The organism is Caballeronia zhejiangensis (genome assembly GCF_022879815.1).
GTDB classification, from domain to species: domain Bacteria; phylum Pseudomonadota; class Gammaproteobacteria; order Burkholderiales; family Burkholderiaceae; genus Caballeronia; species Caballeronia zhejiangensis.
The window spans coordinates 1-57,353 of sequence record NZ_CP084285.1 but is presented as its reverse complement, the minus strand read 5'-3'; the positions used below and the strand labels follow the sequence as shown (position 1 = coordinate 57,353).

The window sequence follows — 57,353 nt, the reverse complement described above, 5'->3', positions numbered from 1 at the left end:
GATCGATTTCGCTGCGGCCCATTTGTTCCTCGCACGCAAGACTGATTGTCCATCACGGGTGTACGCAAGGAATCTCGAAAGGCCTAGATTACGAGCCATCGGAGCCGTCGGTCCGATCCGCAACAGGCCCAAACCAACATTCATCGAGGTTCATCATGAGCAACGCAAGCAAAGTCGCTATCGTTACCGGTGCATCGCAAGGCATCGGCGCTGAAATCGTCAAGGCATTCCGTGCGCAAGGTTATCGCGTCGTCGCGACCGCCCGTTCAATTCAGCAACCGGACGATCCGAACGTCGTCGCTGTCGCCGGTGATATCGGCGATCGCGCCACCGCGCAGCGCGTGGTCGAAGCGGCAATCGCAAAGTTCGGCCGCATCGATACGCTCGTCAACAACGCCGGCGTATTCGTCGCGAAGCCTTTCACGCAATATACGCAGGAAGACTATGCCGCGGTTCTGAAGGTGAATGTGAATGGCTTCTTCCACATCACGCAACTGGCTATCGAGCAAATGGAAAAGAACAAGAGCGGCCACATCGTCAGCATCACGACGTCGCTCGTGGATCATGCGGTAAGCGGCGTGCCTTCGGTATTGGCGTCGCTGACCAAGGGCGGTCTGAATTCCGCGACAAAGTCGCTTGCTATCGAGTATGCGAAGTCAGGCATTCGCGCGAATGCAGTGTCGCCCGGCATCATCAAGTCGCCGATGCATGCGCCCGAAACGCACGACGCGCTCGGCGCACTCCATCCGATGGGACACATGGGCGAAATGAGCGACATCGCGAACGCGGTGCTGTATCTTGATGCGGCGCCGTTCGTGACGGGCGAGATCCTGCACGTCGACGGCGGTCAAAGCGCGGGACATTGATCGATTCTTTACCCGTTGAGGATGCGCCTCTCGCAGGCGCTTCGTCGTTTCCCACTCAAGGAGATCGTCATGCCGATCGTAACGATTCAGGTGACACGCGAAGGCAACAAGCCCGGCACGAACGCGGTGACTGCCGAGGAAAAGAAGCAACTCATCGAGGGCGCGAGCCAACTCCTTCTCGAAGTATTGAACAAGCCGCTCGATACCACGTTCGTCGTCATCCAGGAAGTGGAAATGGAGAACTGGGGCGTGGGCGGCATGACAGTACCGGAATATCGGCGGCAAAAGCAGGCGAAGAAGGATTGACGCGAACCGGAACGCGGGCATCGCTACATGACCTTTGACGATGCCCGCCGTTTCATCGGCTCATTGCCCCGGCGAATAGAGATCGAGCAGTTTCAGCGTCACGCCATTCGTCCATCCGAAACCATCCTGTAACGGATATTCCCCACCTCCTCCGCCGCCCGTTCCACTACCTTCCACGATGTACTTCTCAACGAGCTTATGTTGAGTGTTATAGACGTTATTCACGTCGGCAAGAAAGCGCGTGCCGATCTGTTGCGCGAGATCGCTGCGCCCATAGCGCTTCAATCCTTGCACGGCGATCCAGTGCAATGGCGCCCAGCCATTCGGCGCGTCCCATTGCTGCGTCGTGTTGTACATGGTCGTCGTGAGTCCGCCCGGCTTGAGCAAGATCGCTTCGACGGTTTCCGCGGTCTTGTGCGCGCGCTCCGGCCACGCCACGTTGGCGAAGAGCGGATAGAGCATAGCAGCCGATGGGTTGTTGCGCGGCTGACCGAGTTTCCAGTCGTAATCGCCGTAATACCCGTTCTTGTTCCAGAGATATCTGTTGATGCCGATCGCGCGTTTGGCCGCACGCCCCACGAATTCGCCGACACAACGGAAATCACGCGCCTCGCCGCAACCGATTGCGATCGTCGTTTCGAGGTGGAACATCAGGCTATTCAAATCGACGGGAATGATCGATGTCGTGCGGATCGTCGCAAGCGTCATATTGTCGCCGAACCAGCGCGAGCTGAAGTCCCAGCCGCTTTCGGCCGCCGCACGCAAGTCGCGATACACCTCGTTCGCCGGACGGTTCGTGACCAGCTTGGCGGTCGCCACGTCTTCCGAGTAGGACTCGTCGCGCGGCGTATCGCGTTCGTCCCAATACCGATTGAGCACGGTCTTGTCCGGCATCATCACGACGTTGCGTACCGCGCCGCCTGGCTGCAGCGTATCCGCTCCTTGCATCCAGTAATCATGTTCGCGGCGCAATTGCGGCAAATACTTCTGATAAACACGTCCACCTTCCTTGTGCGCGGCAAGTTCGACCATATAGGAGAAGAACGGCGGCTGCGAACGGCTCACATAGTATGTGCGATTGCCATTCGGAATATGGCCGATCGTGTCGATCAGATACGCGAAGTTATCGAGCATATCGTCGACGAGATCTTCGCGGCCTGCCTCCTGCAGACCGAGCATCGTGAAATAGGTATCCCAGTAGTAACCTTCCCGAAAGCGTCCGCCAGGCACCACGTACTGCTTTGGCATCGGAATCAGGGAACTGTTGGCGGGTACGTTCGCGGTCGTCGTCAGACGCGTGAGTTCGGGCCAAAGCCAGTCGATATGTTCGCGCAGGCTCTGATTCGGCGGCGGCGTAATCACCTGATCCGTCGGCGGCGTGAAGTATTGTGCGACGAACGTCGCGAGCGAGAAGCCCGGCACCGACATCTGCTGATGATAAGCCTGCACGATCTGCGCGGGGTCTATCTTGGGTATGGCATCGACGAAAGTCTTCTGATCGGGATAGACGCCCTGCGTCTGCACGGCGACGAAAAGGTCACCGTATAACTCGCTGGGTGGCGGCAGAAGCGTATACGCCGTTTGTGCGTCGGCATAGGCGACATTGGCAGCCGAGCTCATGACGAGCCAGGCGCACAGCATTCCGCGTGCCTTTATGCGGAAGCGCCGCGACGCGTCGTGCGCCGCTGGATCCGATGACAGTACGATCATGTTCACTCCTTCGAAGGGTGATTAAACCGGACTGGTCTCGCTCGGGCCTTTCTTGTTGTTATCGATTTACAGCACGGCGAAGCATCGCACGCTTGTACGAAGCTGGCAACCCTCGAAGAAGGAAGCGAACGGGCTATTGAATGGCCAGCGCCTTGTGCGCTTCCGCCTGGAATCGGGTCGGCGTGACGCCGGTCTGCTTGCGAAAATAGCGGCTGAAATAAGCGATATCGGCAAAGCCCAGTCCATGTGCGATCTGCTTGACCGACATGCTGGAATAAACGAGATCGCGCTGCGCCTCGCGCACAAGATGCTCGTTGATCATTGCGAGCGGCGAACTCGAGATCTCTTCGCGGCATATCCGCCCGAGTTGTGTGACCGTCATGCCGAGCTTCTGCGCATAGAACTCGACAGGTCGATGCTCGCGAAAATGCGCGGCCACCAGTTCCCTGAAGCGCTTGATCTGCTGCGCCCGCCTTTCGGTCGATGCGACACTCGGCGCAGATGCGCTTTCGCATAGGCGCACGACATACACAAAGAGTGCAATCAATAGCGACATGCCCGCCGCCATGTGACCGCGATTCGTCGCGCGGAATTCCTTCTCGAGCAATTCGACGATCGGCACGAATGCGCTTTCCTTCACGGAGTGGGCACTCATGCGCGAGACGCCTGCGCGTTGCAACACCGGAACGAGTCCCGGCGCCGCGATCGATGCCAGCGCCTCGATCGATCTTTGCGCGACGGTCACGACGAGACCATCCACGTTCGGCGCGAAGTTGAATCCATGAACCGTTTGCGCGGGCAGCATGATGACGCACGGCGGCACGAGATCGATCATGCTGTTCTCGATCAGCACTTGCCCGCCGCCGCCGCGAATGTACAGAAATTGCAAGAGCGCGTCGTGGCGATGCGCGTCGATATGCCAGTCGTTGGGCGCGCTGCGCTCGACGATCCATTCGAAGTTGAACGCGTCATACCACGGCGGACGCGCCGATTCCCCGTACAAGTTGTAGTTAGGGATTTTCCTCATATCCTGCGTCTCCTGATGCACAAATTGTCCTGTCGTCTGCGTCCTTTGTCCAATCTTTCGTGCATGGCCGTGAATATACTTTTTTCACAGGCAAGGCTATCGGCGCCTTTGCATCGAACGAACTCAGGAGACAAGGATGACTAATCAGGTCGCGCGGGATCACACCGCGCAGCATTGGCTCGGCCTCGAATCGAGCGTATGCGTAGTGACGGGTTCGGCCGGCGGAATCGGGCGCGCCATTGCATCGACATTCGCCGATGCGGGCGCAAGGCTCGCGCTACTCGATCGCGATGAAGCGGGCTGCAACGATGCGGCGCAAGCATTGCGCGCGACTGGCGTCGATGCTATCGCCATAACTTGCGATATCGGCGATGCAACGAGCGTGAACCGCGCACGCGATCAGGTTGCACGCAAGTTCGGTCATGTCGATGTGCTCGTCAATAACGCAGGCCTGTTGCGCGCGGGCGGCATCGAAGATATCGGCCTCGATGCATGGAATGCGATGCTCGCCGTCAATCTCACCGGCTACATGTTATGTGCGCAGGCATTCGGGCGCGACATGCTCGCGCGCGGCGCCGGAAGCATCGTGCATATCGCATCGGTGGCGGCGCATCATCCGCAGACGTGGAGCGGCGCATATAGCCCGAGCAAGGCGGGCATCGCAATGTTATCCCGTCAGATCGCCGCCGAATGGGGCGTGCGCGGCGTGCGCAGCAATACGGTCTGCCCCGGCATGATCCGCACGCCGCTTTCGATGGCGTTCTATGAGCAAGGCGATGTCGAAGCGCGCCGCAGCGCAATGATCGCAAGCCGGCGCATCGGCGAACCGCGCGATATCGCCGAGGTGGTTGCATTCCTCGCAAGCCAGCGCGCGGCCTATGTGAACGGCGCGGAGCTTGCCGTCGACGGCGGTTTCGAATGCATGTTGATGGATCTCGTTCCACGTCCCGGCTTCGAAGCGCCGCGCAACGCCTGACACACTGCTTCTCATCTCACGGGCGTGCGAAACGCCCGGCTTCAATCAAAGGACTTCATCATGACTACCGTAACGCGGTCGTCCGATCTCGCTTGCGATGTGCTCGTGATCGGCTCGGGCGCCGGCGGCCTTTCCACGGCCATTACAGCGAAGAAGCAAGGGCTCGACGTGATCGTCGTCGAGAAGGAGGAATACTTCGGCGGCACGACCGCGTTCTCGGGCGGCGTCTTGTGGATACCGGGAAATCGCCACGCGAAAGAAGCGGGCGTGCAGGATACGCGCGAAGCCGCAGTTCGATACATGCGCAGCGAAACGGGCGCGATGTATGACGAAGCAGCCGTCGAAGCGTTCCTTGAAAGCGGCCCACGCATGATCGATTTCTTCGAGCGCGAGACCTCGGTCGAATTTCTGCCGACGCTCTACCCCGACTATCATCCCGATGCGCCGGGCGGTGTCGACGTGGGACGTTCCGTCGTTGCAAAACCGTTCGACGCACGCGCGCTTGGCTCGGACATCGTGCGCCTGCGCCCGCCGCTCAAGACGATAACTTTCATCGGCATGATGTTCAATTCGTCGAGCGCGGATCTCAAGCATTTCTTTAACGCGACGAAATCGATCGAATCCGCGTGGTATGTCGCGAAGCGACTCGCGAGCCATATCCGGGAACTCGCACAATACAAGCGCGGCGTGCAGATCACGAGCGGCAACGCACTCGCCGCGCGCCTCGCGAAATCCACGCTCGATCTCGGCATTCCGATTCACACGCGAACGAGCGCGAAAGAACTGATTACGTTGAAGGGCCGCGTGACCGGGGCGATCGTGATTGCGAACGGACATGAAACGCGCATCGTTGCGCGACGCGGTGTCGTGCTGGCGTGTGGCGGCTTCTCTCACGATGTCGCGCGCATCGCAAAGGCCTATCCGCATGTGCGGCGCGGCGGCGAACATGTATCGCCTGTGCCGGCAGGCAATACCGGCGATGGCGCGCGCATGGCCGAGCGCGTGGGCGGACGTGTCGATATTCGCTATCCGCAGCCCGCTGCGTGGATGCCGGTCTCGCGCGTGCCGCTAAAAGGCGGCAAATACGGCGTGTTCCCGCATCTGCTCGATCGCTACAAGCCGGGCTTGATCGGCGTGACACGCAGCGGCGTGCGCTTCACCAACGAATCGAATTCCTACCACGATGTCGGCGCAGCGATGATCGAAGCCTGTCGCGATGAAAGCGAAACAGCCATGTGGCTCATCTGCGATCACGCGACGATTCGCAAATACGGCCTCGGCTTTGTAAAGCCCGCGCCGCTACCGGTCGGTCCTCATCTGAAGAACGGATATCTCGTCAAAGGCCGCACGCTCGCGGAACTGGCACGGCGGACAGGCATCGACGCCACAGCGCTCGAAGCGACGGTCCGCGACTATAACCGCGATGCCACGCAGGGCAAGGACACTGCTTTCGGCCGTGGCACGACATCTTTCAACCGCTATCTCGGCGATGCCGCTCACAAGCCGAATCCTTGCATCGCACCGATTGGCGACGGTCCGTACTACGCGCTCAAGGTCGTTATGGGCGATCTCGGCACCTTCGACGGAATCGCGACGAATCCGCATGGCCAGGTACTCAAGGGCAGCGAGCCGATACCAGGGCTCTATGCCGTCGGCAACGACCGCGCGAGCGTCATGGGCGGCAACTACCCCGGCGCGGGCATCACGCTCGGTCCAATCATGACGTTCGGTTATCTCACCGGATTGCATCTCGCGGGCAGCGTCGACGCGCACGCGAAGTCCAGCGAATTGAGGAGCGCAGCATGAGCAAGCCCTTCATCGATCACCGCATCTATACGATCAAGCCGCGCGGCATGTCGGAATTCATCGACGTATTCGACCGTCTAGCGATGCCTATTCAGACCAGATATCTCGGCGCGCCCGTAGGTTTCTATATGAGCGATATCGGCGCGTTGAATCAGGTCGTGCATCTGTGGGGCTACGAGAGCATCGCGGATTACGACCAGCGGCGCACCGCGCGCGACAACGACCCCGAATGGCCCGCTTATCTGCATGCGTCGGCGCATCTCATCGTCGCCCAGGAAAGCCGCATCATCAGGCGCGTCGAGTTCAAGAGTCTTTCGCCAGCAGTTCGATAAGCGCGCGGCATAGCGGCACGACGAAGGCCGCATTCTTCCGCTTGCACATGAATGAATGGAGACATAACGGCATGGAAAAGAACGTCGGGACCATCGAGGTCCAGAGCTTTATCGACGGCGAGCGCTTCTCGCCCTATCAATGGGTCATTCTGATCCTGTGCTTTCTCGTCGTCGCGGCCGACGGTTTCGATACCGCGGCAATCGGTTTTATCGCGCCGTCGTTGATCGGCGACTGGGGCATCACGCGCGCCGCGTTAGGCCCGGTGATGAGTGCGGCGCTCGTCGGTCTCGGCATCGGCGCGCTCGTGGCCGGGCCGGCCGCCGACCGTATCGGACGCAAGGCGGTGCTTGCCCTTTCCGTGTTCTTCTTTGGCGTATGGAGCCTCGCATCGGCACAAGCAAGCTCAGTCGAAACACTAACCGCGTGGCGCTTCCTCACCGGCCTGGGTCTCGGCGCGGCAATGCCCAACGCGGTCACGCTGATGTCCGAATACGCACCGGCGCGCGTTCGTGCTATCGCCGTCAATGCGATGTTCTGCGGCTTCTCCGTAGGACTATCGCTTGGCGGGCTCTGCGCCGCATGGCTCATACCGCATTTCGGCTGGCAAAGCGTGCTCGTCGCCGGCGGACTCGGTCCTATCGTGCTCACCGTGCTGTTGCTCGTTCTGTTGCCCGAGTCCGCACAGTTCATGGTCGTGAGACAACGCCCTACGCGAAAGATCGCGCGCGTCCTGCGCCGCATCTCGAACGATCCGCGTCTCGCGGAAGGCGCGCGCGTCACGTTCACTTCTGCCGATACGCGCACGGCCGGCGCCGACAAATCTTCGCTCGGCATCATCGTCTCGCGTCCCTATCGCTTTGGCACGTCCATGTTATGGCTCGCCTATTTCATGGGGCTGATGATCTTCTATCTGCTGACGAACTGGCTTCCTACGCTTTTCAAGGATGCAGGCTTCTCCGCCGAGCGCGCTGCGCTCACGACATCGCTCTTTCCGCTCGGCGGCATTCTCGGCAACCTGTGCCTTGGCTGGGTGATGGGCAAGGCCAATCCGCGACGCGTGAACGCGTGCGCTTATGTGCTCGCAGCGGCGATGGTCCTGACAATCGGACGCGGCATCGCGGATCAGTTCTGGCTTGCTGTGCTGATCTTCCTGACCGGAACAGCGGTGACGAGCGCGGTTACATCGATGTCGGCGCTCGCCGCGTCGTTCTATCCGACGCGAAGCCGCGCGACCGGCGTCGCATGGATGCTTGGCATCGGCCGCATGGGCGCGGTCGCGGGCGCAATGACCGGCGGCGTGCTCATGAGCATGGGGCTGCAATTTGGCGCGGTCTTCACGCTGCTCGCGATTCCCGCAATCATCGCCGCGTTCGCGTTGGGCGCGTTGAGCCGGCGCGATAGAGCGAGTGAAACCACTCAACGTTTGATGACTTGATGTGCTTTCGAGGCATCGTCGGTATTTGCAAGCGCAACTATGTTGACGATGCCTTGACGCGCCATCTTCGTATAAGGGCAAAAGCGTTCCGTGCTGCGCACGAGTTCCTCAGCTACGCTGCGTTCGATGCCGGGCATCTGCACGCGTGTGTGGGCGGTCAACACGAAGAGCCCGTCCATCGGATCGCGGCTGAATTCGACCGTGACGTACACGCTTGCAGCCGCGACAACGATGCCGGCGCGCGCCGCAAGCAGGACCATCGCGCCATGAAAACATGCAGCGTAGGCCGCGGCGAACAGTTGCTCGGGGTTCGTGCCGCCGCCGGGACCGCCGAGCGCCTCGGGCATACGCAGGTCAAGAGCGAGATTGCCGTCGTCGGATCGTGCCTCGCCCGTCGCGCGGCCATGTCCCGCATCGCCACCCGTCACCGCGACGGTCGTCGAATACAGGGGTTGCACGTCGCGTCCTTGATACCTGTCGAGCAGGCTGACGGGCGGCGGATCGATATGCTCCATGGCGGTCATCCATTCTTCGCGCGAACGTTGCACGATCGCTCAAGGCGCCGCGACCTCGCGCGCGTCCTGCAACCCTTCTTGCAGGCCCTTTCCTGTCATCGTGTCGACGCCTGATGCCGGCGATGCCGCGATTACTTCGTGCCCGCGCGCACGCAGACGCTCCACGACCTTGCTGCCGATGAGTCCGCTTCCGCCGATGACTACGATGTTCATGATTTCCTCCTCGAAACGATGCGCGAATGCGCGATGCGTGACGCATCGTAGGCGTGCAGGCGTGCATCCGGTAGCGCCTCGCACGGATGCGCAGTGTTGCCTTCGATGCATCAATCGGTTGAGACGAGCTGCTGCACGCCCGCACGTGGGTTCGTGATGAACGTCGTCAGGCAATGCAGATCAAGCGCGCGCGTCTGCTCGGTCATGTAATCGACGAATACACGCACGCGCGCGGGCAAATGCTTGCGGCTGAGATAGCAAAGATAGTGGCCGCCATCGTCGGGCGCGTATTGCGCGAGACACGTGACGAGGCGCCCGGCCTTGAGCGAATCGCCGGCGAGATACGCAGGCAGTTGTGCGATGCCCTGCCCGTCGAGCACTGCTTGCAGCATCAGGTCGATATCGTTGAAGGTTTGCCGGGCCGCAGGCGAGCGCTTTCGCGCAAGGCCGTCGACCTTGAATTCCCATTCAGCGATGCGCCCCGCCGGCGCGCGGAAATTGATGCAGCGATGGTCGTCGAGATCGTCGACATGACGCGGCAGGCCGTGCTCGCGCGCATACGCCGGCGATGCGCAGACGATCATCTGCATCGGAATCAATTGCTTTGCAACGACTTCGCTATCTTCCATGTGACCATCGCGAAACGCGACATCCACCCGATCTGCCGTGAAATCGCACGGACGATCGTTCAGCAGCAGTTCGAGTGCGATGTCCGGATAGCGTGCATTAAAGCCGGCTAGAAGCGGCGCGACGACCTTGCGGCCGAAGCCCGGTGCCGACGCGATGCGCAAGTGACCGCGTGGCGGCCCGTTGCGCAACTCGCGCATGTCCTCCAGCGCCTGCACGATGCGCTCCACGCCTGGCTGACAATTCTTGTAGAAGAGCTCGCCTTCGCGTGTGAGCGACGTGCTCCGCGTCGTGCGCAGGAAGAGACGCGCATCGAGCTGTGCTTCCAGCTTCTGTACGTTGCGGCTGACGGCGGAACGGCCGATGCCCAGGCGGTCGCTCGCTTTCGCGAAGCTGCCTTCGTTGGCGACGGCAAGAAAAGAAACGACGCCCGCATAACTCGCTACGAAGCTATACGCGAGAGAATCGTCGGAATGACACACAAGGTCTGATGGCATGGCGGCACGAAACGTAGTGGCTCTGTCCAACAAGACGTTTGCGCCACACGGTTTGTGACGCGCCATGCCGAATTTTTTATTTAACGGGCGTCAGAACGGGCTTGTCCTTGTCTTTGAGAAGCAGCACGATGAATTTCGCGCGCTTCGTGTTGCTCGCGTTGCGTCCCACAGTGTGAATGTCGTCAGGGCCTTCATAAAAGGTATCGCCGGCTTTGAGCGTCACGGCCTTGCCGCCGCGAACCTGCATGACGATCGTACCTTCCAGGACATATACGTAGGCATGAGCGTCGTGACGATGCACGGGATCGACCGCGCCCGGAGGATACTCCACGCTGATCATCAGCGCCTCCTTGCCGGGATATTCCGGAAGCGGCTTCGTCATGAGTTCCTTGACGATGGCCTCCGGCGCCGCGTGCGCCGTGCTCGCCGCGAGCGCCGCGCATCCGAAGACGAGTGCAAGTCCCACGCGTTTGATGCTGTGCATGATCCGTTCTCCCATGATCGAACGACGGCGCGAACGCACTACGACAGGTTTGCCTTGTCCAGGCCGAAAGCTTTATCCGACGAACCCGGAACCGTCTGAAACGCGACATTCGCACGGTTCCACCCATTGATCTCGATGATGATGTACGTCAGATCCGACAACTCCTTCTCCGAAAACTGCTCACGCACGCGTGCAAAGAGATCGTCGGACACGCCATGCTCGGGAATGCGCGTCAGCACTTCGGTCCACGCGAGCGCGGCACGTTCGCGCGGCGAAAACAGCGGCGATTCACGCCAGATCGCAACGTGATGCGTGCGCAGTTCGCGCTCGCCATGAATCTTCGCTTCCTTCACATGCATATCGACGCAAAACGCACAGCCATTCATTTGCGATGCGCGAAGCGTCACGAGATCGCGGGTCGTCTGCTCGATCGAGCATTCACGCACCGCCTGACTGAACTCATAGAACTTCCGGAAAAGCTCGGGAGATTGTTGAATGTAGTTGACTCGCTGCGTCATGATGACTCCATGTCTGGTTGAAGATGGATGTCATCCTAGGTTTGCGCGGCTTGTCGCGGTAGACACGCGAACGTGCCCACGCTGTTGCCTCGCACGCATCAATCGAATCGCGAGCGTTCATGCATTGCCATGGCGAGCCGCAATGCGTTCGAGCTTATCCGGATTGCGCTGCACCTGTATGCGTACGATGCGTTCATCTTCGATATCGAAAGTCTGCGCGGATTCGAGCTTGCCGTCGATGAAACGCAGCAGCGCCCATTGCTCATTCAGCATGACGAGTTCGAGACGCACGCCGTTTCCATACCGCAGAAAGGCCGCATAAAAAAGCTGCGCGATGCGTTTGCCGCCCAAAAGCGGTTTGGGGAAACTCTGCACGCGCCCGCCGCCATCGCCGATCAGCATGGCGTCCTCCGCGAGCATCGCATGAATAGCTGCGAAATCGCCGAGCTCCATCGCGTGCGCGAATGCATGCAGCAAGCGCCTTTGAATCTCTCGCGACACCGAACGTCGCGGACGCTCTTCGCGTAGTTGTGCCTTGGCTCGGCTCACGAGCTGGCGGCATGCGGCCTCCGTCTTGCCGATGATGTTCGCGACCTCCGCATAGTCGGCGTCGAAGACCTCGCGCAACAGAAACGCCGCGCGCGCTTCGGGCGTGAGGCGTTCGAGCAGCATGAGGAACGCGACGGATACGTCGTCCGCGCGCTCCGTGACCTCCTCCGGCGTTGCCGGCGGCTCGGTGATCTGCGGCTCGGGCAGCCAGATGCCGGTGTAGTGTTCGCGCTGCAACTTCGCGGCGCGCAACCGGTCGATCGAATGGCGCGTCGTCACTGCGACGAGCCACGCCTCGGCATTCTCGATCGCTTCGTGAGCCGCCGCATGCCAGCGCAGCCATACGTCCTGCACGATATCCTCGGCTTCGGCGACCGAACCGAGCATGCGATACGCAATGCCCTGCAGACGAGGGCGCAAGCGGTCGAATTCGCGCGTGGCGTCATCCATGAAGGCGATTCCTCGTTACTGAACGTCTGTGAAGTCATCGGCTTGAAAGGAGATCGTATATTACGCGTGCGCGATATTCCTTTAAAGATATGAATAACACGGCCGTTAATATCGATGGCCGGAATCGAACGCGCCAATCTCATTCATGACTGAAATCGAACGTCCACAAGCGCCCGCGAATCTGACCCGCATCATCGTAGCGACGGTGAACAGCAATGGCTTCGTCGCATACGACTTCACTGTGTACGGCTTCTCCGCGGCGATCATCGGGCGGCTGTTCTTTCCCGCGCATGATCCCGCCTCGTCTCTGCTGCTATCGCTCGCGACATTCGGCGCCGGCTTCGTGATGCGTCCGCTCGGCGCAGTGCTCATCGGACGATACGCGGATCGATGCGGACGCGAAGCCGGCATGCGGCTGTCGATCGCCGTGATGGCGCTGGGTACGTGGCTGATCGCATGCTTGCCGACGCACGCGGCGATCGGCGCGAGCGCGACCGTGCTGATCGTGGTCGCGCGGCTTTTGCAAGGACTCGCGGCGGGCGGCGAGATCGGACCGGCATCGGCGCTGCTGATGGAAGCCGTGCCTTATGAACGGCGCTGCTTCATCGTCAGCTGGCGTGGTGCGAGTCAGGGCGCGGCCGCGTGCGTGGCGGCGCTCGTCGGCGCGTGCACATCGGCGCTTCTGTCGCCGGAGCAACTCTTGCAATGGGGATGGCGCGCGCCCTTCTTCATCGGCGGACTGATCGCGCCGCTCGGATGGTTTCTGCGCCGCATGCCGGGCGACGCATCCACGTCGAAGCCCCGACCCGCGCGCACGCCGCTCGCAACTGTACTGCGCGAGCACGCGCGCCCGCTCGCATGCGGCATCCTGATGATGGCCGCGCCATCGTCGAGCATCTACATCGCCGTGCTGTACATGCCGAGCTATCTGACGCATACGCTGCAGCGGCCGCCTGTCATCAGCTTTCTGATCGCGTCGCTCTCCGGCCTCGTTATTCTGATCGTCACGCCGCTCGTCGCGCTTGCGGCCGATCGGCTGATGAGCCGCAAGACGCTGCAATCTGCCTCGCTCTTCGCCGCGCTCGCGACGGCTTATCCCGCGTTTTATGCGCTCACGCGAGGCGCACCGGATGGGCTCGCGCTCGTCATCATCCTGCTCTATGTCGCAGTCGCGCTGAACAACGCGGGCGCCGCTTCGGTGCTCATGCTCGAAGCCTTCCCGAAGCATCGGCGCGCGGCGAGCCTCGCCGTGATCTATACCTTCGGCGTCGTCATCTTCGGGGGATTCTCGCCGTTGACGGTCGCATGGCTCGTCGGCGCGACGGGCAACGTAATGACGCCCGCGTGGTATCTGCTCGCCGCAAACTGCCTGACGCTTCTTGCGCTCAGCCGCTTTCCGGAAGGCCGCGCGAGTGCGCGGCGCGCATCCGCATGACGGGATCGCCACTCGTCGCGCGCAACAGTTCGAGCGCGCGCAGGCGCATCTCGAGCGGACTGACGTCGAACGCGCGGCGAAACGCGCGCGTGAAATCCGATGCGCTCTTGAAGCCGAGACCGAATGCGATATCCGCTATCCGCAGATTGGGAAACAGCGCGAGTTCGTCGGCCGCTTCGCGCAAGCGGCGAAGTCGAATATATGCGGCGAGCCCGCCCTCCTGCTCGAACCACCGATAGACTGTCGCGCGCTTGAGCCCGAGTGCCTCGACGATCGCGGTCGGCGTGAGATCGGCCTCATGCAGGCGCGTTTCGATGTAACGCTTCACCTGGCTCTTCACGGCCGTTTGCAGTGCGGCGCGTGAATCGCTCGCGGCATTCGGCTTGTCGGCGAATGCCGCGAGCAGGAGCCGCGCGCCGGCATCGAGCGCGTCAGCGGCGTCGGGCCGGTCGAGCACCGGCAATTCTCGCGCGGTGGCCTCGAAATGTTCGAACACGAAATGCACGAGCGGCGCGTGATCGGGCAGCACGCGACCGTGCAACGCGTCGCAGTCGCCGATATGCGCGGCGACGATTACACGCGGTACGAACATCGTCAGCACGCGGCACGCCGGACGTTCGACGCGAAAGCGCTGATTCAGATCGAGTGCGATGATGCCGCGCACAGAGCCAGGCGCGCTGCGCTTGACGCTCAGCCCGCTGACGTGACCGGTCTCGCCTTCCACATAGACGTGAAATGCGAAATCGCGACGCGTGTCAGTGGAGACGCGCGCGATAGATCGCTCGAGCACGAGCGCGTCGGTGCGCGCTTCCGTGAACACGAGGCCGCCCGCCGCATGCAAATCGATGCTGCCCGAGAAACCGCGTGCAATCTGATCCTTGTCCGGCACGACATCGACCACATGCCCGACCCGATCGCGCCATGCGAGCAATTGACGCTCACGCGGACAGGCGCGCGTCGAAAAGTGCGTGGAAATCTTCGGCGGATCGGAATCTGCGGGCATGTGCGGCAGTCGATGTTGTCGGGTCGTCCTTCGCGCTGTGGCGCGCACGATACGCGCCAGCAAATGAGACGCATGGTAAAGCGTATTTTGAATGCCGGTGTATCGTGCTGGACGAGGAGCAGCGTGTGCGGCGTCGTGGGCGGCCAGGTCGGCGATTCCTTGCCTTCATCCCGCCGTCACATTGCTGACTCCCCATCCTAGGGTTTACGGCTAGTCAAGATAAAAAATTCAGCCGCACATAAAGAGAGAAAAGACGTTTCGGGGCGTCACACATGGAAAAGTCGAAAATTGTGCAAGTCGGGCGCGCCGCGCAGGCCACGCGAGCGATGCTCAAGCCCGCGCGTCTCGCGGACACCCAGCTCGATCATCTCGAGCACATGATCCGTTCGCTCGCGCTATCGGGAAATTCAAAGGCGGTCGACCAGTTCGATCATGCCTACTGGAAAAGGCGGCTCGCCGCGGTCGGCGACGAAAGCGATCTCGTCTCGACGCAACGCGCCCGCGTGCTGCGGCTCCTCGATCTTCTCGAACAGAACCGGGCAGCAGACTCCGACAAGGCGGCCGCCTAGCGCTCCGCCAGCAGCGCATGCGAAATGCAAAGCAGGACAAGGCATTTCGAATGCAAAACGCAAAATTCCGTTTGCGCCGAACGAATTCCGAGGGCCAGCCTGAGAGAGAGCACTCGACGCGGGGGCCGATTCCGACCACCGCGTCGAAAAGTGCCTCTACGTGTGGCTTCGCGTCCCGGGGTGCGATTCGCACCCGACACATGCGCTAACGCACACCGATCTTCCAGACGGTGACTTCGTGATACTCGTCGCCGGGCTTGAGTTCGGTCGATGGGAACGTGGGGCGGTTCGGCGAGTCCGGGAAATGCTGGGTTTCTAGCGCGAAGCCATCCGTTTGTCGATACGCCACGCCCGACGTGCCGATCGCGCTGCCATCGAGACCGTTGCCCGTGTAGAACTGCAAGCCGGGCTGCGTCGTATAGACATCGAGCACGCGGCCGCTCGACGGATCGTAGGCGCGCGCGGCAAAGCCGGGTTCTCCAGTGCGCTGGCCGTTCTTGTTGAGCTTCCAGTTGTGGTCGTAGCCGCGCGCATAACGCATCTGCTGATTCGACGAACGCAAACGCGCGCCGATCGGCGTCAGCGCTCGCAGATCCAGCGGTGTGTTCTCGACGCTCGCCATCTCGCCGGTCGGAATCGAATCGGCGCGCGTCGGCGTGTAGCTCGATCCCGCGATCATGATGAGCTGCCCTTCGACATTGCCGCTGCCCTCGCCCGCGAGGTTGAAGTAGCTATGGTTCGTGAGGTTCAGGACGGTCGGCTTGTCCGTCTTCGCACGATAGTCGATACGCACTTCGTTATCGTCGGTGAGCGTGTAGGTTACGTCGACAGTAAGCGTGCCGGGAAAGCCGTTCTCGCCATCGGGACTCACATAGCGAAGCTGCACGCCCGCGCCTTGCGCGCCCTGAAACGTCTTCACCACGGTCCAGACTTTCTCGTCGAATCCATGCGGACCGCCATGCAGTGTATTCGGTGGCTCGTTGACGGGCAGCTTGTAGTCGCGGCCATCAAGTTCGAACTTTCCATCGGCGATGCGATTCGCATAACGCCCGATCAGACCGCCGAAATGGATCTTGCCGTTGTACTTCTCATAGTCGTTGAGCGAGCCAAAGCCGAGCACGATATCCGCGCGACGCCCGCGCCGGTCCGGCACATCGAGACGCGTGACGATGCCGCCATACGTGATGCAGTTCATCGACACGCCGCGCGCATTGGACAACGTGAATTGCGTCACCGCCTGGCCTTGTTGGGTCGCGCCATAGGGCGCGGAGGCAATCGAAGCAGCGAAGCCGCGCGGCGATAACAAAATCATGCATGCGATAGCGGCAAAACGAATGAGCGTGTTTTTCGCGAACTGCATAAGAGCAATGAGAGAAGAACGTTCGATCGATACATCGGAGTGTGAGTGGAGCATCGGCTGTACCCGGTACGGCGGGCACGTCGGATGCGACCTCTTCATGTCATCCGACGAACACGACAAGGAGCCGCTCATGAATCAGCAAACCGATCGACCGACGCCGCCCACCCAAACGCCAGAAGATCCGAACATGGCCGACCGCCGCTTGTCCGACGAGCAAAAGCGCACGATGAGAAATGAGCCCGAGCCGCCGAAGCGCACCGATCAAAGCAAGGAAGAAAAGCTGCCGAATCCGAAAGACGTAGGTGAGGCCGGCTGATCTTGCGTGCTTGCTATCGTCCAATGAATCAATAAGGCGACGCGCTGATTCATAAGACGAAACATTCTTTGATACGTATAAATTACATATAACCTTTCGGAGCGATGATGGCTGCATCGCCGTATCGCGATGAAGCCCATCGCTTTTGTTGTATGGTATCCCTAAGCTATCAAAGCCTCGGATGGCGTGCGCGGCGACGCTTTTCGCCGGAGTAAGGAAGCAAGGACGCCATGCACGATCCTGCTCATTTCCTGCCGTCGTTTGTGTGGCGCGCGGCACGAGACGGGGTAATCCAGTACGCCAATCCGTGGGCTTGCCGGTATCTCGGCATTCCGTTTCCCGAACTCGTCGGGCAGCATTGGAAAGCTTTTGTTCACCCCGACGACATCCCGCCGGTTCTCGAAGCACTGCGTCAGATGCGCGACGGCACGCTGCTTCGCAACGTCGATGTGCGCCTGTTACGCAACGATGCCGCGTTCCGCTGGCATACGCTCCATCTTCAGGCGCGGCGCGATGAGGAAGGGCAGATCGGCGAGACGGTCGGTGTGGCCATCGACATTCATGAGTGTCGTCACGCATGGGCAATGTATGAAGCCAGCGAGCGGCGCTTGCAGGCCGCTTTCGCGGGCGCACGCATGGGCGCGTGGGAATGGGACATGAAGACGCGCGTCGTACGCATGACCGCACAGCTCGCCGCGCTCTATTCTTTTCCGCCGGGAACCGAAGCGGTTCTTCTTTCGGAAGTGTGGGACCGCGTCGCGCCCGAACATCGCGAGCCGTTTCAGCGCAAGTTGACCGAAGCATTGCGCGATGGCGGACCATTCGAATTCGACTTCGTTCTGGAAAGCGAACAAGGACAACGCCGATGGCTGCGCATGCGCGGGCATCCCGAGTTCGACCGTCATGGCGTGCTCACGCGCGTCTATGGCGTGAGCTTCGATATCAGCACGCAACGCGCCGATGAAGATCGCCTGAGCCTTTCGGAACGACGCTATCGGGCACTCGTCGAAACGACGGGCGCGCTCGTCTGGTCCGCCGATGCAAACGGCGAAATTCGTCCTTCTGGCGGCGAATGGGAACAGTTCACGGGCACATCACCGGACGTGTTGTCCGGGTGGGGCTGGCTCGATTACATCCATCCCGACGATCGCGAGCGCACGCATCAGGCGTGGCTCGATGCATTGCGCGACGGCGTCGCTTGCACGCTCACCTTTCGCATGTACCGTCGCGACGGCGTTTATCGCATGGTGCAGGCGCACGCCGCGCCACTCTACGACGACAAGGGTAGCTTGCAGGAATGGTTCGGCACGACGACCGACGTCACGCCGCGCTTCGAAGCGCAAGCCGCAATCGAGGCGCGCAGCTTGCGCCTCACGGTGGCGATGCAGGCCGCGAACATTCATATCGCGTCGCTGGAACTCGCGACGTGGACGTTGTCGCTCGAAACCGGCGGCGAGCGTCAGACCACCGAAACGCTCAGCTATGAGGCAGCGCTCGCACGCGTGCATCCCGATGACAGCGCCATGCTCGATCGCTATGTGCGCAGCATCGCGGCCGGTGAAGGCGCCGAGGGACATTTCGAGTTTCGGGTGCGCAACATGCACGGAGAACAGTGGATGCAAGGCAGCGCCCTGCTCCAGCGCAGCAAGGACGGCGAGCCGCTGCGCATCATCGGCAGCGTGATAGACATCACCGAACGCAAGCATATGGAGCTGATGTTGCGCGAAGCGGGACGACGCAAGGACGAGTTCCTCGCGATGCTCGCGCATGAACTGCGCAATCCGCTTGCGCCGCTGCGAACGGCCATAGCGCTCCTGCAAAAGGATCAAGATGGCGACACGCATCCGCGCGATCTTATCGATCTCATGCGCCGGCAAGTGGAGCACATGACGCGCATCGTCGACGACTTGCTGGAGGTTTCGCGCATTACGCAGGGACGCATCGCCTTGCAACTCGAACCGATTCTCGTCGGCACGGCGGTATATCACGCAGTCGAAGCCATTGCGGGCATGGTCGAGTCGCGTTCGCAAAACATTCAAGTCGATGTTTCCGATGCGACGACATGGGTCTGCGGCGATCCCACGCGTCTCTCGCAGATCCTTGTCAACGTGCTGAACAATGCGAGCAAGTACACACCGGAGCAAGGCCGTATCAGCGTGAGTGTGCAGGCTGCCGACGATTCGGTGTCTATCGTCATCGCCGATACGGGCACGGGCATTTCCGCCGACCTTCTGCCGAAAGTATTCGAGCTATTCTCGCAAGGCGAGCGCACGCTCGACCGCTCGAACGGCGGCCTCGGCATCGGGCTTTCTCTCGTGAAGAAGCTCGTGGAAATGCATAAAGGCACGATCACCGTGCAAAGCCCGGGACCGGGCCTCGGCACGACGGTAACCGTGCGGCTGCCGCGTTTGCATCATCACGAAAGGCATTCCGCGCTCGCACTTTCGGAGACGAGCATGCGCGAGACGCGCACGGCGCTGCGCATTCTCGTCGTGGACGATAACCGCGATGCCGCCGATTCGCTCGCGATGCTGTGCGAGTCGGAGGAACATGTCGCGCGCGTCGCGTATTCATCGGCGGAAGCGCTGGAAGCCGCGCCGCTCTTGCAGCCCGATGTGGCGCTGCTCGATATCGGCCTGCCAGATATCGACGGCTACGAACTCGCGCGTCGTTTGCGTCGCAAGGGAGACACGACGCCTTTGCTGATCGCGATCACGGGTTATGGCCAGGCCGAAGACCGATTGCGCGCGCAATCGGCAGGCTTCGACTATCACTTCGTGAAGCCCGTGAATGTCGAGAGCCTCTTGAAGCTATTGTCGTCGCTCACAGTCACGCGTTGACGAACTCTCGCTCTACAATGGGCGTTCGATCAAGCCTTCGAGGACGTCATGACGCCAAAGCCCATCAGCCGCTATCCCGTTCCCGATCCGAAAGAATGGCCCGACGATATCCGCGCACGCATTCTCGAAGTGCAGGACAAGGCGGGGTTCGTGCCGAACGTGTTTCTCACGCTTGCGTACCGGCCCGATGAATTCCGCGCGTTCTTCGCTTATCACGATGCGCTGATGCTCAAGGAAGGCGGCCTGAGCAAGGGCGAGCGCGAGATGATCGTCGTCGCGACGAGCGCGGTGAACGATTGCCTTTATTGCGTCGTCGCGCACGGAGCGATTCTGCGCATCTATGAAAAGAACGCGCTCGTGGCGGATCAGGTGGCGGTGAATCATCGCAAGGCGGATATCACGCCGCGTCAGAAGGCGATGCTCGATTTTGCGCTTAAGGTATGCCGCGCATCGGGCACGGTGGATGATGCCGACTTCGCGGCATTGCACGCGCATGATTTCAGCGATGAAGATATCTGGGATATCGCCGCGATCACCGCATTTTTCGGGTTATCGAATCGCATGGCGAATGTCATTTCAATGCGGCCCAACGACGAGTTCTTTTTGATGGGGCGCGTGCCGAAGGAGCCGAAGTAAGCTTCCATGCGCCTTCCTCCGCTCAAATCCATCATCGCGTTCGAGAGCGTCGCGCGCACGAAGAGCGTCAACCGCGCAGCCGACGAACTCGGCCTCACGCCTTCGGCCGTCAGTCATCAACTGGCGAATCTGGAGAGCATCGTCGGGCGGCCGTTGTTCACGCGGTTCGGCCGCGGTCTCGTCCTCACGCCGACCGGCACGCAATATCTTGCCGACGTCACCGGCGCGCTCGCCGAATTGAATCGCGCGACGGAACGCGCATCGAGCGAAACATCCGTCGAGATACTGCGCATTCATTCGAGTCCGAGCTTCGGCCTGATGTGGCTATTGCCGCGTCTCGCCGCGTTTCAGGAAGCCAATGGCGATATTCAAATGAACCTCGCGTGCTCGTATGAAGACGTGTCGTTCACATCGGGTTACTACGATATCGCCGTGCGTCATGGCTATGCTCATTGGACCGATGTCGAAGTGAAGACGCTGCGGCATGAAACCATTGCGCCGCTCGCTTCGCGCGCCTATCTCGAACGCTTTCCAGTCGCTACGCCCGATGATCTGCTCGACCGTCGTCTGATTCTCTCCGAATCGCCGCTCGTTCAATGGCAGCAGTGGTTCGGCAAGTTCGGCGTCGCGGTGAAGCGCAAGGCATTCGACTTTTCATTCGACCGCTCGTACATGTCGCTCGAAGCGGCCGCGCTCGGTCACGGCATCGCGCTCGAAAGCACGATGCTCGCGTCCGGGCATCTGGAACGCGGTTCGCTCGTGCCTGTATTCGGCAAGGAATACGCGGTCGAAGTCGGCGCGCATCATCTCGTTTACCCGAGTCAAAACGCCGGATTGCCACGCGTCGCAAAGTTTCTGGCGTGGATGGATCAGCAAATCGAGCGTCGCGGCGATACCTGAAAATTTCTCAGCAATAGTTGAGCCAAACTGCGTTGATCGTCAGGTCGAAGGCGGAGAAACTGCGCCTACACCAGACAACCAACGGAGACAACGATGTTGCTCGAGAACCAGGTAGTGATCGTCACGGGCGCGGCTTCGGCGCGCGGTATCGGCAAGGCAACGGCGAAGGCGCTTGCGGCGCAAGGCGCGCGCATCGTCGTGCTGGATCTGAAGGAAGCAGACGCGCAAAGCGCCGCGAACGATCTGGGCGATGGCCATCTCGGTCTCGCTTGCGACGTCACCGATAAGAACGCGTGCATCGCGGCCGCCAATGCCACCATCGATAAGTACGGACGCATCGACGCGCTCATCAACAACGCGGGCATCACGCAGCCGATCAAGACGCTGGAGATAGGCGCGGATAACTTCGATGCCGTCATCGACGTGAATCTGCGCGGCACGCTGTATATGTCGCAAGCCGTTATTCCGCAGATGAAAAAGCAGAAGAGCGGCAGCATCGTATGCATGTCGTCAGTGTCGGCGCAACGTGGCGGCGGCATCTTCGGCGGGCCGCATTACAGCGCGGCGAAGGCCGGCGTGCTGGGCCTCGCGAAGGCAATGGCGCGTGAATTCGGCGCCGACGGCATCCGTGTGAATTCGATCACGCCGGGCCTCATTCAAACCGACATCACCGGTGACAAGCTCACGCCCGAAATGCGCGCGGACATCATCAAGAGCATTCCGCTCGCGCGTCTCGGCGATGCAGCGGATATCGCCAACGCGTGCCTGTATCTCGCGAGCGATCTTTCTTCCTATCTCACTGGCGTCACACTCGATGTCAACGGCGGCATGCTGATTCATTGATTGCACGTACGGGCGCACCTGGAAACCAGGGCGCCGAACATGGATGGAGACACACATGAAATCAAAGTTATCCGCGGCGGCGGTAAGCGCTGAGTTCACATCGTCCGACGATGCCGCCAGCTTCGAAGCAAAGACCTATGCCAAGGTCGGACGCCGCCTGATTCCCTTTCTGATGCTGTGCTATCTCGGCGCGTATCTGGATCGCGTGAACGTCGGCTTCGCCAAGCTGCAGATGCTCAACGATCTGCGCTTCTCCGAAACCATCTACGGCATCGGCGCGGGCATCTTCTTTCTCGGCTACTTCCTGTTCGAAGTGCCCAGTAACGTCATCCTTCATAAAGTGGGCGCGCGCAACTGGCTCGCACGCATCATGCTGACGTGGGCCGTGATATCCGCGAGCTTCGTGTTCGTGAAGTCACCGACAGTCTTCTATGTCCTGCGATTTTTGCTGGGCGTCGCAGAAGCGGGTTTCGCGCCGGGCGTCATTCTCTATCTGACGTACTGGTTTCCCGCCGCGCGCCGCGCCAAAGCGCTCTCGCTGTTCTTCATGGCGATTCCGCTCGCGGGCATCGTCGGCGGACCGATCTCGGGCTACATCATGCATGCGTTCCAGGGCGTGCAGGGGCTCGCCGGATGGAAGTGGCTCTTCATGCTCGAAGCGCTGCCTTCGCTCTTTCTGGGTGTCGCGATCCTGTTCTACCTCGACAACGGCATCGCCGGCGCGAAGTGGCTCAGCGACGAAGAGAAAGCATTGCTTCGGCGCAATGTCGAGAAGGACAACGCGCAGACGGTGAAGCACGTATCGATCCGCGCATTCATCGGCGATCGTCGTCTTTGGCTGATGGCCGCGATCTACTTCTGCGTCGTGATGGGTCAATACGGACTCACGTTCTGGCTGCCGACCATCGTGCGCCGCACCGGCGTAGCGGACCCGCTGTGGGTCGGCATTCTCACCGCGATTCCGTATCTCTGCGCCATCGTCGCGCTGCCGCTGATCGGTGCAAGTGCCGACAAGCGTCGCGAACGCCGCCTGCATCTCGCGATTCCGATGCTTGTGTCCGCAGCCGGCTTCGCCACCTTGCCGATGCTCGGCAGCGTGGGCGCATCGATCGTCTGCGTGAGCATCGCGGCAGCAGGCATCCTCGCGTCATCGTCGCAATTCTGGTCCTTGCCTACGGCTGTGCTGGGCGGCATGTCGGCGGCGGCGGGCATTGCCGCGGTCAACTGCTTCGCCAATCTCGCGGGCTTCTTCTCGCCTGCCATCGTCGGATGGCTCAACGACTTCACCGGCAAATCGACCGCGGGCCTGATCTTCATTTCCATAGCCATCGTGATCGGCGCGGCGCTCGTGTTCTTCGTGCCCGCGAAAACGGTCAATCGCTAATTTTATTAATCAAGGAGACAACGCATGAATGCTCCCGTTATCGAAGAGGTGACGCTCGCCGAGCGCGCCTATCGTATCCGCCGCAACGCCCTTCTGATGGGCGAAGTGCAAGGTCAAGGTTATATCGGCCAGGCGCTCGATATCGCCGATGTGCTGGCCGTCGCCTACTTCGGCGCGATGAACTACCGCCCCGACGATCCCGAATGGGAAGGCCGCGACCGCTTCCTGCTGTCGAACGGTCACTATGCAATTGCGCTGTATGCCGCGCTCTTCGAAGCAGGCATCCTGCCGCAAGAGGAACTCGAAACGTATGGCAGCGACGATAGCCGTCTGCCGATGTCCGGCATGGCAAGCTACACGCCCGGCATGGAAATGTCCGGCGGGTCGCTCGGGCAAGGTCTCACGATCGCTGTGGGCCGCTGCCTCGGTCTGAAGCGCAAGGGCTCGAAGTCTTTCGTGTACACGCTCTTCTCCGATGGCGAGCTCGATGAAGGCTCGATCTGGGAAGGTCTGATGTCGGCGGCGCACTGGAAGCTCGACAATCTCATCGCAATGGTCGATGTGAACAATCAGCAGGCGGATGGCCCGTCGACGCAGATCATGTCGTTCGAGCCGCTCGTCGACAAGCTCGAAGCATTCGGCTGGTACGTGCAGCGCGTGAACGGCAACGACATCGATGCGGTGAAGAACGCTTTCGACAACGCGCGCAATCTTGAGGACGCGAAGCCGCGCATCATCGTATGCGATACGCAGATGGGCCGTGGCGTGCCCTTTCTCGAACAACGCGAGAAAAACCACTTCATCCGCGTCGATGCCCATGAATGGCAACTGGCGCTGCAAGCACTCGAAGCAGGGAGACAAGCATGAGCACTCGTTTGAAGACATCCGCGATGATCGCGTCGATCGCAAGCGAAGGACAGGTCACGCGTTCGGCCCCCTTCGGCCATGCGCTCGTGGAAGAAGCGCGCACGAAGACGAATATCATCGGCATGACGGCCGATCTCGGCAAGTACACGGACCTGCATATCTTCGCGAAGGCATTCCCCGAGCGTTACTACCAGATGGGCATGGCCGAGCAATTGCTGATGGGCGCGGCTGCGGGCTTCGCACACGAAGGCGCGCAGCCGTTCGTCACGACGTACGCGGTATTCGCGACGCGCCGTGCGTATGACTTCATCCATCAAACGATCGCGGAAGACAATCTCGATGTAAAGATCGTCGCCGCGCTGCCGGGACTCACGACGGGTTACGGCCCGAGCCATCAAGCCGCGGAGGACCTCGCACTGATGCGCGCGATGCCGAACATGACCGTGATCGATCCGTGCGATGCGCTCGATATCGAACAGATGGTGCCCGCGATCGCCGCGCACAAAGGTCCGGTGTATGCGCGTCTCTTGCGCGGCAACGTGCCCGCCGTGCTCGACGAATACGACTATCGCTTTGAACTCGGCAAGGCGAAGCTGCTGCGCGATGGCCGGGACGTGCTCATCATTTCGTCGGGCATTCTGACGATGCGCGCGCTCGAAACCGCGAAGGCATTGCAAGCCGATAACGTCGATGTCGCCGTGCTGCATGTGCCGACGATCAAGCCGCTCGACACGGAGACGATCGTCCGCGAAGCGAAGCGCTCGGGACGTCTCGTCGTGGTGGCGGAAAACCATACGGTGATCGGCGGGCTCGGCGAAGCGGTGGCAACCGCACTGCTGACGGCGGGGGTCGCGCCGGCTTATCGTCAGATCGCATTGCCCGATGCGTTCCTCGATGCAGGCGCGTTGCCTACGCTGCACGATCGCTACGGCATTTCGACGAACGTGATGTCGAGCACGATCAAAGGCTGGCTCGCGTAACAGACTGCACGCCGCGCGATCGATGAATCGCGCGGCGCTTCATCACTTCTTCTTGCGTCCGCCCTTCTTCGCACCCGACGCTTCTTTCGCGACGGTCACAGTCGGCCCGTTCAACTCTTCCATCCACGAAAGCGCATCGACGTAGGCAAGAAATTGCTGGAGATAACCCGGCGATACTTCGCGCATCAGCGACAACGAACGATGCACGAGACTGCTCGAATTGAGCGGTCCTGCGTTTCGGGGCACCTGTGCGAGCGAATCGCGCAACTGCTTTTCCGCACTGACTTTCGACCATACCGCGCGAAAGTAATCGAGCAACTCCGCATGAGATGTTCCATGCATCGAAGATGCTTTGGCGATGTCAGCGATCAGCGTTGCCAGCGGACCGCGCACATCGGCATCGCTTATCGGTGCATCCGAAGATGCAGCACGTTCCATATCGCTTCGATACGCATCGAGCAATTGCGCGACACGTTCATCGAGCAGGCGACGCGCCTCGCCTTCATACGCGGCCGCGCGCTTGTCCAGCGCATCGATCAGAAGGAAGCGCACGGGATTCGCGCGATCGTCGCCATTCGCGCGCCATGCTTCGAGTATCGCGCGTGCAGAGGCCACGTTACTCATGCGCCTTCACCGCGCCATCCGACGAACGCGGCACAGCTGAAATCTCCACGCGTCGATTCTTCGCGCGCCCGCTTTCATCGGCATTGGAACTCACCGGCTGTTCCGAGCCGAACGCCGCCGCGAACACCGACGACGAAGGCACGCCCGCATCGATCAACGCGCGCATGACCGTCAGTGCGCGTTTCGCTGAAAGCTCCCAGTTGTCCGCGAATCGGCGGTTGCCTTCGTGGACTTGCTGATCGTCGGCGAAACCGCTCACCATGAGAATCTCTTCATGCGCACGCAGATACGTCGAAAGCGGCGCTGCGAGACTCTTCAGCACATCGCGGCCCTGCGGCTGCAATTGATCGGAATTGAGCGCGAAAAGCACGCTGCCGCTGATGCCGATGCGACCGTTCACGAGCGTCACGCGTCCCGATGCGAGCGGTCCCGCGAGCGCCTGTTCCAGCGTCTTGCGGCGCTGCGTCTCTTCCTGACGATGCTTCACCTCTTCGTCGAGCTTGTTCTCCAGCTGCAACTGCACGCCGATCACGCCGACGAGTATCAGCACGAACGCGCCCAGCAGCACCGACATCAGATCGGCGAACGCGGCCCAGATCGGCGCGGCGTGTTCCGCGCCGCCGTCGATTTCCTCGTTCATGCCGCGCGCGCTCCGGCCACGCGTTGCCCGGCGATATGCTGCAAGTCCTCGACGATCTGCTTCTGCGACATCATGCTCAGATCGATCACTTCCTTCGCCTGCGCAACGTAATACGCGAGCTGTTCATCGCTGCGCGCAAGCGATTTGTCGAGCGCGCTTTCGATGCGTTCTAGATGCGCGACGAGCTTGTCGTTCGATTCGCCGAAAGACTGCACGGCCGCGCCGAACGCATCCGAGAGGCTCGCCATTTCGACGGCGCTCGTCGTCACTTGCGCGGCCATCGAAACGAGTTTGCCGGCCTCGGCTTCGACCGTGCCGGTGAACTGCGCGCCGACGCGTTCGAGCAGCGTCGCCGATGTGTCGACGAGCGCATCGATCGCGGCGCGTTGCTCGTTCGATGCGAGGTTCACCGCGCCGAGCAATGTCTCGACGGTGGCGAGCAAGCGGCTGCGTTCATCGAGCATCGCGGTATCGCGGACCATCGAATCGGACAGCTTCTGACGCATTTCGGCGACGACTTCGGCGGCTGCCTTCGGTGCTTCCGATGCAGCCTGCACGAGCCGCTCGATCTCCGCGATGGTCGCGCTCGCGTGTGTCTGCGATTGCGCGGACATGTCGCGCGCGGTTTGCGCGAGGGCATCGCAGATGTCCTTCTGACGATTCGCCGCGACGTCGCTCGTTTGCTGCCATTGCTCGCGCAACGAGCCGGTCATCGAGTCGAGCGCGCTGCTCCATGTGGCGAGGCGCTCTTCCCCGCTTTGCGCGAGTTCGGCGCGTAAATCCGCATGCGAACGATCGACCGATTGCACGAGCGCCGCTGCATGTTGCTCGAAGCTGGCCGCCGCGGTCGTCAACGCGTTCTGGTTCTGCGCGGCTGCCTGCTCGCTCGCGCGCGCGTGCTGTGCGAGCGCATCGGTCCACGCTTGCGACATGTTGCCCGTCGCGGTTTCGAGGCGCGCGGACACATCGTCGATCAAGCCGGACGAACGCGTATCGAAAGTCTGTGCGAAGCGTTCCAGCGATGCATCCATGCGTGCGACGAGCGCATCGCGCGATTGCTCGTGCTTCGCAACCGACGACGCCAGCGCGCCCGACACGCGATCCATTTGCGCGGACACGCCGTCGACGAGATGCGTCGAACGTTGCTCGAATGCTTGCGCGAAGCGATCGAGCGACGCGCTCATCTCGCCGACGAGCGTTGCGTTCGACTGCGCGTGCTTCGCGAGCGATGCGTTCCAGATGTCCGCGACCTTCGCCGACGATGCCTCGAAGCCGCTCGACAAGCCTTCCAGTTGACGCGCCACCGCCTGCTCGACATTGCCGTGCAACGCGGTGACTTCGCGCGCGATGCCATCCATCGTCGCCTGCATGACGGGCTGCAACGCGGCGCTCGCGGCGCGCGCGCTATCGGCAACGCTTTGCTTCAACGACAGTTCGACCGATGTTGCGAGCCGCCGATACGACGTCTCCGCTTTCGCATGAAACGCATCCTGACTCGCGATCTGACGCTCGCTCGCGGCGAGGCTTTGCTGTTCGATTGCGATCGTCATCGACTGAAGACGATCGACGAGCTTCGGCATCAGTTCGGTCTGAAGCTGCAGCAGCTTGAACGTTTCGTCGCGTTGATGCGCCCGCGTGAAGACGCGAAGTGTCGTCGCGATCTTCACGTCGAGTTGCTGCGTGACATGAAGACGCTCGCGACGGCACAGCGCCGACAGCAGGCCGAGCATCGCGGATGTCGCGACACCCGCGATCGACGTGCCGAACGCGAAGCCCAGCCCCGTCACGGGCGCGGAAAGCGATGCGCGGATCGCCGTCAGATCGGATGCGCTTTGCAGCGCCGTGCCGGTGCCGCGCAAGGTCGCGACCATGCCGAGCAGCGTACCGAGCATGCCGAGCAACACGAGCAGACCGACGAGATACGGCGCGAGCACCGGACCGGGCAACGGCGCGCGCTCGCCTTCGACACGCAGACGCACCGCATTGCGCAGGCTCGGATCGAGGCTGTCGAGCCACACGGCGAGGCTGCGCGGCGCGGTCGAGAGTTGTGCGACGGCCTGTTCGAGCGAGCCGGTGATCTGTTGATAGCGGCGCAATTCCGCCGCGCCCGCGAGATAGCATGCGGCGATCACGAGCGTGACGGCGAACGCGATCGCATTCGACGTGACGTATGCAATGCCGATGCCGAGCACCGCGGCGAGGCCAATCGAAAATACAGCGATGTTCAAAAGATTTCGGGGCATAGCGAGCCAGTTAGCGGGGCCGAAGAGCCGCGAGCAAGCCTTCGATCGGTTGAAAACGAACATCCAGTTCGGCGAGCAGCACGCTCTGCAGATCCTTGCGAAACACGTCGAGCCATGCATTCGGCGCCGATGTCTCGACAGCGGCTTGAGCGCGCTTCAGACGCTCGAAATGCTTGCCGAGCAGCGCGGGCACGTTGGCGAGCAGACTGCGTTCGCGCGCGCTCAACGCCTGTTCCATCACGGCATCGACGACGGCGAGACGCGCCATGTCCGGCGATTTCGTCGCGAGTGTCGATCGCAGACGCGTGCGCAGCGCACCGATGTCGGATTCCATCGCTTGCTGCAAGGACACATAGCGCTGACGAAAGTCCGCGTAGTCGATGGGCGCATCGTCGGACGACGGCTTCACCGGCGTACGATTCCTGCGGCGCGCGGCCGCTTCCTCGCGTGCGAATGCGCCTGCGAGCGAGTTGCGCACGCGCGCGCACTCTTCTTCCACCTCGCGCGCAACGGATCGCGCGCCCGACGCGGCGGGCGGATCGGATGCGAGCGCAGTGGACAGCGCAATCGCATCGGTCCAGCCGAGCCATTGGCTCAGGCGGTCCGCGAGCGATTGAGCGGGTTCGTGAACGTCGAGATCGGCAAAATGTGCCAGCAGGCGAACGAGCGCCGGGCCGCTGAATGCCGTGCGCTTCATGCCTTGCACAGGATCACCGGGGGCAAAAGGACACTATTTTACCTGCGCGGGCGAAATCGATGCCCCGTTTCGTGCGGAGCCGCGACAACGTCGAGGCAAATGCTGGCTCATGGCGCCTTCGCGGGCATGAACGCGAAAGGCTGCGTCGCGACGAAGCTGCCCGCGGTCTCGCCGGAGAAGACCTGTCCCGAATCGATCGTCAGCTTCATCACCGGCGCGCCTGGATTCAGGTTGAGCTTCTTGAGCGACACCCAGAACGTATCGGGCCGCGTCGCTGAATCGAAGTAATAGATCAGGTTCTGCTGATCCGAGACCGTGCGCCATATCGTCGACGACAGATTCGGCTGCTCCGGCGTGCTGATGCCGAGCGGCACGCTCACCGAACGCATGAGACTCATCACGCTCGCGACGGCCTGGAACGCGTACGACTGCTGCGGCACGCCCGCCATGTAATTCGCATCGGCCTGCTTCGGAATCGCATCGAGCAGAAACGACGCGCGCACGAAGCGGTCCGCCGCGCGATTCGTGCCCGGCAAGAAGCCCATGCCGCCGACGCTTCTCCAGTAAGTATCGATAGCAAGCTGTTCATCGTAGATCGGCGAGTTGGTCATCACCTTGTACTTCTTGCCTTGATGAATGATGAGCTTGCCGTTGATGTACTCGAAGATCGCAGAGTCGCCGCGCGCATCGGAAAGAGAAAGATGGATCGTCAGCGGCTTGCCGTTGGGCAGGGGCGGCGCGATGATCTGGAACGGTTCGCGCGACATCACATACACGGCTTGCCCGACGGTCGCGAAGTTATCGAGCGCATATTGCGCCCACAGACTGATCGACATCGGATCGCGCTTCGGGTCGGGCTTGCCGTAATCGGTCTCCGCGAGATAGAGCGCATTGGCGACGAGCCCGCGCTCGTTCATGCCGTCCACCGTGCCAATTTCATAACCCGACACCACCACGCTGCCGTACTTCGATTTCCATTTGATCGAGCGCGGCCCCGCGTTGCCATCGCGTTCGATGCCCGCGGGCATCACCCAGAGATTGGAACGCATGTCCTCGGACCAGTCCATCGAACGGCCGGTGATGACGAGGCCTTTGTCGCCGACATAGAGCGTGCGCGTGCAGGCAAGCGCGAGCGACGTGGAGAGCAATGCCAGCGCGAAGAGGAAAGCGAACGTTCGAATCAGACGGGTCATGGCCGTGTTCCCTTTTCGTTGGTTCGTGAAGCCGCCTTCAGAAATATTGGATTCGCCCTGCTTTGTAAAGCGCACCGGTGGCAACATGGGCGTCGTCTTTATGATTACCCGATGGTGACAATTACCTGAAGACATTCGATCGGCGCATGGGCTAAGGATTTATTTCCGATTCGTCCGTCTGCGAAGAGGAGATGTGAGGCGCCCGGCTATCATGGATGTCCCCCCATTTGTTCATTGCATGCGTTATGCAGAATGCCATCATCCCGCCGATCAGACGCCTGACGCCCGCCGACGCACAAGCGTTCCGCGATATTCGTCTCGAAGGCCTGCAGCGTTATCCAACGTCGTTCGGCGCTTCGTATGACGACGAGCGCATGCAGACGCCCGACTGGTTCGGCGCGCGCATCGCGGATCACGCGGTGTTCGGTGCCGACGGCCGCGATGGCATGTTAGCCGGGGTAGCCGGGCTGCTCGTGCCGACGGGCGCAAAGCTCCGGCACAAAGGCGTTCTCTGGGGCATGTACGTGCGCGAGAGTGCGCGCGGCACGGGACTTGCCGCTGCGCTCGTCGATGCCGTGCTTGCGTACGCGCGGGGCATCGTCGACGAAATCAAGCTCGAAGTCGCGCCGGAGAATCTCGCTGCAATGAGGCTGTATCGCGCGGCGGGATTCGTCGAATACGCGCGCGAGCCGCGTGCGCTGAAGATCGACGGCACGTATCACGATTCGGTCCTCATGACGCTCGACTTCGCGCGCGGTGCATAGCGCGTCGATCAGGAAATCACGAAGAAGGGAATCCCAGCGCAGTTGCCTTGGCGCGCAAGTCGGCGAAGCGCCCGCCGGGCGTCGGCGTCTGCGATGCGCCCTCCGCTGCTTTCGCCGTCCGCGACTTGTCGATGGTCTCGAGACCCGATCCTGTCGACGCCGTGTTCGAGCATTCGAGTCCGAACGGCCCTTGCGCCACCGTAATCGCGGGCGCATCGGTGCGTGGCGCATCGCTCAGATCGAGCGCGTAAGCCATGTTGAACGTGGTCGGATCGCTCGCGCGCACGCCCAGCGGATCGAGCCCGAAGCGCCAGGCAAGCAGTTGATGGATCGAACTCGGATCGAACGGATAGCGCGCCACGTTGTTCGCGCGCACGCGCGGTCCGAGCAATACGCATGGCACACGAAAACCCAAGCGGCCGTCGTTGCCGAGCTTCTGTTCCGCCTCCGACAGCGACTTGACCGGCGGCGCGACATGCTCGAAGAATCCGCCCCACTCGTCGTAGACGACGATCATGAGCGTCTTGCTCCAGTTCGGGCTCGTGCGCAGCGCTTCGTAGATTTGCGCGAGCAGGACCTGGCCGTTGCGGACATCGGCATGAGGATGATCGTCGTTGGACGTGCCGTTCGCCTCGCCGGCAAAGCTCGGATCGACCATGCAGAACGACGGCAGATTGCCGCCCGCCGCATCGGACAGGAAATCGGAAAAGAGCTTCGAGCGGCCGACGTAACGCGTGCCGTAAAGCGCCGTGAACGGCACGTCATGAAAGTAATACTTCGACGACACGTTCTTCGCATCGAGCCGGTCCCAGATCGTCGATAGCGACGACGTATCGAGCGTATCGCTCAAGCGATCCGTTTCGCCGCTATGCAGATAGACGCGGTTCGGAAACGTGTCGGCGAGAATGCCGCTCATGTAGTAATCGCAGACGGTGTATTGCGTCGCCGCCTGTCGATAGAACTCGAGATCGCTGCCGGTGAAGTAACCGATCGGCAGCAGATCGCCGCGCGTCTTGTTCGTATCCGGCGTGAGCAGGAAGCCGTTCATCGCGCCGTTCGCGAGATGCGTGCGGCCTGCGTCGTAGGCGTGATCGGGATCGGCAAACTGGCAGCCTTGATAACCAAACGCAGCGTTGGCGGACAGCGCGAATGTCGATTGCACCGTGCCGAACGCATCGGTGAACTGCTTGCCCGCCTGCACGCCCTCCGCGCCCGGCACCCAGCCGAGCATGTGATCGAAGGAGCGGTTTTCCATCGTCACGAGCACGATGTGATCGATGCCCGAAGTCTCCGGCGCGGGCAACGCCGGACGCGGCAGATTCGCGCGATCGGACGGAATCGTGCCGATAGGACTCGTCGGCGTGACGGTGCCCGAGTCATCGTCGCTGCCGCCGCCACCGCAGGCCGACAGCATCGCCGTGCTGGCGAACGCGGCAAGCAGACGCCGGCGTACCGCGTCGGGTTCGTTGGAAGGCTTGTGTGCCATGACGGCGCTCCATGTGAGTGTTGTTATCGAACGCCGTTCTCGGAAACGCGGTTGCGCCTTGAACATCGAACGCGAACGGCTTGTGGGTGCCGGGTTGTAGCACGCCGCGTTCCCGGCACCCTTCACTCACATGGCGACGCTGCTATGCGCGCCCCACTACCGAACTGCTCGCGCCGTCCTTGACGGGTGCATCGAGCGAATACGCATCCACGCCATCGACACAGCCGAGGTTCACGCGCCATTCAGCAGGATTCGAACGCGTTTGATGGAACGTGTAAATTCCACAGCGCTTGCAAAAGTAATGCTTCGCGACCTGCGTGTTGAATTGATAAAGCGTGAGTTCGTCCTCGCCCGACAGGATGCGCAACTTCTCTTTGACAAAGGGCGGCGACATGACCGCGCCGCGCCTTCGGCAGAAACTGCAATTGCAGCGCGCGGCGGGTTCCGGCGAAGTTTCGACTTCGAAGGTGATCGCGCCGCAGTGACACGCGCCTTTCAGGGTCGTCGGGTTCATCGTGGATACGGCTCCTTTGCGGTTTTCGGTCAGGCCGCGTCCTCCACGTACTGCGCGAGTCCGCGTCCGAACGACCAGTCTTCGCGGCGATTCGGCGCGAGCGCGATCATCACGTCGTCGGGCCGCAGTCCGGGCGATGCCGCGAGCTTCGCCACCAGTGTCTTGTAGAACGCTTTCTTCGTCGCCGTGTCGCGCCAGTCGCTCGCGGTGATGTGGATGAACACGACGTCGTCGCTGCGTTCGACACCGAGATAACCGGGATCGTAAATGAAGTGGTCGCGCTCGTGTTCGTCGATCAATTGAAAGCGGTCGTCGGCGGGGACCTTGAACGCTTCGACGAGCGCTTCGTGCACGCCGTTCGAGATCGCGCGGATATGCTCGCGCGGCTTGCCTTTCATGAGCGATATTCTGACGAGCGGCATGATGAAACTCCTTCGAGATCGAGTTCGGGTGATCTCGACTCTACGCCGCACAATGCATGATGAATATTGAATACTTTTGGATCGACCGTTCGACTAAACGGGATCATCGCGCGCGCAGCGCGTCCACGATATTCATCCGCGACGCCCGCATCGCCGGCAGGAATCCGCCGACGAGTCCCATCGCGAGCGAGAACCCGAGTGTCTTTGCGATCACCGAAGGCGTCAGGATGAAGCGGAACGACAAGTCCGCGAAGGTCTGAAAATTGGTCGTGGAAAACGAAGCGAATTGCATCAGCGCGGCGCACGAAAGTCCGGCCACGCCGCCGACCAGCCCGAGCAACAACGCTTCGAGCAGGAACGCCCCGAGCACGTCGAAGCGCTTGAAGCCGAGCGCGCGCAACGTTCCGATCTCCGCGACACGATTGGCCACCGACGCGTACATCGTGATCATCGCCCCGATCATCGCCGCGATCGAAAAGATGATCGACAGCGTGAAGCCGAGGATATTGATGAACGTCGACAGCGCCTTCGACTGATCGCCGTAGAACACCTGTTCGCGCTTCGCTTCGTCGGCGAGGCGCGGGTCCATGTCGATATCGCCGCGAAAGCGCTCGAATGCATCGCTGCGGGCGAGCCGCACGACCATCGACGAATAACTCGTGCGCCGGAACGATTGCATCAACTGATCGACGTCGCCCCATATTTCCGAATCGAAGCCGCTGCCGCCCGCATCGAAATGGCCGACGACGGTCCAGTCGCGCTGCGCGAAACGCAGGGAGTCGCCGATGCGCGTGCCGCCGAACCCCTTCGCGATGCTGCTGCCCACGATGATCTCCGACGAGCCGCGCCTGAACATGCGCCCCGCCGTGAGCTTCACTTGCGGACGCAATTGCACGCCCATCGGCGAGACGCCGCGAATCACGACGTTGGCGGGCGTGTTGGTGCCGAGCTTGGTGAGCGAGATCAGCACGACGGTTTCCTTCGATGCGAGCGGCTCGCCGTCGCCGTTCATCGCGACCGACGGATGCATCTCCATCACGTTCGCCTGATTGCGGTCGATCGCGCTTTGTATCTCCGTCTCCGCGCCCTTTCGGATCACGACGACGTTGTCCGCTTCGCCCGTCGATACGAGCGTTTTCTTCAGTCCCGCGTCGAGCATCAGCACGGTCGCGAACACGAACACCACGAGCGCGAGACCGCCTGCCGTCAGCATCGTCGTGAGACGGCGCGCCCAGAGATTGCGTGCGACGTAGGAAACGGGAATGGCCATCGCGCGTCCTCAGCCGATCGCCCGCAGGCCTTCGACGATGCGCACGCGGCTCGCCTGCACCGCCGGCACGATCGCCGCTGCCATCGCGACGGCGAACGCGCATGCCGCCTGCAGAAGCATCGTCTCGTGCGACACCATGAAGACCGGGAACACGCCGCCTGTGGCGTGCTTGAAGACTTCGGCCATCGGCGGCGTCGCCAGGATGCCGATGCCACCGCCGATCGCGCAGATTGCCATCGATTCGCCGAACACGAGCACCGATAGAAATGCGGAGCCGAAGCCGAGCGCCTTCAATGTCGCGTATTCGGTGATGCGCTCGCGCGCGCTCATTGCCATCGCGTTCGCCATCACCGCCATGATGATAAGGATCACTACATATGACACGACGCGTATCGCCGCGATGATCTGATTCGACATTGCGACGAAGCCGAGCTGAAACGCCTGCTCCGTTTCCGTCAGCGTTTCGGCGAGCGAGTTCTTGAAGACATTGTCGATCTTGCGCGACACGACAGCCGCTTCGTCCGGATCCTTGATGCCGACCACGTACACGCCGACCTGATCGACATTGCGCTTGGTCGTCTTGCGGATCGTCTCGTTCAGATAGTCGTAGTGAAAAATCAGTTGCCGCGTAATGGTCGATTCGTCGCGCCCTTCCATGATGCCGCGCACGACGAAGTCCCATGTTCCCGGATAGATCGTGCCCTTGAGCGGAATGACGTCGCCGACCTTGAAGCCGTATTGATCCGCGAGCTGCCGGCCGATGAGCGCGCCTTTGCGATCGCGTCGATAATCGGCGCGTTGCTGCTCGGGCACGATGAACTCGGGATAGAGATCGAGATAGTTGTCGGACACGGCGAACTGCGCGAAGAAGTTCTTCGGATCGCGATACACGCCGCCGAACCAGTTCGAGCGCGCAACGAGCGTCACGCCCTCGACGCCGCGTATGCGGTTCTCATAGGCGAGCGGCAACGGAAACACGAGCGAGATTGCATTGCGCGTGACGAGCCGCGCGTTCGATGCAGCCGCGGCGCCTGCATACCACGCATCGACGACGGTATGCAAAAGACCATATGCGAGCACCGCGATGGTCAGCCCGAGCACCGTCAGCGTGGTGCGCAGCTTGTGCCGCATCGCGTTGCGCAGGATCAGCTTGAACACGAACATGATGGCTTAGCCCACGGTTCCATCGATCAGCTCGCCTTTCTCCAGATGCACGAGCGCCTTCGCCGCGCCGGCCGCGTGCGCGTCATGCGTCACCATGATGATGGTCTTGCCGAGCTTGTCGTTGAGACGTTGCAGCATCGCGAGGACATCGGCGGCGGAGCTGCGGTCGAGATCGCCGGTCGGTTCGTCGGCGACGATCAGCTTCGGGTCCGTGATCAGCGCACGCGCGATCGCGACGCGCTGCTGCTGCCCGCCCGACAGCTCCGACGGATAGTGACTCATGCGATCGGCCATGTTGACCATGTCGAGCACCATCGCGACGCGTTCCTTGCGCTCGTGGCGCGTGAGGCGCGTGAGCATCAGCGGCAACTCGACGTTCTCGAACGCGGACAGCACCGGCATCAGGTTATAGAACTGGAAGATGAAGCCGACGTTCGCCGCGCGCCAGTCGGCAAGCGCGGCTTCGGGCAGGCGCGTGATATCGAGTCCGCCGACGAGCAACTCGCCGCTATCGGGCCGGTCGATGCCCGCGATCAGGTTGAGCAGCGTGCTCTTGCCCGAACCCGACGGCCCCATCAACGCGACGAAATTGCCTTCCGCGATGGACAACGTGATGTCGGTGAGCACCGGCACGGTCTGCACACCGCGCCGATACGACTTCGCGACGTGGCTGATCTGAACGAGAGGCGTCGTGCTCACGTTATTTCTTCGCCAGCGTGACTTTGGCGCCGTTCTTGATCTTGTCGCCGGGCGCGAGCACGAGCACGTCGCCGGGCTTCACGCCCTGCACAGCTAGCAGATCGCCGATGCGCTCGCCCGTCGTCACCGGCACTTCGCGCGCGGCGTCGTGATCGACCACGTAGACCACTTTCCTGCCATCGCGCGTGACGACCGCCGATGGCTGCACGGCGACAACCGCCTTCTTCTCCTCGGGCGGCACCGGCTTCGACAGGAACGCGACTTTCGCGGACATATCGGGCAGCACGCGCGAATCGCGTTCGACGAAACGCACTTTCACGAGCACGGTGGCTTTGGATCGATCGACCGTCGGCACGATGCGCGACACGCGGCCCGCGAAGCGCGCGTCGGGCAGCGCATCGAGTTGAATCTCGCACGGCTGATCGACAGCGATGCGCGCGATGTTCGACTCGGCGACATCGGCTTCGACTTCGAGCGTCTTCATGTCAGCGATGGTGACAACCGCGCCCTTGCTGTCCGACGCCGATGAGAACGGCGTGATGTTGTCGCCGACATTCGCGTGCTTCTCGATCACGACGCCGTCGAAGGGCGCGCGAATCACGGTTTGATCGACGGCTACTTGCGCTGCCTGCGCGTTGGCTTGCGCGGAGACGATCGCGGCTTCGTCGCTGTTGATCGACGCCTTGGCCTTGTCGAAGCGGGCGAGCGCGGCATCGTACTGTGTCGCCGGAATCGCGCCTTGCGGTGCGAGGATCTTGTAGCGCTTGAGATCGACTTCCGCGTTCTTCAGTTCGGCGCGCTGCAGCTCGAGATTCGCCCGCGCGACCTTGACCTGCGCCTGGGCCTGCGCGAGCGACGCAGCCACGTCATTGCTCTCCAGCCGCGCGATGATCTGCCCTTCCTTCACCGGCGTGCCTTCGAGCACGCCGAGCCATTCGACGCGCCCTTGTCCTTTCGATGCGACTGCGGCCTTGCGTTGCGGCACGACATAGCCCGTGGCGTTCAGAAGCGTATAGCTCTGCGACGGATACACCGACGTGACCGTGGCGGTTTCGACGGCCTGCGGGCCGGTGAGACGAAACGCCACGCCGATGAGCGCGAGCAGAATCGCAACGATGATGGCGTAACGAAGCCAGTTGCGCCGGCGCCGCGGCATCGCGGCAGACGGACCCCGGTCGATCTTGAGTTTTTCTAAGTTGTGTTCAGCCAATTTTGGACGTGCGCCGCGGAATGGGCCCGCGGATCGGCATGCGGTGAAAGGATGGTCAGTATAGCGCTGTCCTTTCAATCAGCTTCCCAAGGCCACCCGCTCCGGCTCGTCGGGCTCGAACCAATCGGGATTGCGTTCCGCGATCGGATGCAACGACACCAGAATCTCGCGCAGATGCGCGCGCATCGCTTCCTCGGCGCCATCGGGATCATGCGCCTTCAACGCGCTCACGATGCGCGCATGCTGCTTGATGAGCAGATCGAGCGGCGATACATCCGGCAAGCTCAGATAACGCACGCGATCCATCTGCGCCTTGATGTCCTGGATCGTGTCCCATGCAGCGACGCAGTCGATCGATTGCGCGATCTGCATGTGGAACTGTTCATCGAGTGCGAGAAAGGCAGTGGTGTCGTTCACTTTCGATGCGCTCTTCTGCTCGCGAAGATTCGCGGCGAGATCGTCGAGTTGCGAATCGGTGATGGCGACCGCGGCCTTGCGCGCGACCGCCGTTTCGATCGCCTCGCGAATGAAACGCCCTTCGCGCACCTGACGCGGCGAGATTTTTTTCACGAAGGTGCCGCGCTGAGGCAACACTTGCAGCACGCCCGCCTCGACGAGCTTGATGAAGGTCTCGCGCACCGGCTGCCGCGAAACCTGGAACATCTCCGCGACTTCCTTTTCGGAAAGCGGCGTGCCGGGCACGAGTTGTCCCGCGAAGATCGCCTGACGCAGCGCCCGAAAAATCTGCTTGCCGATGGGCTCATGCGAGTCGTGCGATATCGCCGAAGTCAGATCGGGCAATTCGAACTTCTGCGATGCGAGCGGCCTGCGTACGCGCGCACGCCGCACTGCAGCCGAGCCATTCGACACGATACCGTCTTGCATGATTGAACCTGAACGCTAATGAGGAGAAAGCGAGCCACGTTCGCGCGCCTCGCTTCCCGATACTATCACGCAGCACTCGCCGCGCTTTCACGCTTCGCGCGCGCTTTCGGCTCGCGAATCCATACGAGCGAACACAGCGCGCCGAGCACCGCGATCGCGCCGGCCAGAACGAAGGCGCTGCCATACGCGCCGTGCGTCGCCTCGACGATGAAGCCCGTCACCGCCGGTCCGATCACGCCCGCGAGATTCGCGAGCAGATGCACGAAACCGCCCACGCCGCCGACGTTTTCGCGCCGCACCGTGTCCTGAATCACGGCCCAGTACACGGACCCGGTTACATAGAGGAAGAAGATCGTCACGGACATCAACGCCACCGCGCCCTGCGTGCTCTCCACGCGCCCCGCGAACGCGACGCACAGCGCCGCCATGCCGAGGCACACGGTCAGCACGATGCGGCGCGACATGAGCGGCTTGCCTGTGATACGCAAAATCGCATCGGTGATGAAGCCGCCCGCCGCGAGCCCGATGCTGCCGAGCAGCCACGGAATCACCGTCGCAAAGCTCATGTCGCGCAGGGACATGTGATGCGCTTCGGTCAGATACGTCGGGAACCACGAGAGAAAGAAGAACAGCACGTAGTTGTATGCAAAAAACGCGAATGCCGTGGCGAGGATGATCGGCTGACGCAGATAAAAGCCGAGGTTCGCCTGCTTGCCGTGCGTGCCGTGCTCCATCGACGCGGCGTCCTGCTGGCCCGCGACGATAAGATCGAGTTCGGCCTGCGTGACGCGCTTGTTCTGTTGCGGATGCTCGGTCGTCGAAAGCGCCCAAAGCACGAGCCACGCGAAGCCGATCATCATGATGATGACGAACGCCCAGCGCCAGCCGAACTGGATCGCCATGTAACCGACGACCGGGCCGGCGAGCGCGCCGCCCAGCGGCGTCCCCGAACTGATGACCCCGATCGCGCTCGCCACTTCACGACGCGGAAACCAGTTGTTCACCATCTTGCTGTTCGACGAGCTGAACGGTCCCTCTCCCATGCCGAAGAGCACGCGAAGCACGATCAGCGACACGAGACTGCTCGCCAGCGCAGTCGCACCGCAAAACAGCGACCAGATGCCCATTGCGCCGCCGAAGACTTTCTTCGCGCCGATCCTGTCCGACAGCACGCCGCCGACAAAATTGAATAATGCATACCCGATGAAAAAGCTGCTGAACACGATGCCCATCTGCGCATGCGTGAAATGCAGGTCTTTCTGGATGAGCGGAGCGGCGATGGAAAGCGCCGCGCGGTCGAGATAGTTGACGACGCCCGCGAGGAACAGCAGGCCGACGACGAACCACCGCTGACTTTTGATCATGTCGAGTCTCCGATGCACCGCTTCTCGTGGCCTTCCGGTCCGGCGGCTTCATGAATGATGAATTTTGAATGCCGATGCCAAGTAGCGCCCGTCAGTCGAACTGGAGATGCACCTTCATCGATTGAGAGCGATCCAGCGCGACTTCGAATGCACGATTCGCTTCGGCGAGCGGAAATGCGTGCGTCATCAGCAGACGAAGGTCGATGCGCTGCGAGGCGATTTCATCCGCGGCGATCGCGTATTCATCGGTGAAGCGGAACGAGCCCTGATAACGCAGCTCTTTCGCCATCACGAGGTTCGCCGCGACCGGCGACTGACCGGCCGGCAGATTTCCGAGCTGGATCACCGTGCCGCCCGCACGCACCGAGCGCAACGCGGTGTCGAGACCGGCGGGGCTGCCCGATGCCTCGATCACGACGTCGAAGGTGCCGCGTTCGCGCGACCAGGCATCGATGCGCGCCTGATCGTTCGCGAGCACGGTCTCGTCGGCGCCGAGCGACGCCGCCATCGCGAGCGCCTTGTCAGCAAGATCGAGCGCGACGATGCGATGCGCGCCCGCGCGCCGCGCGGCGGCCAGCACGATGCAGCCGATCGGCCCGCAACCCACGAGCAGCATCTTCGCGCCGACGAGCGGGCCGGCGAGCTTCAACGCGTGCAACGCGACAGCAAGCGGCTCGGCCATCGACGCCTGCGCGAAATCGAGTGTATCCGGCACCGGAACGCATTGCCGCGCGGCTGCCGTGATGTATTGCCGGAACATACCCTGCATATGCGGGAACGTCGACGCGCTGCCCATGAAGCGCATCTTCAGGCAATGGTTCGGCATGCCTTTCACGCAAAAGCGGCACGTTCCGCAATTCAGGCCCGGATTCACCGCGACCCGCTGGCCGACTGCAAGGCCCGTCACGCCCTCGCCCAGCGCGGCAATCTCGCCCGCGACTTCGTGACCGAGCACGAACGGCTCGCGCACGGCGAAGTCGCCGCTTTTGCCCTTGAAGTAATACGAAAGATCCGACCCGCAGATGCCGCCCGCGCGCACGCGAATCTGCACCTGTCCGGGTTCTGGTTCGGGCGTGTCGATCTCGTCGATGACGAGCTTCTTCGGTTCGTGTAGAACGGCTGCGAGCATGATCTATGTCCTGGAATCTGCAGTTTGCACTTTGTATAAAGCGTTTCGCATGCAATCAACGGCGGGCGGCGAGCGCCGGTTCTGCGTTCGATCCGGCGATCGCGGCATCGTGTTGCGGCGCGCCCCAGTCGTGCAGATCACGGCCGACGCGCGCCGGCGCGGTCTCGGGCAGAAGCAGAAGCGAGATCGTCGAGACGATGCCGAGCGCGGCAACGTACACGATGAGACCGATCGAGCTTCCGCCCGTCGCCTGAATCAGCTTCACCGCGACGAGACCTAGCGCGCCGCTGCCGATCAGCGAACCGATCTGCCAGATGAGCGCAATGCCGCTGCATCGCACGCGTGCCGGAAAGAGCTCGGGAAAGAGCGATGCTTGCGGCGCATAACAAAGGCTGTGGCCGACGGTGATCGCGAGAATCATCACGGTCTGGATCGCGAGGCGGCTGCCGCTATCGATAGCGTGAAAGAGCGGCATGACGAGCAGCACATGCAGCACTGCGCCCGCGATGAATGTCGCGCGCCGACCGATGCGATCCGACAGTGCGCCCGCGAGCGGGATCGCAATCAGTTCGAGCACGACCGCGACGATGATCGTCTGCAGAAGCAGCGAGTCGGCGATGCCGTGCGCGCGGCCGTAGGCGAGCACGATCATCGTGTACATCGCGAACGTGCAAGCCTCGATCAGCTTCGCGCCGACACCCTTCACGATCGTCGCGCCGTGCTGCTTCACCACTTCCACGACGGGCCGCGATTCGACCGCCTTGGTCTCGCGGATCGCCGCGAACACCGGCGATTCCTCGGTGCGCAGTCGAATATAAAGCCCGACGACGACAAGCACGATGCTGCCGAGAAATGGCAGACGCCAGCCCCAGTCCATCAGTTGTTCGTGCGTGAGCATCGCGGTCAGAACGGCGAAGATGCCCGATGGGATCAGAAAGCCCGCGGGCGCGCCGAGCTGGACGAGGCTCGCGAAGAAGCCGCGTTCGCGCGGCGGCGCATATTCGGCGGTGAGCAAGACCGCGCCGGCCTGCTCGCCGCCGACGCCGAAGCCTTGCAGCACGCGGATCAGCACAAGCGCCGCCGGCGCCCAGATGCCGATCTGCGAGTAATCCGGCAACAAGCCGATGGCGAACGTGCCCAGACCCACGATCAGAATGGTGACAATCAGCGCTTTCTTGCGGCCGATCTTGTCGCCGAAATGCCCGAACACGATACCGCCCACAGGCCGCGCGACGAACCCGACCGCATACGTGGCGAACGCGGCCAGCGTGCCGATCAGCGGATCGTGGCTCGGAAAGAATTTTGCGCCGAACACGAGCACCGCTGCCGTGCCGTACACGAAGAAGTCGTAATACTCCGCCGCCGTGCCGATGGTCGATGCCGCTGCCACCCGGCGCAGCATCGCGCTGGTTTCCCTGTGTGCCATGTCTGTCTCCGGTATCTTGTGTTTTGAATGCCTTAAACCAAACGCGATTACCAGTTCCAGAGCGTGCCGTCTTCGAGGCGCGCCACCGGCAAGTACGCCGGATCGTACGGATACCTTGCGGCGAGCTTTTCGTCGATGTCTACACCGTGCCCCGGCGCTTCGCCCGGGTGCATCATCCCGCGATCGAACGACCATGCATGCGGGAACACATCGAGCGCTTCCTTCGGAAAGCCCATGTACTCCTGCACGCCGAAGTTGGGCACCCACAAGTCGAAGTGCAGCGCTGCGCCCATGCAGACCGGCGACAGATCCGAAGGACCGTGGCAGCCCGTGCGGACCTGATACAGCGATGCGAAATCGGCGATGCGCTTCAGATGCGTGATGCCGCCCGCATGCGTGAGCGTCGCGCGGATGTAGTCGATCAGTTGCTCTTCGATCAGCTGCTTGCAGTCCCAGATGCTGTTGAACACCTCGCCCACCGCAATCGGGGTCACGGTGTGCTCGCGGATCAGACGGAAGCCGGCCTGATTCTCGGCGGGCGTCGGATCCTCCATCCAGAACAGGCGATACGGCTCGACCGATTTGCCGAACCGCGCCGCTTCGATCGGCGTAAGCCGGTGATGCACATCGTGCAGCAGATGCGTGTCGAAACCGAACTTGTCGCGCACGGCTTCAAAGAGTTTCGGCACGAAATCCAGGTACTTTTCGGAGGACCAGCTCTGCTCCTCGACCGCACCCTTCGTCGCCGGCTCATACATGCCGTCGCCCTTCGCGACGCCATAAACCGAACGCATGTTCGGCACGCCGCACTGGATGCGAATCGCCCTGTAGCCCTCTTCGATATGCTCCGCGTAGCGGTCGAGCGCTTCGGGGATGTCGCGGCCGGTTGCGTGTCCGTAGACCATCACGCCGTCGCGCGACGCACCGCCGAGCAGCTTGTAGAGCGGCATGTTCGCGGCCTTGCCGAGGATGTCCCAGAGCGCCATGTCGACGGCGGCGATTGCGGTCATCGTGACGGGGCCGCGTCGCCAGTACGCGCCCTTGTAGAGAAACTGCCAGGTGTCTTCGATGCGGCCCGCTTCGCGCCCGATCAACAGCGGACATACGTGATCCTTCAGATACGACGCGACAGCGAGTTCGCGGCCATTGAGCGTCGCATCGCCGATACCGTAGATGCCCTCGTCCGTTTCCACCTTCAGCGTGACGAAGTTGCGGCCGGGGCAAGTCACGATCACGTCGGCGCGGATGATCTTCATAGGTATTTCCTTGAATGGGCATTCGATGTGCCGGATACTACCATACCAGTATGTTACGACGTCAATAACGGGTTTTCCCCATTCCTAATTCAAAATGCCATCGAAAATGCCTGAGAAATCAATGCTCTCCCGTACATCGCTCAATGCACTCGAAGGCCATTGCCTGTCGCGCGAGTGGCACGAGCCAGCTATCGGCATCGTGCATCTGGGCATCGGCAACTTTCATCGCGCGCATGAAGCGCTCTATACCGAAGAGGCGATGCTCGCCGAGCCGGGCGATTGGGGCATTTGCGGCGTCACGCTGCAGGGCGACGTCACCAAGCGCGATGCGTTGATGGCACAGGACGGCCTCTACAGCGTCGTGGAACGCGGGCCGGACGGCGTGCGCGTGACGGTCGTGCGTGCATTGCGCGAAGTGCTGGCGATGCCCTTCGATCGCGCACGTCTCGTCGAGCTTTTCGCCGACGAACGGGTCCGCATCGTCTCGCTGACGGTTACGGAAAAAGGCTACTGTCGCGATCCGCGAACCGGCGATGCCGACTTTGCGCACGCGGGCGTCGCGCACGATCTCGCGCATCCGGACGAGCCGTCCACCGTGCCGGGCATACTCTGCGCCGCGTTGCGAGCGCGACGCGACGCGGACGCCACGCCCTTCACCGTGCTTTCCTGCGACAACCTCTCGCACAACGACGATGCATTGCGTCAGGCGGTGTGTTCGTTCGCACGCAGGCTGGACCCGGCGCTCGCGACGTGGATCGAGACGCGCGTCGCGTTTCCGTCGACGATGGTCGATCGCATCGTCCCCGCCACGACCGACGCGGATCGCGAAGCCGCCCAAGCGGCGCTGGGCGTGGGCGATGAAGTGCCCGTGCCGTGCGAGCCGTTCAGGCAATGGGTCATCGAAGATCGCTTCCCCGCCGGGCGTCCTGCGTGGGAAACGGCAGGCGCGCAACTTGTCGACGACGTCGCGCCCTTCGAGATCGCGAAACTGCGCATGCTCAACGCGACACACTCGACGCTCGCGTATCTGTCCATGCTCGCCGGTTTCGACACGATCAGCGACGCCGTCGGCCACCCGCCGCTGAAGTCACTGATCCACGCGATGATGACGCGCGAGATAGCGCCGACGCTCGCGGTACCGGCATCGTTCGATCTCGCCGCATACCGCGACGCGCTCCTCGACCGCTACGCGAATCCCGCGCTGAAACACCGTTGCAGCCAGATTGCGATGGACGGTAGCCAGAAGATGCCGCCGCGAATTTTGTCGACCATTCAGGTAAGGCTCGACGCGGGTCAGCCGTTCGAACGGCTCGCGCTTGCGGTGGCGGCATGGTTTACGTTTCTGCGCGGGCGAGCGGACGACGGCACCCGTTACGCGATCAGCGATCCGCTGGCCGAACGTCTCACGAAAGCGGCGGAGGATGCGACCACGCCGGCAGGCCTCGTCGATGCGCTCGTCGGCGCAAGCGATGTTTTCCCCGCATCGCTGGCACGCAATCCGGTTCTCCGGGAAGCGCTTCTGCGCGCCGCGACAAGGCTCGCGAACGGCGCGCTCACGGCGATCGACGAATATGTGCGGTTGGATTGAATTCATTATCACGCATGCAAAATGCCGAACAGTCCGCTTCGTTTTAAGATAGCCACTTCCATCATGAGCGGCCCTGACGCGCCAGGAGTGGCAGGTGTATTTATTGAAACGTGGACGTAGCTCTGCTCTGTGCATCGCATGCGCGCTGTCGTGGGTATCCGTATCCGCTCTGGCGGCCGCGCCGCAGCCTGGCCGTGCAGCGAGCGCTGCCGACATCGCGAGCGGCGCCAAGGCGCAAGGCATCATGTCGGCCGACGCGCTTGCACCGAACTTTACCGGCGACGATCCGGAACACGTCCGCGATGCGCTGGCAGGTCATTCCGCACCGGGACAGCCTGCATCGATAACCGGCCGCGTACGGGCGTTTCTTTCGCGGCCTTTCACCAAGGCGCAGCATGCCGCGAGCCAACCCGGCGCGCAGACAGATCGCACCTTCACGTTCGTCATTCCGGTTTCATACGGCGTGCGCTATCTGTCGAAGAAGAAGGTGCTGACGGTGAACGTCTCCCTGGCGGCGTCTCACGATCCGGATGCCATCCTGCTGAAGGAAACGGTAAAGGGGCAAAGCGGCCGCAAGCTCGTTGTTGCGCCTGAAGCCAAGGAAAAGGGTTTCGTTCAGACCTTCGACAGCATTGAACTGAAGCAGGAAGGCAGCGCGAGAACCACGGTCAGAGGCAGCATCGTGCTTCCGAACTTCGACCGCGCGCATGGCAGCGATGACTTCGCGATCGTGCTCATCTGCACGCTCGCGCCACCCTACTTGACGGACGACATCGAGCATAACGCGCCCACCGATGAAGAACCCACGGATATCACGCGCAGAACATCGATATTGATGGGCCATGTCGATGCAGCGTGGCTCATCGATCGCAAGGAAGGCACGATCATTACGAAGCGGCTGCGCCTCGTGAAGTGAAAGGCGCGCCGCTCTTCTGTTCGATCAATATTCGACGTTCGAATCCAGCGGATAGACGGGCCGCTTCAGGTTCTCGAATGCGAAGAGTCCATAGTCCGAACTCGTGACACCGCGGCTATCGCATTCGACGAGGCCACCCGATATCGGCACGAAGACGGGGCGGCAATACATGCGCGACTTGAGAATCAGAAAGCGCGCGCCGCGTGGATCGATGCCGACACTCTCGAACACGCCCAGGTCCCACGGCTCGTGCGTGCGTTCCGTTACAAGGATGCGCGCCGCGGCGGTCTCGATCACGGCCGCGCGGCCCATGAACGCACGCTGTCCCGTATACGTCGGTCCGCTGATGATGTATTCGCCATCGGTCAACGCCCGCACTATGCCGGTAACCTCGAGCGGCGGCTTTGCTCGCGACGCCACGCTCGCTAGCTTGTTGCCGACGCCGATCGTGACCGTTGCGCCCTCGCCGGCTGCGAAGAGTTGCGCGACAGCTTCGGGATCGCATAAAGGTCCGACGACGATGCCATCGAGTCCTTGCTTCAACGCTTCTTCGAATGCGTCGGTCGTGTCGCACGTTCCGCCCGACATGCAGTTGTCGCCGTGGTCGAGCAGCAGCACGGGCTTGTCCGTTTCGCGTGCGAGCGCAGCGCCCTCGCTGATCGATTGCGTGAGCGGCACGCTGCGATAAACGAACGCGTCACGCTCGTTCCAGATTTGCCGCGCGATGCGGTCCGCCACGCTCTGCGCCTTCGCGCGCTCGCCATCCGCCACCACGACCACGCTGATGCAAGGGGCGGCGATATCCGCCAGCGAGAAACCGGATAGCACCGACACGGCCAGCACGCCATCTTCAGCTTCGGCTGCGCGCGCGGCATCGACTGCACGTTTCATTGCACCGTCCGCTGTCGAACTCCTCAGCGTATGCGTTAGCAGCGGCGGCTGCGCCCAAGCGATCACGGGCTTCGCCTTGTCATGAATCAGATCGAGCAGCAGTCGCGCCGCATGCTCACCGCTCTCGTACATATCGACGTGAGGATAGGTCTTGAAGCTCGTGATCACGTCCGCGTTGTCGATCATCTTCTGCGTGACGTTCGCATGCAGATCGAGGGATACGGCAATAGGCGCATGTGGCAGCGCGCGTCGCACGCGTTCCAGCAAATCGCCTTCGCCATCGGGCGAATTCTCCGCGACCATCGCGCCGTGGAGGTCGAGCATCACGGCATCGCAGCCTTCTGTTGCATCGACGATCGACTGGCAGATCGCGTCATAAGCGGCGGCGGCGACGCGACCGCTCGGATTTGCCGAAGCGGATATCGGCGTCACGATGTCCGCATGTTCGCGCTTCGCAGCATCGATGAATGCGGACATCGCCGTACGCATGCCGGCATTCTCGTTATACGCTTCGGCGCCATGACACGGACCGTCGCGCCCGAATGCTTCGAGCGGCGTCGCAACGGGCGAGAACGTGTTGGTCTCGTGGTTCATGCGGGCGATGAGTATCTTCATGCTGCGTCTCCTTCGGACGCGTTGGCTGCGCGCAGCATCGCTTGCAGAAGCACATTGCAGCCTGCTTCGAGATGATCGGCGCGCGCATCCTCGATCTCGTTGTGGCTGATGCCGTCCTTGCACGGCACGAAGATCATCGCTGCCGGCGCCACGCGTGCGAGATAGACGGCGTCATGACCCGCGCCGCTCACGACATCCATCGACGTGAAGCCGAGCGCATCGGCGCTCTCGCGCACCGACGCAACCAGCGATGCGTCGAACGGTTGCGGCGCGAAGTAGACAACTTCGTCTACCTTGACCGGCAGATCCGCTTGCTCGCATGCGTCGCGCATTGCACGGTCCATTGCGAGAAGCGTCGCGTCGTCTGGCGCGCGCAGATCAACGGTCAGCTTGACGCGCCCCGGAATGACATTGCGCGAGTTCGGATGCACGTCGACCCAGCCGACCGTTCCGCGTCCATGCGGCGCATGATCGATTGCGATGCGATTGACGGCGCGAATGAGATCTGCCGCGACGAGCAAGGCGTCGCGGCGCAGTTCCATCGGCGTCGGACCCGCGTGCGCTTCCATGCCTTCGATCGTCACGTCGTACCAGCGTTGACCGAGCGCGCCTTGCACGACGCCGATCACCTTGTCCTTCGCCTCCAGCACCGGACCCTGCTCGATGTGCGCTTCGAAATACGCACCCACGTCATGCGCCTCGACGCGATCTCCCGCATAACCTATCGATGCCAGCGCGTCCCGCACGGACACGCCGTCGCGATCCTTCTGCGCGAGTGCATGATCCAGCGTGAACGCGCCCGCGAATACACCGGAACCCATCATCACCGGCACGAAGCGCGAGCCTTCCTCGTTAGTCCAGACGGCAACTTCGAGCGGCGCAACCGTACGCACGTTATTGTCATTCAGCGTGCGCAACACTTCGAGGCCCGCCAGCACGCCATAGTTGCCATCGAACTTGCCGCCCGTCGGTTGCGTATCGATATGGCTGCCCGTCATCACAGGCGGAAGATCGTCACGCGTGCCCGCACGGCGCGCGAAGATGTTGCCGATCGCATCCACGCGCACGGTGCAGCCGATTTCCTTTGCCCACGCGATAAAAAGATCGCGGCCTTGCTTGTCGAGTTGCGTCAATGCGAGACGGCACACGCCGCCCTTCTCCGTCGCGCCGATGCGCGCGAGTTCCATCAGACTATTCCAGAGACGCGCACCGTCGATGCGCAGAGCGGCCTGCGCCGGCATATCATGAGCTTGCATTCGAGGTTCCTGAGCTGAGTGATGCAGATATGAGGTTCAGACGACGCCCACGCCGAGATAGCGATCCTTGATCGAATCATCGGCGATGAACGCATCGTTCGTTCCTTCGTACACGATGCGCCCTTGCTCAATGATGTAATGGCGGTCGGCGAGTTGCGTGCAGACTTCCAGATTCTGTTCGACGAGCAGGATCGTCACGCCCGCTTGGCGAATCAGCTTCAGTTGCGCGACGATTTCCTCGACGATCACAGGCGCGAGTCCTTCCACCGGTTCATCGAGCATCAGCAAGCGCGGATGATTCATCAATGCGCGGCCGATCGCGAGCATCTGCTGCTCGCCGCCCGAGAGTTGGCCACCGCCGTTCGTCCGGCGCTCCTTGAGACGCGGAAAGATGCGATAGATATCCGCGAGTTGCCATGGAGAATCTTTGCGCGCGCCGAGCCGCAGATTCTCTTCGACGGACAAGAGCTTGAAGATACCGCGATGTTCCGGCACGAAGCACACGCCGCGCGCAGCGATCTTGTGCGGCGGCATCTTCGCGAGCTCGACGCCCTTGAACTTCACGCTGCCGCGCTGCGGCGCCACGACGCCGGCGATGCTTTTCAGCGTGGTCGATTTTCCCGCGCCGTTACGGCCGAGCAGCGTGACGGTTTCGCCTTCGCCCATCGTGAGCGAGACGCCTTGAAGAATATGGCTCTTGCCGTAATAGCCGTGAATGTTATCGACATCGAGCATCATGCGCGTCCTCCGGTGATCATGTTGCCGAGATAGGCGCTGCGCACACGTTCGTCCCCGCGGATATCGGCGGGCTTGCCTTCGACAAGCACGCGGCCTTGCTGCATCACCGTGATGATGTCGGAGATGTCCATCACGATATCCATGTTGTGCTCGATCAGCACGACCGTGTAGTCATCGCGCAGACTGCGGATCAGATGCTTCATGTCGTCGAGATCGTCGATGCCCATACCCGAGGTCGGCTCGTCGAGAAAGATCGCCTTGGGCCGGGCGGCGAGCGCCATGCCCACTTCGAGACGCCGCTGCTGGCCATGCGATAACGCGCTCGCCTGCGTCGACGCCAGGCGTTGCAGCGCGAGACGTTCGAGAATGCCATCGACCGTATCGCGATGTTCCAGCGCGCCGCGCGGCGGCGTCCATGCGTTGAGTGCGCGCTTCGAGTCCACGCCCTGCGCGGCGAGCCGCAGATTCTCACGCACCGACAGATTCGTGAAGAGGCTCGTCACCTGAAACGATCGTGCGATGCCACGCTTCACGCGACGATGATCGGGTTCCTGTGTCACGTCGTGACCATCGAACACGATATTGCCCGCGGTGATCGGCACGGTCCCGGTCAACACATGAAACAGTGTGGTCTTGCCCGCACCGTTCGGTCCGATCACGGAATGCACCGTGTTCCTTGCGATGCGCAGATTGACATCGGTTAGCGCGGCGAACTTGCCATAGCGCTTCACGACGCCCTTTGCTTCCAGTATCGACGCGCTCATGCCGGCTCTCCTCGATCGCGCTTCATCGCGCGCCAGATGCGTTCACCCAGACCCCACAAACCGCGCTGCATGAAGAGACTTACCGCGATCAGCACGAGCCCGAGCAACAGCAGCCAGCGCGGCCATAGCGTTGAAAGCCAGTCGGCGAATAGCACATAGAACGCTGCGCCCAGTACGGAAGAAAAGAGATTGCCCGTACCGCCGATAACGGTCATCACGAGAATCATCTCGCTCGTGTGGTAGTCGATGTTCGATAACGGCGCGATGCCCGTCATCATCGCGTGCAATGCCCCGGCCAGGCCAGTGACCGCACCCGATACGACGAACGCGGCCAGCTTGAAACGCTTTACGTCATAACCTACGGCAGCGGCGCGCGCCTCGTTATCCCGGATTGCGAGCAGCGTGCGGCCGAAGACCGAATGCGACACGCGCAACATGAACCAGAATGCGATCAAGAACAATACGGCGACGAACGCGTAGTACTGCCACGGCGACACGAGCGAAACGAGTGGCTGCCCGAAGAATGACAACGCGGGCCGCGGAATATCGAGCAAGCCGTTGTCGCCGCCGGTGAGATCGGGTGTCGTATAGGCAAGGAAGTAGAACATCTGCCCGAATGCGAGCGTGAGCATCACGAAGTACGCGCCGCGCTGACGAATGGAGAACCATCCGACGAGAGCCGCGGCGAGCGCACCCGCGATGATGGCGCCGAGCAATGCCGCAGGAATCTGCAGCCCCGACTTCGTGAGGATCAGACCCGCGGCATAGCTTCCTAGACCGAAGAATATGCCTTGTCCGAACGACAGCAGGCCCGTATGCCCGAGCAGCAGATTACAGCCGAGCGCGGCGAGCGCATAGACGAGCACTTCGGTTGCGAGCGATCCGGAGCGGATCGTCAGCGGAAGAACGCAGACGACGATGGCCGCGAGCAACAGAAAGCGATAGCGATGAAGCGACTGCCTGAGGGATCGCGGTGGCGCGCTCATGTCCAGTGTCTTCGAATCCAGTTTGGAATTCACGCGGTCCTCCCGAGTAATCCGTTCGGACGCAGCAGCAGCACCGCGGCCATCGCCACATAGATCATGAGGCGCGCGCCTTCCGGCCACAGCGTACTCATCACGCTCTGCACGATGCCGACGAGCAGTCCGCCGACGAGCGCACCCAGAAAATTGCCCATGCCGCCCACGACCACGACGACGAATGCGACGCCGAGTGCTTCGATCCCCATGAACGGATCGACGCCGCGTATCGGCGCGGCAAGCACGCCCGCGAGTGCCGCTGTTCCCGCACCGAGCGCGAATACAAGACTGAAGATGCGCGTCACGTTGATGCCGAGCAGCGATACCATCTCGCTCGATTCGCTGCCCGCTCGCACAGCGCTGCCCAGCCGCGTGCCTTCGAGCACCCACCATAGAATGCCCGCCAGCACCGCCGTGAACGCGATGACGAAGAGGCGATACTTCGGGTAGATGAAGCTGCCCCACATCACAACGCCGTTGAGAACGTCCGGCACCGGGACGTTATCGCCGAGCGGTCCCCACGCGATGATCGCGCACTCCTGAATCACGAGCGCAAGGCCGACTGTCGCGAGAATATGGAACTCGTGTTGCTGTGCATAGACGTGGCGCAGCACGACTTTCTCGACGATCCATGCGATCACGGCGACGACGATGGGCACGACGACGAGCGCACTCCAGAAGTTCATCGACCACTGCATCGCCTGATAACAGAAGTACGCGCCCAGCAGATAGAAAGCGCCGTGCGCGAAGTTCACGAAGCGCAGCAACCCGAACACGATCGACAACCCGACCGCGAGCAGAAAATACAGCATGCCCACGCCGATGCCGTTCACGACCTGCAACAGATAAACGTTCATGGCCTTGCATCAGAAGAGTGGCAACGCGAATGCAGAACTCGCCCGCATTCGCATGAAAACAACGCGCGTCACAAGATCAGGCGATCACGCAAGCTTGCATTGCGTCTTGTCGAGCGGCAGGAACGACTGGCCCGAACTCACGATGTCGGCGTAATCGTCTTTATCCTTCATCTTGCTCTTGGGCTTGCCTTTGAGAAGATAGTAGTTCTTCAACACCTGATGATCGCCCGCGCGAATTTCCTCCGGCCCGGTCAGGCCCGCGTACTTCATGCCTTGCAGCGCAGCGACGACTTTTTTCGGGTCGGCGGTGCCCGCTTTTACGATGCCGTCGAGCAAAATCTTCGTGCAGATGTACGAACCCGCGAGGCTATAGTTAGGGTTCGACTTATAAGCCGCATTCACGCGCTTGACGAGGTCCTGATTGAGCGGCGTATCGACCGCATGCCAGTATTGCGCGCCGAAATAGACGCCCTCGCAGATTTCCGGTCCGAGTGCTTCGAATTGCTCCAGCCCCGACGCCCATGCCATCAGGATCGTGCAGTTGTTCTTCATGCCAAAGCTCACGGCCTGACGCAACGTGTCCGATGATTGCGAGCCGAAGTTGAGGATAAGAAGAACATCGGGCTTCGCCGCGACAGCATTCGTCAAATAACCGCTGAACTCTTTTTCATTGAGCGAGTGATAGCTGTTGCCCACATGCTCGATACCCTTCTCTTTGAAGATGTTCTTCGCCGCCGATAAAAGCCCGTCTCCGAACACGTATTGCGGCGTGATCGTGTACCAGTGCTTTGCATTGGGCATCGACTGAATGAGCGGCCGCACCGTTTGCTCGATCGCGCCGAAAGTGGGCACTGACCAGCGAAACGTCGCGCTGTTGCAATCCTTGCCGGTGAGTTCGTCGGCGCCCGCAGTCGTGATGAAGATGCCGCCGGCCTTCTCCGCTTCCTTGCCCATCGCGAGTGCTTCCGACGAAAGAATGCCGCCCGCGAAATAACGTGCGTTCTTCTGCTGCGCGATTTCCTGCACGCGGCGCACGGCCGTTGCGGGTTTTCCCTCGGTGTCGAGCGTCGCATAGGCGAGCGGTTGACCCAGCACCTTGCCGTATTGTTCGATAGCCAGCTTCATGCCGAGATCGGCGTACTTGCCATTGGCCGCGAACGGGCCGGACATCGGCACAGGGCATGCGAACTGGATCGGCGAGCCCTGCGCAAAGGCGCTTCTTGCGACGAGCGCTTCGAACGATCCTGGAATGGCCGACAGCGCGGCCAGCTTCAACATGTTTCGGCGATTCAAAATTGACGCTCCTTGAGAAGATGACCCGCGCAGCCGCCCCGCTTTTTTTTCGTGGTAGGTTCAAACCTCGGCTCGCTTCATTCTATTTATCATGATAAATAGAATGAACCCGATGCTAGGAACAATAAATTCGGGTGTCAATAAGGCAATATTCCAGTCTGCGAATTCGCGACACGCACGCGTATAAAGCAGACAAAGACAGGGAGCATCGACATGGTGATGGAGCGTGCAAAACGCACCGGGGCGGCAATCGAAATCGCGCAGCAGCCGATCAAACAGCCCAAGCGCGCGGATCTCGTCGCCGAAGAAATCAAGCGGCTGATCACGGAAAAGAACCTGAAGCCCGGCGACAAGCTGCCGCGTGAAGTGGAATTGCAGCAGCTCTTTTCCGTCAGCAAGAGCACGACGCGCGAGGCGCTCAAATCGCTGGAAGTGCAAGGGCTGATCAAAGTGACGACGGGACCTTCGGGTGGCGGCACGATCGTCGAGGTACCGCTCGATCGCACCTTGCAACTCTTGCAGAACTATCTGTTCTTCAAGGACGTGACCATCGACGATATCTATACGGTGCGTCAGTTGCTCGAACCGGAGCTCGCTGCGGGCGCAGTGCCGCATCTCACCGACGATGACTTCAACGCGCTGGAAGCGAACATCGCTTGTTGCGACGAGCCGGCCTCGGCGCACGCGAATCGCGACATCGTCCGGCAACGACAGGAAGACGTGAACTTCCACGATATTCTGGCCGCTGCGAATCCCAATCCGTTTTTGCGCTTCACCTGCGAGTTGATCAACGAAATGATCCGGCAACTCATCGAGTTCAGGAACGACACGCCGCAAGCCGAACATGAACGCTTCGGCCGCGCGAACGTGAAGATTCACAAGGCGATCACCGAAGCGGCGCGCGCGCGGGACGCGGACAAGGTTCGAGAACTGATGGTGATTCACATGACCGAGGCGCCGCGCTATGTGAAGCGCATGAAGGGCAAGCTGCGCGGGCGGCTCATTCTCGACTCGGAGATTCGCAAGCGCATGGGCGGGCGCGGCGGGTGATTCGAGCATGGCCGTGAAGAAAGGATTGAGCCTGAGCGACTACAATCGGGGTGCAAATACGCGCGGCGCTGTTCACCACATAGCGCATAAGATGCAAACCAATCCATAAGATACGGAGTTTTTCGACGCATAGCGCAGTCGCGCCGCACATCATGTCGTGCCCGGATGTGCGGAAATCGCGCCGCGCGGAGAACCTGAATGCCCGCCAGATTAAAAGCCGTTCGTAAGACCGGACGCATGGTCAGTCGCCGGTTGATGCGACGCAACAGCACCGCCGCAATCCGCTTCGCCGAAGTGTTTTCGCACTTTCCGGCGCTCGCTGGTCTTATCGGCACCGCCATCGCCATTTGTATGGCCGTGTTGTCGTTTGCCGCGCTGTGGCAGGGACGCGCGCAAGCGCTGCAAAACGCGCATCAGGCTGCGGCCAACCTCGTCGCCACCTTGAGCGCCGATATCGCGCGCAATATCGAATCGAGCGACCTGTCGCTGCGCACCATCGTCAATGGCGTTAGAAACCCTGCCGTAATGGGGCTTCCGCCTGATCTGCGCAAGCTTGTTCTATTCGATGGCGCCACCGGCATGAACTCCGTCGGCGGCGCATTCGTGATGAATCGCGAGGGACGCATCGTCATGGAACGCGATCCTTCCGATCATGCGGACTTGCTCTTCAACGATCGCGACTACTTCAAGGTCCACGCCGAGCACCCCGACGCCGGTCTCTACATTTCCGGACCCTATGCGTCGCGATTGCGCAAGGGCGCGGCTTCGCTCGCATTGAGCCGGCGCATCGATGCATCGGATGGCTCGTTTGCGGGCGTCGCCGTGATCGCCTTGAACGTCTCCTACTTCAAGGACCTGCTGTCGCGCGTGAAGCTCGGCACTTCGGGCGCGGTGTTCATCGTGCAGCAGGATGGCGTGATGATCGCGCGCAAGCCTGCGCTGCCAGGCGATAGCGACGGCTACGTCGCGAAGTCACCGACCTTCGCCGCGATGCGCGACGCGGCTTCAGGCTCATACATCTCACGGTCTCCGCTCGATGGCGTCAGGCGGCTCTATACATTCCAGCACGTACCCGGCACCCGATTGATCGCGGCGGTCGCGCCCGCCGAGGATGACGTCCTCGCGGCGTGGCGCGAACGCAGCCTCGTCATCGGCGGATTGACGATGGCGTTCGGAGGCGGCTTCATCGTCATCTCATGGCTGCTCGCAATTTCACTGCGCTCGCGAGCAATTGCGCAAGAGAAGCTGCAACGGCTCGCGGGTACCGATGCGCTCACCGGACTATGCAACCGCCGCGCGCTGGACCGGCAGCTCGACGAAGAATGGCGGCGAGCGCGCCGCGTCGATCAGCCCCTGTCCGCGCTATTCATCGACGTGGACCACTTCAAGCTCTATAACGACACCTACGGTCACGCGATGGGCGACGACGCGCTCATCGCCGTGGCCGACTGCATACAAAATGCCGCGAAGCGCCCCGGCGACATCGTCGCGCGCTATGGCGGCGAAGAATTCGTCGTGGTTTTGCCGGGCGCCGCGGCGAGCGGCGCGCTCACATTTGCCGAGCGTCTGCGCGAGAACGTGGAACAACTCGCCATTCCTCACAGCGCGGCGCCAAGGAGCGTGCTGACGATCAGCATCGGCATTGCCACGGCCTCGCCACGCCATAACGACGACGCGCTCAAGTTGCTGAACAATGCCGACGCCGCGCTCTATCTCGCCAAACGCAGCGGGCGCAATCGCGCCATCCACGAAGACAGCGTCGCCGGCAGCGGCGCCTGACGCGATGCACGTGAAGTCGGACGTATCATGCGTCGTGAATGCAATCCGGCGTTTTGCATGCCGCATTCAAACTGCACATCCGAAGGAGTTATTCCGATGACCGCTTCGACCGCCGTACTCGCGATTCTCTTTTCACTGTTGCTGGGCGCGATGATT

At 61.7% G+C, this 57,353-nt stretch carries 54 protein-coding genes and 1 pseudogene; 21 read left to right on the top strand and 34 right to left on the bottom strand.

Annotation, left to right across the window (positions count from 1 at the left end; translation table 11 throughout):
• The first annotated feature begins 155 nt into the window (after positions 1–155).
• Complete coding sequence (locus LDZ23_RS21325) at positions 156–866, top strand: SDR family NAD(P)-dependent oxidoreductase (RefSeq protein WP_008347959.1); 711 nt, start codon at positions 156–158, stop codon at positions 864–866.
• A 69-nt stretch (positions 867–935) separates the two neighbouring features.
• Entirely contained in the window at positions 936–1,172 is a 237-nt protein-coding gene (locus tag LDZ23_RS21320; protein ID WP_008347957.1) for a tautomerase family protein, read from the top strand.
• 60 nt (positions 1,173–1,232) lie between these two features.
• On the opposite strand, the gene treA is transcribed toward LDZ23_RS21320, so the two are convergent.
• Both treA and LDZ23_RS21310 read right to left on the bottom strand, forming a co-directional pair.
• Positions 1,233–2,882, bottom strand: coding sequence for an alpha,alpha-trehalase TreA (gene treA, locus LDZ23_RS21315; protein WP_008347955.1), 1,650 nt, complete (start codon positions 2,880–2,882; stop codon positions 1,233–1,235).
• Positions 2,883–3,015: 133 nt separating this feature from the next.
• On the bottom strand, positions 3,016–3,909 hold the full coding sequence (locus LDZ23_RS21310; protein WP_244808212.1) for a helix-turn-helix domain-containing protein: 894 nt from the start codon (positions 3,907–3,909) through the stop codon (positions 3,016–3,018).
• Between the two features lie 136 nt (positions 3,910–4,045).
• Between LDZ23_RS21310 and LDZ23_RS21305 the strand changes: the two genes are divergently transcribed.
• From LDZ23_RS21305 to LDZ23_RS21290, 4 genes are all read left to right on the top strand, one after another.
• A complete protein-coding gene (locus tag LDZ23_RS21305) occupies positions 4,046–4,885 on the top strand; it encodes an SDR family NAD(P)-dependent oxidoreductase (RefSeq protein ID WP_244808211.1) in 840 nt (279 codons plus the stop codon).
• Between the two features lie 60 nt (positions 4,886–4,945).
• Complete coding sequence (locus LDZ23_RS21300) at positions 4,946–6,691, top strand: FAD-dependent oxidoreductase (protein ID WP_008347949.1); 1,746 nt, start codon at positions 4,946–4,948, stop codon at positions 6,689–6,691.
• Complete coding sequence (locus LDZ23_RS21295) at positions 6,688–7,023, top strand: NIPSNAP family protein (protein ID WP_008347947.1); 336 nt, start codon at positions 6,688–6,690, stop codon at positions 7,021–7,023. The genes LDZ23_RS21300 and LDZ23_RS21295 overlap by 4 nt, the downstream gene beginning before the upstream one ends.
• Before the next feature lie 71 nt (positions 7,024–7,094).
• Positions 7,095–8,459, top strand: a complete 1,365-nt coding sequence (locus LDZ23_RS21290; protein WP_008347945.1) for an MFS transporter — start codon at positions 7,095–7,097, stop codon at positions 8,457–8,459.
• On the opposite strand, the gene LDZ23_RS21285 is transcribed toward LDZ23_RS21290, so the two are convergent.
• From LDZ23_RS21285 to LDZ23_RS21260, 6 genes and pseudogenes are all read right to left on the bottom strand, one after another.
• The gene (locus LDZ23_RS21285) at positions 8,441–8,974 is read right to left on the bottom strand and encodes an Ohr family peroxiredoxin (RefSeq protein ID WP_008347943.1); all 534 of its coding nucleotides are present in this window, start codon (positions 8,972–8,974) and stop codon (positions 8,441–8,443) included. The two genes, LDZ23_RS21290 and LDZ23_RS21285, sit on opposite strands and share 19 nt — an antisense overlap.
• A 51-nt stretch (positions 8,975–9,025) precedes the next feature.
• Positions 9,026–9,187: pseudogene (locus LDZ23_RS21280) on the bottom strand (NAD-dependent epimerase/dehydratase family protein); the annotation flags it as partial.
• Between the two features lie 110 nt (positions 9,188–9,297).
• The gene (locus LDZ23_RS21275; protein WP_033536192.1) at positions 9,298–10,311 is read right to left on the bottom strand and encodes a LysR family transcriptional regulator; all 1,014 of its coding nucleotides are present in this window, start codon (positions 10,309–10,311) and stop codon (positions 9,298–9,300) included.
• A gap of 76 nt (positions 10,312–10,387) precedes the next feature.
• Positions 10,388–10,795 carry a cupin domain-containing protein gene (locus LDZ23_RS21270; RefSeq protein ID WP_008347938.1) on the bottom strand — a complete coding sequence of 136 codons (408 nt, stop codon included), beginning with the start codon at positions 10,793–10,795 and terminating at the stop codon, positions 10,388–10,390.
• A 38-nt stretch (positions 10,796–10,833) separates the two neighbouring features.
• The gene (locus tag LDZ23_RS21265) at positions 10,834–11,313 is read right to left on the bottom strand and encodes a carboxymuconolactone decarboxylase family protein (RefSeq protein WP_008347936.1); all 480 of its coding nucleotides are present in this window, start codon (positions 11,311–11,313) and stop codon (positions 10,834–10,836) included.
• Between the two features lie 117 nt (positions 11,314–11,430).
• The gene (locus LDZ23_RS21260; protein WP_008347933.1) at positions 11,431–12,312 is read right to left on the bottom strand and encodes an RNA polymerase sigma-70 factor; all 882 of its coding nucleotides are present in this window, start codon (positions 12,310–12,312) and stop codon (positions 11,431–11,433) included.
• 145 nt (positions 12,313–12,457) lie between these two features.
• Here LDZ23_RS21260 and LDZ23_RS21255 point away from each other — a divergent pair, with 145 nt between their 5' ends.
• Positions 12,458–13,747, top strand: coding sequence for an MFS transporter (locus LDZ23_RS21255; protein WP_244808210.1), 1,290 nt, complete (start codon positions 12,458–12,460; stop codon positions 13,745–13,747).
• Here LDZ23_RS21255 and LDZ23_RS21250 read toward each other — a convergent pair.
• Positions 13,698–14,750 carry a helix-turn-helix transcriptional regulator gene (locus LDZ23_RS21250; protein WP_008347929.1) on the bottom strand — a complete coding sequence of 351 codons (1,053 nt, stop codon included), beginning with the start codon at positions 14,748–14,750 and terminating at the stop codon, positions 13,698–13,700. The genes LDZ23_RS21255 and LDZ23_RS21250 overlap by 50 nt on opposite strands.
• Positions 14,751–15,022: 272 nt before the next feature.
• Between LDZ23_RS21250 and LDZ23_RS21245 the strand changes: the two genes are divergently transcribed.
• A complete protein-coding gene (locus tag LDZ23_RS21245; RefSeq protein ID WP_008347927.1) occupies positions 15,023–15,319 on the top strand; it encodes a hypothetical protein in 297 nt (98 codons plus the stop codon).
• Positions 15,320–15,524: 205 nt separating this feature from the next.
• On the opposite strand, the gene LDZ23_RS21240 is transcribed toward LDZ23_RS21245, so the two are convergent.
• Entirely contained in the window at positions 15,525–16,631 is a 1,107-nt protein-coding gene (locus LDZ23_RS21240) for an aldose epimerase family protein (RefSeq protein WP_235366220.1), read from the bottom strand.
• Positions 16,632–16,653: 22 nt separating this feature from the next.
• Between LDZ23_RS21240 and LDZ23_RS21235 the strand changes: the two genes are divergently transcribed.
• From LDZ23_RS21235 to LDZ23_RS21200, 8 genes are all read left to right on the top strand, one after another.
• Complete coding sequence (locus LDZ23_RS21235) at positions 16,654–16,995, top strand: hypothetical protein (RefSeq protein ID WP_244808209.1); 342 nt, start codon at positions 16,654–16,656, stop codon at positions 16,993–16,995.
• Between the two features lie 230 nt (positions 16,996–17,225).
• Positions 17,226–19,835, top strand: a complete 2,610-nt coding sequence (locus tag LDZ23_RS21230) for a PAS domain-containing hybrid sensor histidine kinase/response regulator (protein WP_008347921.1) — start codon at positions 17,226–17,228, stop codon at positions 19,833–19,835.
• A gap of 48 nt (positions 19,836–19,883) precedes the next feature.
• Positions 19,884–20,471 carry a peroxidase-related enzyme gene (locus LDZ23_RS21225; protein ID WP_008347918.1) on the top strand — a complete coding sequence of 196 codons (588 nt, stop codon included), beginning with the start codon at positions 19,884–19,886 and terminating at the stop codon, positions 20,469–20,471.
• A gap of 6 nt (positions 20,472–20,477) precedes the next feature.
• A complete protein-coding gene (locus tag LDZ23_RS21220) occupies positions 20,478–21,371 on the top strand; it encodes a LysR substrate-binding domain-containing protein (RefSeq protein ID WP_008347915.1) in 894 nt (297 codons plus the stop codon).
• A 93-nt stretch (positions 21,372–21,464) separates the two neighbouring features.
• Positions 21,465–22,214: an SDR family NAD(P)-dependent oxidoreductase gene (locus LDZ23_RS21215; protein ID WP_008347913.1), complete on the top strand. Its 750-nt coding sequence runs from the start codon at positions 21,465–21,467 to the stop codon at positions 22,212–22,214.
• Positions 22,215–22,269: 55 nt separating this feature from the next.
• On the top strand, positions 22,270–23,598 hold the full coding sequence (locus LDZ23_RS21210) for an MFS transporter (RefSeq protein WP_008347912.1): 1,329 nt from the start codon (positions 22,270–22,272) through the stop codon (positions 23,596–23,598).
• 24 nt (positions 23,599–23,622) lie between these two features.
• On the top strand, positions 23,623–24,465 hold the full coding sequence (locus LDZ23_RS21205; RefSeq protein WP_008347910.1) for a transketolase: 843 nt from the start codon (positions 23,623–23,625) through the stop codon (positions 24,463–24,465).
• Positions 24,462–25,445: a transketolase family protein gene (locus LDZ23_RS21200; RefSeq protein ID WP_008347908.1), complete on the top strand. Its 984-nt coding sequence runs from the start codon at positions 24,462–24,464 to the stop codon at positions 25,443–25,445. Before LDZ23_RS21205 ends, LDZ23_RS21200 begins: the two co-directional genes overlap by 4 nt.
• A 42-nt stretch (positions 25,446–25,487) precedes the next feature.
• Here the strand turns inward: LDZ23_RS21200 and LDZ23_RS21195 are convergent, their stop codons facing one another.
• The 5 genes from LDZ23_RS21195 to LDZ23_RS21175 form a co-directional block, all read right to left on the bottom strand.
• Positions 25,488–26,069, bottom strand: a complete 582-nt coding sequence (locus tag LDZ23_RS21195; RefSeq protein WP_033536191.1) for a DUF2894 domain-containing protein — start codon at positions 26,067–26,069, stop codon at positions 25,488–25,490.
• Positions 26,062–26,709 carry an OmpA family protein gene (locus LDZ23_RS21190; protein ID WP_008347904.1) on the bottom strand — a complete coding sequence of 216 codons (648 nt, stop codon included), beginning with the start codon at positions 26,707–26,709 and terminating at the stop codon, positions 26,062–26,064. Before LDZ23_RS21190 ends, LDZ23_RS21195 begins: the two co-directional genes overlap by 8 nt.
• Positions 26,706–28,952: a DUF802 domain-containing protein gene (locus tag LDZ23_RS21185; RefSeq protein WP_034470969.1), complete on the bottom strand. Its 2,247-nt coding sequence runs from the start codon at positions 28,950–28,952 to the stop codon at positions 26,706–26,708. The genes LDZ23_RS21190 and LDZ23_RS21185 overlap by 4 nt, the downstream gene beginning before the upstream one ends.
• A gap of 10 nt (positions 28,953–28,962) precedes the next feature.
• Entirely contained in the window at positions 28,963–29,649 is a 687-nt protein-coding gene (locus LDZ23_RS21180; protein ID WP_008347899.1) for a DUF3348 domain-containing protein, read from the bottom strand.
• A gap of 107 nt (positions 29,650–29,756) precedes the next feature.
• Complete coding sequence (locus tag LDZ23_RS21175; protein ID WP_008347896.1) at positions 29,757–30,842, bottom strand: linear amide C-N hydrolase; 1,086 nt, start codon at positions 30,840–30,842, stop codon at positions 29,757–29,759.
• A 245-nt stretch (positions 30,843–31,087) separates the two neighbouring features.
• On the opposite strand from LDZ23_RS21175, the gene LDZ23_RS21170 reads away from it, so the two are divergent.
• Positions 31,088–31,606 carry a GNAT family N-acetyltransferase gene (locus LDZ23_RS21170; RefSeq protein ID WP_008347894.1) on the top strand — a complete coding sequence of 173 codons (519 nt, stop codon included), beginning with the start codon at positions 31,088–31,090 and terminating at the stop codon, positions 31,604–31,606.
• A gap of 16 nt (positions 31,607–31,622) precedes the next feature.
• On the opposite strand, the gene LDZ23_RS21165 is transcribed toward LDZ23_RS21170, so the two are convergent.
• From LDZ23_RS21165 to manD, 12 genes are all read right to left on the bottom strand, one after another.
• Entirely contained in the window at positions 31,623–33,092 is a 1,470-nt protein-coding gene (locus LDZ23_RS21165) for an alkaline phosphatase family protein (RefSeq protein WP_008347891.1), read from the bottom strand.
• Positions 33,093–33,234: 142 nt separating this feature from the next.
• The gene (locus tag LDZ23_RS21160) at positions 33,235–33,606 is read right to left on the bottom strand and encodes a GFA family protein (RefSeq protein ID WP_008347889.1); all 372 of its coding nucleotides are present in this window, start codon (positions 33,604–33,606) and stop codon (positions 33,235–33,237) included.
• A 29-nt stretch (positions 33,607–33,635) separates the two neighbouring features.
• Positions 33,636–34,028, bottom strand: coding sequence for a tautomerase family protein (locus LDZ23_RS21155; protein ID WP_008347888.1), 393 nt, complete (start codon positions 34,026–34,028; stop codon positions 33,636–33,638).
• 103 nt (positions 34,029–34,131) lie between these two features.
• The gene (locus LDZ23_RS21150) at positions 34,132–35,298 is read right to left on the bottom strand and encodes an ABC transporter permease (protein WP_008347886.1); all 1,167 of its coding nucleotides are present in this window, start codon (positions 35,296–35,298) and stop codon (positions 34,132–34,134) included.
• A 9-nt stretch (positions 35,299–35,307) separates the two neighbouring features.
• Positions 35,308–36,462: an ABC transporter permease gene (locus tag LDZ23_RS21145; RefSeq protein ID WP_008347884.1), complete on the bottom strand. Its 1,155-nt coding sequence runs from the start codon at positions 36,460–36,462 to the stop codon at positions 35,308–35,310.
• 6 nt (positions 36,463–36,468) lie between these two features.
• On the bottom strand, positions 36,469–37,161 hold the full coding sequence (locus tag LDZ23_RS21140; protein WP_008347883.1) for an ABC transporter ATP-binding protein: 693 nt from the start codon (positions 37,159–37,161) through the stop codon (positions 36,469–36,471).
• Between the two features lies 1 nt (position 37,162).
• Positions 37,163–38,317: an efflux RND transporter periplasmic adaptor subunit gene (locus LDZ23_RS21135; RefSeq protein WP_008347880.1), complete on the bottom strand. Its 1,155-nt coding sequence runs from the start codon at positions 38,315–38,317 to the stop codon at positions 37,163–37,165.
• A 132-nt stretch (positions 38,318–38,449) separates the two neighbouring features.
• Positions 38,450–39,256 (bottom strand): GntR family transcriptional regulator, encoded by an 807-nt coding sequence (locus LDZ23_RS21130; RefSeq protein ID WP_008347879.1) that lies wholly within the window; start codon positions 39,254–39,256, stop codon positions 38,450–38,452.
• Between the two features lie 65 nt (positions 39,257–39,321).
• Complete coding sequence (locus tag LDZ23_RS21125; RefSeq protein ID WP_008347877.1) at positions 39,322–40,620, bottom strand: MFS transporter; 1,299 nt, start codon at positions 40,618–40,620, stop codon at positions 39,322–39,324.
• A gap of 91 nt (positions 40,621–40,711) precedes the next feature.
• Positions 40,712–41,749 (bottom strand): L-idonate 5-dehydrogenase, encoded by a 1,038-nt coding sequence (locus tag LDZ23_RS21120; RefSeq protein WP_008347875.1) that lies wholly within the window; start codon positions 41,747–41,749, stop codon positions 40,712–40,714.
• Positions 41,750–41,804: 55 nt separating this feature from the next.
• Entirely contained in the window at positions 41,805–43,175 is a 1,371-nt protein-coding gene (locus LDZ23_RS21115) for an MFS transporter (protein ID WP_033536187.1), read from the bottom strand.
• A gap of 47 nt (positions 43,176–43,222) precedes the next feature.
• Complete coding sequence (manD, locus tag LDZ23_RS21110) at positions 43,223–44,431, bottom strand: D-mannonate dehydratase ManD (RefSeq protein ID WP_008347871.1); 1,209 nt, start codon at positions 44,429–44,431, stop codon at positions 43,223–43,225.
• Between the two features lie 121 nt (positions 44,432–44,552).
• Here manD and LDZ23_RS21105 point away from each other — a divergent pair, with 121 nt between their 5' ends.
• Entirely contained in the window at positions 44,553–46,019 is a 1,467-nt protein-coding gene (locus tag LDZ23_RS21105) for a mannitol dehydrogenase family protein (protein WP_244808208.1), read from the top strand.
• A gap of 94 nt (positions 46,020–46,113) precedes the next feature.
• Positions 46,114–46,935 carry a hypothetical protein gene (locus LDZ23_RS21100; protein ID WP_008347867.1) on the top strand — a complete coding sequence of 274 codons (822 nt, stop codon included), beginning with the start codon at positions 46,114–46,116 and terminating at the stop codon, positions 46,933–46,935.
• A 24-nt stretch (positions 46,936–46,959) separates the two neighbouring features.
• On the opposite strand, the gene LDZ23_RS21095 is transcribed toward LDZ23_RS21100, so the two are convergent.
• The 7 genes from LDZ23_RS21095 to LDZ23_RS21065 form a co-directional block, all read right to left on the bottom strand.
• The gene (locus LDZ23_RS21095) at positions 46,960–48,441 is read right to left on the bottom strand and encodes a M81 family metallopeptidase (protein WP_008347864.1); all 1,482 of its coding nucleotides are present in this window, start codon (positions 48,439–48,441) and stop codon (positions 46,960–46,962) included.
• A complete protein-coding gene (locus LDZ23_RS21090) occupies positions 48,438–49,697 on the bottom strand; it encodes a Zn-dependent hydrolase (protein ID WP_008347863.1) in 1,260 nt (419 codons plus the stop codon). The genes LDZ23_RS21095 and LDZ23_RS21090 overlap by 4 nt, the downstream gene beginning before the upstream one ends.
• Positions 49,698–49,733: 36 nt before the next feature.
• On the bottom strand, positions 49,734–50,435 hold the full coding sequence (locus tag LDZ23_RS21085) for an ABC transporter ATP-binding protein (RefSeq protein WP_008347862.1): 702 nt from the start codon (positions 50,433–50,435) through the stop codon (positions 49,734–49,736).
• Positions 50,432–51,199 (bottom strand): ABC transporter ATP-binding protein, encoded by a 768-nt coding sequence (locus tag LDZ23_RS21080; protein WP_008347861.1) that lies wholly within the window; start codon positions 51,197–51,199, stop codon positions 50,432–50,434. Before LDZ23_RS21080 ends, LDZ23_RS21085 begins: the two co-directional genes overlap by 4 nt.
• Positions 51,196–52,185, bottom strand: a complete 990-nt coding sequence (locus tag LDZ23_RS21075) for a branched-chain amino acid ABC transporter permease (protein WP_235366230.1) — start codon at positions 52,183–52,185, stop codon at positions 51,196–51,198. The genes LDZ23_RS21080 and LDZ23_RS21075 overlap by 4 nt, the downstream gene beginning before the upstream one ends.
• Positions 52,186–52,214: 29 nt before the next feature.
• Positions 52,215–53,075, bottom strand: coding sequence for a branched-chain amino acid ABC transporter permease (locus LDZ23_RS21070; protein ID WP_034470975.1), 861 nt, complete (start codon positions 53,073–53,075; stop codon positions 52,215–52,217).
• An 84-nt stretch (positions 53,076–53,159) separates the two neighbouring features.
• Entirely contained in the window at positions 53,160–54,368 is a 1,209-nt protein-coding gene (locus tag LDZ23_RS21065; RefSeq protein WP_244808207.1) for an ABC transporter substrate-binding protein, read from the bottom strand.
• Between the two features lie 213 nt (positions 54,369–54,581).
• Between LDZ23_RS21065 and LDZ23_RS21060 the strand changes: the two genes are divergently transcribed.
• A complete protein-coding gene (locus LDZ23_RS21060; protein WP_008347857.1) occupies positions 54,582–55,418 on the top strand; it encodes a FadR/GntR family transcriptional regulator in 837 nt (278 codons plus the stop codon).
• Positions 55,419–55,673: 255 nt separating this feature from the next.
• Entirely contained in the window at positions 55,674–57,197 is a 1,524-nt protein-coding gene (locus tag LDZ23_RS21055) for a sensor domain-containing diguanylate cyclase (protein ID WP_008347856.1), read from the top strand.
• The last annotated feature ends 156 nt before the right edge of the window (positions 57,198–57,353 follow it).

Coding starts and splice junctions, on each gene's coding strand:
- LDZ23_RS21205 (WP_008347910.1), top strand. CDS start 23,623: ATGAATGCTCCCGTTATCGAAGAGGTGACGCTCGCCGAGCGCGCCTAT.
- LDZ23_RS21295 (WP_008347947.1), top strand. CDS start 6,688: ATGAGCAAGCCCTTCATCGATCACCGCATCTATACGATCAAGCCGCGC.
- LDZ23_RS21070 (WP_034470975.1), bottom strand. CDS start 53,075: ATGAACGTTTATCTGTTGCAGGTCGTGAACGGCATCGGCGTGGGCATG.
- LDZ23_RS21130 (WP_008347879.1), bottom strand. CDS start 39,256: ATGCAAGACGGTATCGTGTCGAATGGCTCGGCTGCAGTGCGGCGTGCG.
- LDZ23_RS21115 (WP_033536187.1), bottom strand. CDS start 43,175: ATGGCACACAGGGAAACCAGCGCGATGCTGCGCCGGGTGGCAGCGGCA.
- LDZ23_RS21185 (WP_034470969.1), bottom strand. CDS start 28,952: ATGCCCCGAAATCTTTTGAACATCGCTGTATTTTCGATTGGCCTCGCC.
- LDZ23_RS21310 (WP_244808212.1), bottom strand. CDS start 3,909: ATGAGGAAAATCCCTAACTACAACTTGTACGGGGAATCGGCGCGTCCG.
- LDZ23_RS21225 (WP_008347918.1), top strand. CDS start 19,884: ATGACGCCAAAGCCCATCAGCCGCTATCCCGTTCCCGATCCGAAAGAA.
- LDZ23_RS21220 (WP_008347915.1), top strand. CDS start 20,478: ATGCGCCTTCCTCCGCTCAAATCCATCATCGCGTTCGAGAGCGTCGCG.
- LDZ23_RS21175 (WP_008347896.1), bottom strand. CDS start 30,842: ATGACCCGTCTGATTCGAACGTTCGCTTTCCTCTTCGCGCTGGCATTG.
- LDZ23_RS21210 (WP_008347912.1), top strand. CDS start 22,270: ATGAAATCAAAGTTATCCGCGGCGGCGGTAAGCGCTGAGTTCACATCG.
- LDZ23_RS21215 (WP_008347913.1), top strand. CDS start 21,465: ATGTTGCTCGAGAACCAGGTAGTGATCGTCACGGGCGCGGCTTCGGCG.
- LDZ23_RS21320 (WP_008347957.1), top strand. CDS start 936: ATGCCGATCGTAACGATTCAGGTGACACGCGAAGGCAACAAGCCCGGC.
- LDZ23_RS21080 (WP_008347861.1), bottom strand. CDS start 51,199: ATGAGCGCGTCGATACTGGAAGCAAAGGGCGTCGTGAAGCGCTATGGC.
- LDZ23_RS21165 (WP_008347891.1), bottom strand. CDS start 33,092: ATGGCACACAAGCCTTCCAACGAACCCGACGCGGTACGCCGGCGTCTG.
- LDZ23_RS21180 (WP_008347899.1), bottom strand. CDS start 29,649: ATGAAGCGCACGGCATTCAGCGGCCCGGCGCTCGTTCGCCTGCTGGCA.
- LDZ23_RS21155 (WP_008347888.1), bottom strand. CDS start 34,028: ATGCCGCTCGTCAGAATATCGCTCATGAAAGGCAAGCCGCGCGAGCAT.
- LDZ23_RS21170 (WP_008347894.1), top strand. CDS start 31,088: ATGCAGAATGCCATCATCCCGCCGATCAGACGCCTGACGCCCGCCGAC.
- LDZ23_RS21095 (WP_008347864.1), bottom strand. CDS start 48,441: ATGAAGATACTCATCGCCCGCATGAACCACGAGACCAACACGTTCTCG.
- LDZ23_RS21120 (WP_008347875.1), bottom strand. CDS start 41,749: ATGCTCGCAGCCGTTCTACACGAACCGAAGAAGCTCGTCATCGACGAG.
- LDZ23_RS21325 (WP_008347959.1), top strand. CDS start 156: ATGAGCAACGCAAGCAAAGTCGCTATCGTTACCGGTGCATCGCAAGGC.
- LDZ23_RS21135 (WP_008347880.1), bottom strand. CDS start 38,317: ATGCCGCGGCGCCGGCGCAACTGGCTTCGTTACGCCATCATCGTTGCG.
- LDZ23_RS21190 (WP_008347904.1), bottom strand. CDS start 26,709: ATGAACGAGGAAATCGACGGCGGCGCGGAACACGCCGCGCCGATCTGG.
- LDZ23_RS21075 (WP_235366230.1), bottom strand. CDS start 52,185: ATGAGCGCGCCACCGCGATCCCTCAGGCAGTCGCTTCATCGCTATCGC.
- LDZ23_RS21270 (WP_008347938.1), bottom strand. CDS start 10,795: ATGCACAGCATCAAACGCGTGGGACTTGCACTCGTCTTCGGATGCGCG.
- LDZ23_RS21305 (WP_244808211.1), top strand. CDS start 4,046: ATGACTAATCAGGTCGCGCGGGATCACACCGCGCAGCATTGGCTCGGC.
- LDZ23_RS21055 (WP_008347856.1), top strand. CDS start 55,674: ATGCGACGCAACAGCACCGCCGCAATCCGCTTCGCCGAAGTGTTTTCG.
- LDZ23_RS21265 (WP_008347936.1), bottom strand. CDS start 11,313: ATGACGCAGCGAGTCAACTACATTCAACAATCTCCCGAGCTTTTCCGG.
- LDZ23_RS21300 (WP_008347949.1), top strand. CDS start 4,946: ATGACTACCGTAACGCGGTCGTCCGATCTCGCTTGCGATGTGCTCGTG.
- LDZ23_RS21285 (WP_008347943.1), bottom strand. CDS start 8,974: ATGGAGCATATCGATCCGCCGCCCGTCAGCCTGCTCGACAGGTATCAA.
- LDZ23_RS21230 (WP_008347921.1), top strand. CDS start 17,226: ATGCACGATCCTGCTCATTTCCTGCCGTCGTTTGTGTGGCGCGCGGCA.
- LDZ23_RS21250 (WP_008347929.1), bottom strand. CDS start 14,750: ATGCCCGCAGATTCCGATCCGCCGAAGATTTCCACGCACTTTTCGACG.
- LDZ23_RS21240 (WP_235366220.1), bottom strand. CDS start 16,631: ATGATTTTGTTATCGCCGCGCGGCTTCGCTGCTTCGATTGCCTCCGCG.
- manD (WP_008347871.1), bottom strand. CDS start 44,431: ATGAAGATCATCCGCGCCGACGTGATCGTGACTTGCCCCGGCCGCAAC.
- LDZ23_RS21085 (WP_008347862.1), bottom strand. CDS start 50,435: ATGATGCTCGATGTCGATAACATTCACGGCTATTACGGCAAGAGCCAT.
- LDZ23_RS21145 (WP_008347884.1), bottom strand. CDS start 36,462: ATGTTCGTGTTCAAGCTGATCCTGCGCAACGCGATGCGGCACAAGCTG.
- LDZ23_RS21125 (WP_008347877.1), bottom strand. CDS start 40,620: ATGATCAAAAGTCAGCGGTGGTTCGTCGTCGGCCTGCTGTTCCTCGCG.
- LDZ23_RS21150 (WP_008347886.1), bottom strand. CDS start 35,298: ATGGCCATTCCCGTTTCCTACGTCGCACGCAATCTCTGGGCGCGCCGT.
- LDZ23_RS21160 (WP_008347889.1), bottom strand. CDS start 33,606: ATGAACCCGACGACCCTGAAAGGCGCGTGTCACTGCGGCGCGATCACC.
- LDZ23_RS21235 (WP_244808209.1), top strand. CDS start 16,654: ATGAGCGTGTTTTTCGCGAACTGCATAAGAGCAATGAGAGAAGAACGT.
- LDZ23_RS21195 (WP_033536191.1), bottom strand. CDS start 26,069: ATGAGTAACGTGGCCTCTGCACGCGCGATACTCGAAGCATGGCGCGCG.
- LDZ23_RS21275 (WP_033536192.1), bottom strand. CDS start 10,311: ATGCCATCAGACCTTGTGTGTCATTCCGACGATTCTCTCGCGTATAGC.
- LDZ23_RS21200 (WP_008347908.1), top strand. CDS start 24,462: ATGAGCACTCGTTTGAAGACATCCGCGATGATCGCGTCGATCGCAAGC.
- LDZ23_RS21090 (WP_008347863.1), bottom strand. CDS start 49,697: ATGCAAGCTCATGATATGCCGGCGCAGGCCGCTCTGCGCATCGACGGT.
- LDZ23_RS21260 (WP_008347933.1), bottom strand. CDS start 12,312: ATGGATGACGCCACGCGCGAATTCGACCGCTTGCGCCCTCGTCTGCAG.
- LDZ23_RS21105 (WP_244808208.1), top strand. CDS start 44,553: ATGCTCTCCCGTACATCGCTCAATGCACTCGAAGGCCATTGCCTGTCG.
- LDZ23_RS21060 (WP_008347857.1), top strand. CDS start 54,582: ATGGTGATGGAGCGTGCAAAACGCACCGGGGCGGCAATCGAAATCGCG.
- LDZ23_RS21255 (WP_244808210.1), top strand. CDS start 12,458: ATGACTGAAATCGAACGTCCACAAGCGCCCGCGAATCTGACCCGCATC.
- treA (WP_008347955.1), bottom strand. CDS start 2,882: ATGATCGTACTGTCATCGGATCCAGCGGCGCACGACGCGTCGCGGCGC.
- LDZ23_RS21245 (WP_008347927.1), top strand. CDS start 15,023: ATGGAAAAGTCGAAAATTGTGCAAGTCGGGCGCGCCGCGCAGGCCACG.
- LDZ23_RS21290 (WP_008347945.1), top strand. CDS start 7,095: ATGGAAAAGAACGTCGGGACCATCGAGGTCCAGAGCTTTATCGACGGC.